Here is a 57,671-nt window from a genome sequence, read left to right as displayed (position 1 = left end):
GCCGAATGCGACATTCCCTGTGGAGTCGAGCCATGCTCGACTGTTGTCGGCCACCGTCGAGAAAAGCAGCCGAGCATGGCTCGGCTCTACAGAAAGCAGAAAGCAGAACGGCGCCGGAATCATCCGGCACCGTCCTTTCAATTACCGCACCAGTTGTACGACATGCTCAGATTGGCCGTCGCTTCGCGGTAGCCATGGTCGCCGCGCATCACACCAAAGCCACCCCACGCACTCAGCCCGGAACGGAAGTCCACACGCGCACCGGCATTCAGCTCGTAGCGGTTGCGCGGCACGCTGGCCTTCAGCGCTTCATCGTCGAACGCCATGCCGTTGCTGGCACCGTCGCGGTACCAGTTGGCCACCACATACGGGCTGACCGACGCACCGGCGGCGCTGCGTCCTTCACCCTGCAGGCGCAGGCCCACGCGACCGGACAGGCCGCTGTCGCCCAGGCTGCGCACCACCGTGCCGTTGGTTTCCTCGTGACGGTCGGTGTTGGCGTCGGTGTAGACCAGCTGCAGTTCCGGCTGCAGGCTCAGCGCGGTGCTGCCGATCTGGCCGATGCCGAAGCGATAACCGGCTTCCAGCGACGACTGCCAGATATCCGAGTCGTAGCGTTCCTCGGCCAGGCCTTCGCCCTGCACGCGGTTGCGGAACTGGCCGCGCTGCACGCTGGCATCCACATACAGTGCATCGTTGCTCCAGTTGCTATACACGCCCAGCGCGCCGCCATTGACCTTGCCGCGTGCGCTGTAGCTGGTCAGCTGCGAACGCGAGGTGGCATCGGACTTGGCCAGTGTGCCCATCACACCCACGCGGCCCTGGCCGTTGTCGAACACGCCAATGTCCGCACCCAGCTGCAGGCGCGAGCGGTCCACGCGCAGGTCGAGCTGGTCTTCCACCGCAGACAGCTTGCTCTGCGTGCCGTCCACGCGCGCCCAGCCACGCACGCCATCAACGGCGGAGGTGTTGCCGCCTTGGCGGTCGCGCCAGCCATGGCGCAGCATCTGGTTCATCGCGAACTGGTTGGCCAGGTAGGCGCCGGCTTCCGGGCGCAGCACCGGCGTGGGATCGATCGGATCGACCGGGTCCACCGGATCGATCGGCGTGCACTCCGGCAACGTGGGATCCACCAGGCACGGGTCCGGGCCTGTGGCCAGCTCCGAGCGCAGGTACCAGCCGCCATTGGTCGCGTCCTTGAACAGGAAGTACTCGTACTGCCCGCCCACCGCGCGGCCCTGCAGGTCGAACTGCGCATTGGACGCACCACCCACGCGGATCAGCTCGATGCCTTTGTCGGTCTTGGCGCCCGCGCCGCCGGCATTGAGCACACGCACGTTGGCCTGGCCATTGGCGTCGCCCTTGATGATCAGCCTGTCGGTGGCCGAGCTGTCGTCACCCAGCTGGGTGTTGAACAGCAGGGTGCCGCCGGCGCCATCGAAGGTATCCACGGTGAGCGTGTTGAAGGTGCTGCCATTGCCTAGTGCCACCGTACCGGTGTTGCCCAACGCCAAGTGGCCGACAGTGCTGTCGCCGGTCATCAGCCAGGTGCTGTCGCTGTCGATGCTGGCCGAGGTGACGTTGAGCAAGCGGCCGTCGATCTGTGCGTTGTTGCGCAGGAAGACGTCGAGGCTGCCGTCGACAGTAGCTGCGTCGAAACTGACGTTGCCCACGAGCCGTGCATCATCCACGTTGAAGGTCACGTGGCTGGCACCCGGCGTAGCGCTGCCGGTGCGGGAATCGACCTGCAGCAGGTTGCCGTTGCCGCCATGCAGCTGGGCGCCATTGCTGACGTTGATGACGAAGTCGGCAGGCTGGTCGGCCGCCACACGGATGGCGGCGCCACGGCCAGACGAGATCGTGGAGCCATCTACGGCGAGCTGCAGCGTGTCGGGGGTGTATCGCGTGCCATACATCAGCACACCCACGTTGTCTGCATCGATGCGTGACCCGTTGATGATGCTGACCTTGCCGTTTTCCATGCGCACACCCAGGCCGCTGGACAGGTCGCTAGCGGCGGCAGTGTCTTCCACCCGCATGTAGGTAGAGTCGATGATTGCCCATGCACCGGGCAGCGGCGCACTGGCTGGCGTGCCACCCATCGAGAGGCCGATGCTGAATGATCCAGTCGGTGACAGGCCGTCTGCGGCGGTGACCAGAACACGATTCCCGACCATATGCGCCGACGAAGCTCCGCTGACGAGAACACCGCCACCGCGGATCGTGCTCCGCTCGGACTGCAGCTGAGCCGTGCCGAAAAGTTCAACGGCGTGTTGATGGCTGCCGCTGCGGGTGACGGTGGCGCGGTTGTTGTAGACGTTGGAGTTGACGGCACTGATAGTCAGGGTCTCCGCGTCCTGCACCGTAAGTATTGCGTTGTTCCTGAGCGTCCATTCTTCGACGGTGTCGCCTGCTTGAACGTTGCCCACGGTGCCGTCCAGGTCACCTGCAAATGCGGTTGCTGCAGGCATCAGGGCCAGCGCAGCCAGCAGGCCGTGGGCCAGCGGCAGCAGCTTGGGTTGAGAAAAGTGAAAGCGATGACGCATGGGAAGTTCCTCATGGGCGGAAATGGATTGGACTCCGCACTGCAACGACAACGCCCCTGTTCATGCGTGTGCGTATTGCGCCCACATGGCGTGAAGAGGGTGTGATTCAGCGGCGTTCGCGTCAGAGCTTGTCTGGAATGGAGCCAGTCTCGCGAGGCGGCCGCCCGGCGACCATGCAAATAGTTGCAAAGCCTGCTTTCGCCAAACCACCTGTTTACGTGTATTCAGTGTTTGCCAATCGCTATTGGATCTGTGGCAGCGTGCAAGCAGTTTGAGGTTCCCGGTACGGATCTGTGCGTTGGCTCCATGCAGGGCCATCTCATTAAATGGGACGATTGGATAAGCCGGGATACAGTGCAGCCGAGCATGGCGCGGCTCTACAGAAAGCAGAGCGGCGCCGGAAACATCCGGCGCCGTCCTTTCAATTGCCTCACCAGTTGTACGACATGCTCAGATTGGCCGTCGCTTCGCGGTACCCATGGTCACCGCGCATCACGCCGAAGCCTCCCCAGGCACTCAGCCCGGAACGGAAGTCCACACGCGCACCGGCATTCAGCTCGTAGCGGTTGCGCGGCACGCTGGCCTTCAGCGCTTCATCGTCGAACGCCATGCCGTTGCTGGCACCGTCGCGGTACCAGTTGGCCACCACATACGGGCTGACCGACGCACCGGCGGCGCTGCGTCCTTCACCCTGCAGGCGCAGGCCCACGCGACCGGACAGGCCGCTGTCGCCCAGGCTGCGCACCACCGTGCCGTTGGTTTCCTCGTGACGGTCGGTGTTGGCGTCGGTGTAGACCAGCTGCAGTTCCGGCTGCAGGCTCAGCGCGGTGCTGCCGATCTGGCCGATGCCGAAGCGATAACCGGCTTCCAGCGACGACTGCCAGATATCCGAGTCGTAGCGTTCCTCGGCCAGGCCTTCGCCCTGCACGCGGTTGCGGAACTGGCCGCGCTGCACGCTGGCATCCACATACAGTGCATCGTTGCTCCAGTTGCTATACACGCCCAGCGCGCCGCCATTGACCTTGCCGCGTGCGCTGTAGCTGGTCAGCTGCGAACGCGAGGTGGCATCGGACTTGGCCAGTGTGCCCATCACACCCACGCGGCCCTGGCCGTTGTCGAACACGCCAATGTCCGCACCCAGCTGCAGGCGCGAGCGGTCCACGCGCAGGTCGAGCTGGTCTTCCACCGCAGACAGCTTGCTCTGCGTGCCGTCCACGCGCGCCCAGCCACGCACGCCATCAACGGCGGAGGTGTTGCCGCCTTGGCGGTCGCGCCAGCCATGGCGCAGCATCTGGTTCATCGCGAACTGGTTGGCCAGGTAGGCGCCGGCTTCCGGGCGCAGCACCGGCGTGGGATCGATCGGATCGACCGGGTCCACCGGATCGATCGGCGTGCACTCCGGCAACGTGGGATCCACCAGGCACGGGTCCGGGCCTGTGGCCAGCTCCGAGCGCAGGTACCAGCCGCCATTGGTCGCGTCCTTGAACAGGAAGTACTCGTACTGCCCGCCCACGGCGCGGCCCTGCAGGTCGAACTGCGCATTGGACGCACCGCCCACGCGGATCAGCTCGATGCCCTTGTCGGTCTTGGCGCCTGCGCCGCCGGCGTTGAGCACACGCACATTGGCCTGGCCGTTGGCATCGCCCTTGATGATCAGCCTGTCGGTGGCCGAGCTGTCGTCGCCCAGCTGGGTGTTGAACAGCAAGGTGCCGCCAGCGCCGTCGAAGGTATCCACGGTGAGCGTGTTGAAGGTGCTGCCATTGCCCAGCGCCACGGTGCCGGTGTTGCCCAGCGCCAGATGGCCGACGTTGCTGTCGCCGGTCATCAGCCAGGTGCTGTCGCTGTCGATGCTGGCCGAGGTGACGTTGATGAAGCGGCCATCGATCTGCGCCTTGTTGCGCAGGACGACAATGACGTTGGCGTTGGCAATGCTGGCCGGATCGAGTGCAACGTCACCACGCAGCCGCGAATCATCCACATTGAAGTTCACGTCTGTGCGACGGACGGCGCCCACTTCGCGGCCTACGTACAGCACATGGCCATCGCCACCGCCGAGCTGGGCGCCATTGACCACGTTGATGTCATAGGTAGTTTCCGAGCCGGGATACACCTGGATCGCTGCACCCTTGCGGCCGATCACCACAGAGTTGTCGATGGTCAGTGCGATGCGCTGTGCGGGATTCGATTCGGGCCACAGCAGGGCCCCCACGTTCTCCCCCACCACCTGCGAGCCATTGACGATATCCATGCTGCCCGCCATCAGGCGCACGCCCAGACCGCTGGATTGAACGTTGCCCCCGGGAAGTGCTTCCACGTCGATCATGGTCGAATCGATCAGGGCATAGGCATCCTTTGTCGGCCAGCTGGAACCGCCGCCGCTGGAGATATCGACACCGATCGTCTTCCGGGAACCTGGCGAAACATCGGCAGCGGAAACCAGGATTGAGCTGCCATAGATGCGAGCAGAGGTTGCGCCCGGTTCAAGATGAATGCCGCCAGTGAAACCGGAATCGCGTGCGGTCAGTGAGGCCGCTCCCTGCAGCCATACCGCCCGTTGGGCATTGCCCGTGGCATCGACGGTGCTCCGTTCGAGCACCAGAACCGAGGAATCGTTCGCGGCGAGCGTGTTGGTGCGTGCATTCCTGGCGGTCAGGCTCGAGCCGTTGATCAGCGTCCAGTCTTCGTACGGGGCGGTGCCGTCGATCTCGACGGTTTGCCCGTCCAGATCGCCGGCCAGGACCGTGGTTGCCGGCAGCACCGCCAAGGCAAGCATCAAGCCGCGCGTGAGCGGGCGCAGTGGCAGGGAATAGGGATGAAGGTTCATGGTCTTGTCCTTGGCGGAGGGAGGCGACGGACACGGCGCGACAACCGGGAACCCCTGTTCAGCGATGCGACGTATACGCCTGCGACATGTGAAATGTTTGTGAGCAATGAGGTCGATTACGAATGCGGGTGCCCTTAACGGCCTGCAGTGTCCCCATCCTCTGGCTCCGTTCCCATGCAATTTGTTGCAAAGCTTGCTTAACCCCGTGAGCGGGTTCAGGTGGCGGAAACAGCTGTGACAGACGGTCGCACCCTGGAATGCAACGCATTCGATGGTGAGGGTGCGGGCCCGGCGTCGAGCATGGCCGCCTGTTCCCATTGAGACCTGCCATGCAACAGTTGCCCCTTCATCGCCATACCTTGGCAGTTGCCCTCGCTGCCGTTCTGCTGGCAGCTGCGTCTCCCGTAGTTGCACAGCAGGTGGTGGCGGATGGCGATGACCAGACGCCGGCCGCTGGTGAGTACGCCACGACCGAGCCGGTGGAGCCGGGCAATCCGGCTGGCTACGCCTTCCATGCCATCAATGCAGGCACCATCGTTCCCGCAGGTGAAGTCAATCTTCGCACCGAGGGTATGTATGCTGCCGCCGCGCGTGCCGAAGGCACGGGGAGCCGTGTCGAGCTTCAGCAAGGGAGTGTGACCACCACCGGCTATGGTGCTGCAGGTCTCTCCGTCGCCAATGACGGGCTGGTGCAGGCCACCGGTACGCGTATACAGACCTTTGGCACGGCATCCAATGGCGCCGAGGCAATTGGTGGCCAGCTGGTACTGGATCAGGTTCATATCACCACGCACGCGGCGCTGTCACACGGTGTCTCGGTGAAGGGTGGCAATTCGCATGTGGTTGATAGCGTGATCGAGGTCAATGCCAGCCAATCCAATGGACTGGATGCGGATGCCGGCAGCGTGGTCGCAGAGCGGACCCGCATCGAGATTGGTGGGAGTGGCTACGGTGTCTCGGTCAAGAACGGCGGGGATGTGCACCTGCGCTCGGTCCAGATCAATGGGCGTGGCGCGGGTGCTACGGGGGTATTGGCCGCACTGGGAAGAACGATACTGGAGGATGTGGACATCAACCTCAGCCATGAGCGCTCCGGCGCCGGTTTGATGATTGGTGGTGACGTCGAAATGCGCGGGGGCAGCATCCATGCCGGCGGAACCAATGCCAGTGTGATCAGTTTTGCCACTGGCAGCAGCGGAACGTTGCTGCTGGAGGGTGTTGAGATGTCCGGGCATCACGGCATTCACATGACTGCAGGCACCGAGGTGACGATGCTCGACAGCCGCCTCGAAACCACTTCGGTGGGCATCAACATCAACCAACGCGATGGCGTGGCCAGCGTGCTGGGCTCATCCATCACCACGCGCAATGGTGTTGGCATTCTGATGATGGGCAAGGGTGAGCTGGATGTGGAGGGCTCGGAGATCACCGCGGATGGTGAGTTCTGGCAGGCCATCTCGGTATTGGATGGAACCGCACGGGTGACCTCCAGCCGATTGCGGACGCTCGGCAAGAATGGCCATGGCCTGTATGCGGAGGGTTCCGGCGGGAAAAATCCGCAGGTGAGCGCAGGCATGACCGACATCCTGACCGAAGGACATGGCGCCATCGGTGCGATCGCGCGCCTGGGTGGCACCGTGCATCTGGCAGACAGTGTAGTGCGTACCACCGGCATCAACTCACACGGTGTGCTGTCTGGCGGCACCGGCGAAATGACGCTGAACAACACCCATGTGCGCACCGAAGGCGAGGGCGCGTGGGCGGCGGTGATCAACGACAACGGACGGATGCGCATCGACGGTGGTTCGCTGGTGAGCGCCCAGAATGGCGGTGTGTGGGTGCGCAGCAGCCGCGACCCGGGTCTGACCCTGTCCAATGGCGCGTTGATATCGGGCGGCAACGGCATCGCGCTGGCACTGGATGCCGCAGTGGCCGGGCGCTTCGATGTGGTGCTGGAGGGCCGCTCGCAGATGGAGGGCGACATTGTCATCACGCCGGAAGACGAGGACGCAGGCCTGCCGCCACAGTCGGACGTGCATGTGCGCCTGGCGGATGGATCGCTGTGGCAGGGCTCGTCGGATCTGGTGCAGACGATGGCAATTGAAAACGGCAGCCAGTGGACACTGACCGGTGATGCCACGGTGGGCGAACTGCAGGTACTCAACAGTGGCGTGGCATTGTCCGACGGCAGTGGGCGCTTCAATACGCTCAGCGTGGATGGCGACCTGCACAGCGAGGGTGCGACGTTCCTGTTCCAGGGCGCGCTGGCTGGCGATGACAGCGCGATGGACCGCCTGCACGTGCGCGGCGACACCTCCGGCGACGCGCTGATTGCGGTGAAGAACATCGGTGGCGTGGGCGCGCCGACAGCCGATGGCATTCAACTGATCGAGATCGACGGTGCATCACGGGCGAGCTACGCACTGAGCGGCCGCGCGGTGGGCGGATCGTACGAATACTTCCTGTTCCAGGGCGGTCTGGCGGATCCTGCCGATGGCAACTGGTACCTGCGTTCGCAGTGGTTCGATGTCTGCAAGGACAACCCGGCTGCGCCGGGATGCGTGGTCGATCCGGGCCCAGATCCGATCGACCCGACGGATCCCGTCGATCCGGTGGATCCAATCAATCCGATCCTGCCGCCGCCGGTACTGCGCCCGGAAGCCGGTGCCTATCTGGCAAACCAGTCGGCAGCCATCAACATGTTTTCCCATCGTCTGAACGACCGCATCGGTGCCGTTTCGCTGGATGAAGGTCGTGCCGCGTGGGCGCGCGTGGGCCGGCAGCAGGCGGACTTCAGCGCGGTCGGTGGTCAGCTGTCGATTGATGGCAGCACCTCGGTGCTGCAGATTGGCACTGACCTGGTTCGCCGGGGCAATGCAGCGTTCGGCGTGATGTTGGGCACGGGGCGTGCTGACAGCAGCGCAGTGTCCGATCTGACCGGCTACAGCGCCAAGGGTCGGGTGCGTGGCAGCGCGGTGGGTGTGTACGGCACCTGGTTGCAGACGGCTGACGGCACGCAGGGTGCGTACATGGATGCGAACCTGCAGTACGGCCGTTTCGATAACCGGGTGCAGGGCATCGGCCTGGAGCCGGAGCACTACGATTCGCGCATGGCCAGTGCGTCGCTGGAGGCCGGCTACACCTTCAACGTGTGGCAGGGCACCGCCAGCGCGCTGTACGTGCAGCCGCAGCTGCAGCTGAGCCATGTCGATTTCCGCGCCGATCGCCACGTGGAGAGCAATGGCACGGTGATCGATCACGCCAATGCCGGTGGCCTGAGCGGGCGTCTGGGCGTGCGCGTGTTTGGCCATGGAACTGCAGCCGGCAACACGGTGCAGCCGTACCTGGGCGTGAACTGGCTGCGTGGCAGCGGCACCAGCACGTTGCAGTTCAACGGTGACACGCTGAGCGCAGACGTGCCGCGCAACCGTTATGAGGTGCAGGCCGGTGCCGAGTTGAAGCTGGGCCAGCGCTGGGGCGCGTGGGGTGGCGTGAGCGTGCAGCGCGGTGACCACGGCTACCGCAATGTGGGCGGCCAGTTGGGCCTGCGCATGGCCTGGTAAGCGGGCGTGCAGCGGGGTCGGATCCCATTGCCACGGCAATGGGCTCTGACCCCTGGCTGCTGCCGTAGAGCCAAGCCTACGCTCGGCTCATCGCGATCTGAACGAAGAGCAGCCGAGCATGGCTCGGCTCTACAACCGCGTCGCTCCGGGACCGGACCTGAACGATGTCCATGTCTGTCGCGATCATCCATTGAATGACTGTGGCAGCGGTGGTGATGCTGTCGGATCGTTCTCCACCCGTTGCCTGCATGTCCTCTCCCGAACGCTCCCACAACGCCGCCATCGATGGCCTGCGCGCACTGGCGGTGCTGGCTGTTGTGGTCTTCCACACCAACGCCACGTGGCTGCCCGGTGGCTTCACCGGTGTGGACCTGTTCTTCGTGGTGTCCGGCTTCGTGATCAGCCAGTCGCTGGCCTCGCGCACCCATGCGTCGCTGGGCGCGATGCTGCTCGATTTCTACCGGCGCCGCGTGCTACGCCTGTTGCCGGCGCTGCTGGTGATGCTGATGACCACCTTCGTGCTGTCGGCGCTGTTCATTCCCCGCGCGTGGCGCAACGAGCAGTTCGACCAGACTGGCTGGTCTGCGCTGGTCGGCTTCAGCAACATCGTGCTGGCCGGGCAGCAGGGCGACTATTTCTCACCCGGCGCCGAACTCAACCCGTTCCTGCATACCTGGACGCTGGGTGTAGAGGAGCAGTTCTATCTGGTCTTCCCGCTGCTGTTCTTCGTGTGGCTGCGCGGGCGTGAGCGCTGGCCGTGGTCGCGTTGGTTGTTGCCGGTGCTCACCGTGCTGTCGCTGGCATGGGCAGGCTGGCAGGCGCAGCCGGTACCGGCGGCAGCGTTCTATCTGCTGCCCGCGCGGTTCTGGGAGCTGGCCGCGGGCGCGCTGCTGTACCAATGGATGCGTACGCGTACGCGTACGCCAGGCCGGAACGGCGAGGCGGTTGCAGCGGCCGGCCTGGCGCTGCTGGCCGCAGGCGTGGTGATTGCCCCTCAGCTGGCGATGCCGGTGCCGGGCGTGCTGACCACCGTGGCCGGTACCCTGCTGCTGTTGGCGAGCGTGTCGGCACCGGGCACATCGCGCATTGCGCGCACGCTGGGCTGCGCGCCTTTGGCCTACCTAGGTCGGTTGTCCTATTCGCTGTACCTGTGGCATTGGCCGCTGCTGGTACTGCTGCGCTGGACGTATGGCCTGCACGGCGCCGCGCTGTGGCTGTATCCGGTACTGCTGCTGGCGGTATCAGCAGTGTCGTATCACTTCATCGAGCGTCCACTGCGCAGTGCAGCGCCGCTGCTGCGCCTGGCACCGGCCAAGGTGCTGGCGATGGCGCTGCCAGTGGTTGCGCTATGCGGCGCGGGTGCCTGGGCCACGGTGGAGTATCACGAGCAGGTCTCGCTGAGCGTAACCCGTGACGGTTATGCATGGCAGGCGCGCCGCTACCCGGCGTGGCGCCCGCTGGAACCGGTGAGTGCACCGGCGCTTGAAGGGAGGCGTCTGTTCGTGGCCGGCGACTCACATGCAGCGGCCTATCGCACCATGACCAGCATGGTCGCGCGGCAGACCGGCATGGAGGTACGCCAGCAGGATCGTGGTGGCTGCAGCTTCGTCAATCTGTTGCGGGCCAGCCCGGCCGACTGCCAGGGCTTCATTGAAGACGCGTTGTCGACCATCGAGCGCGAGGCCCGCCCCGGAGACATCGTGCTGCTGGCGGCCTTGCGCATGCCGGAGCTGCGCGGATTCGACTGGCAGCGACAGGATGCACAGGAAATCTATCTGCAGCTGCTGGCCGAACGCACGCCGGCCCATGCGCAGGCGGCACGCGATGAGGCTGATCGGGTATTGGGGCGGCTGCAGCGGCTGGGTGTGCGCGTGGTTGTGGATGCACCGCTGCCGTTGTTCAAGGCCGGGGCCTACCGTTGTTCGGATTGGTTCAACCACCGCAATCCCGCCTGTGCCGGTGGCCTGAGCATGCCGCGTTCCGATCTGGAGAGGCTGCGCGCGCCGCAGATGGCGTTGCTGGCTGAGCTGGCAGCGCGCTATCCATCGCTGACGGTGTGGGATCCGCTGCCACTGTTGTGCGGGCCGCAGACCTGTTCGGCGGTGGAAGAGGGTGAACCGCTGTTCTTCGACAACGATCATCTGAGCGGACATGGCAACCGCGTGCTGTTGCCCGGCTTCAGGCAGACCCTGGTCGATCTCGCGAACGACAAGCCTTTGTAGAGCCGAGCCCACGCTCGGCTGCTCTGCGTTCCGCGGGTGGGAAGCCCGCGCTGCACGCGGTGAGCCGAGCATGGCTCGGCTCTACAGGAGTGCGCGCGGTCTATGCCGGCGGCAGCACCTTGCCCGGGTTGAGGATGCCATCCGGGTCCAGCGCTGCCTTGATCGCACGCATCGTCGTCAAGGTAGCCGGCGTAAATGCCTTGGCCATGAAATCGCGCTTGGCCAGGCCAATGCCATGTTCGCCGGACAGCGTGCCACCCAGTGCCAAGGTCAGCTCGAAGATCTTCGGCAGTGCGGCATGCGCGCGCGCGTTCTCGTCGGCATCGTCCGGGTGATAGAGGATGTTGACGTGCAGGTTGCCGTTGCCGGCATGACCGAAGGTGACGATGGTCAGCGTGTAGTCGCGTGCCAATGCCTGCACGCCAGCCACCAGCTCCGGAATGCGCGACACCGGGACCACCACGTCTTCATTGATCTTGCCGGGCGCGACGGTGCGCAGTGCCGGCGACAGTGCCTTGCGCGCGGCCCACAGCTGGTCGCGTGCACGGCCTTCCATCGCCACGTCCAGTTCGATCATGCCGTCGCCTTCGGCGGCGCTGGCCAGTGCCTGCAGCAGATAGGGCAGGGTGTCGTGGTCGCCATCGGCTTCCACCAGCAGCATCGCGCCAGCTTCGGGTACTTCCGCACCGTTGAGACGCAGCAGCTCAAGGCTGCGGGCGTCCATGAATTCCAGGCGCGTGGGCACCACCGGCTGCGACATCAGGCGTGACACCGCGGCGGCGGCCGCATCGGCATCGCGGTACAGCACACGCAGGCCGGCCTGGCTGACCGGCAGCGGGGTGAGCTTCAGGGTGGCTTCCACGATCAGTGCCAGCGTGCCTTCGCTGCCCACCAGCAGGTGGGTGAGGTCGTAGCCGGTGGAATCCTTGGTGTAGGCACCACCGCAGCGGATCACCTCGCCGGTGCCGGTAACGGCCACCAGGCCCAGTACGTTGTCGCGGCTGGTGCCGTACTTCACCGCGCGCGGGCCGCCGGCGTTGCAGGCGAGGTTGCCACCGACGCTGCAGATCTCGGCGCTGGAAGGATCCGGCGCCCAGAACAGGCCATGCGGGGCCAGCGCCTGCTGCAGCGTTCCATTGAGAACGCCCGGCTGCACCACCGCGCAGCGGTCGCCGGCGCGGATCTCGACGATGCGGTCCATGCGGGTGAACGACAGCACGATACTGCCGGGCAGCGGCACGGCCGCGCCGGTGGTGCCTGTGCCAGCACCGCGCGCGACCAGCGCCACGCCGTGCGCGCGGCAGGCACGCACCAGCGCCTGCACCTGTTCAATGTCGGCTGGCAGCGCCACTGCCGCCGGGCGCTGGTGACGCCACGAGTTGTCCTGCGCGTTGGCCTCCAGCGTGTTGTCATCCATGCGCCAGCCCTCCGGACCCAGCAGGGTGGACAGTTCGGCAACCAGGGCAGCAGGCAGGGCAGGACTCATGACGGATCTCGTGGGGCAGCAGGAGCGGGTTGGATCAGTTTCCAGGCAACAACGGCGCCGGCCAGGGGCAGCCATACCCAGCGCAGTTCGGACATCAGGGTGGCCAGGCCGCGCGCGCTGAAGAACTGTGGGGCGAAGGGTGAAACGCGGATCGGTCGCCACGGTGCGAAGAAGCGTTGTTCGCTCCACGGCCAGGCCAGGGCAACGCCGAGGCCGCCGGAGGTCATCGCATCGAGCAGTGGATGGCTGGCCGCGCAGACGAAGACGAACACCGCCGCTTGCACGGTAGATGCCACCGTTGGCCGCGCCCTGGTAGGTGCCAACCTTGGTTGGCACGAAACCGCCGACCAAGGTTGGCGGCTACCCAAGAACGCCAACACGGCGGCCAATGCCGCCAGCACGCAGGCAAACAGCAATGAATGGCTGGCGCCGCGATGGCCAAATGCATCGGCATAGGGAATGTGCAGTGCAAAGGCCAGTACATCGGCATCGGGCAGCATCGCTGCGACCACGCCCGCAACCAGCAGGCGCGGCGGGATGCGGCCACGATCAGCGGCGCACCACAGCGCCAACGGCACAGCGGCATGGGTGATGATCGAAGGCATCAGTCACGCACCGTGGTAGTGCCGGCCAGGCTGCGCTCTGGTAGGTGCCAACCTTGGTTGGCACAGAAGCGCCGACCAAGGTCGGCCTCTACCAGAGCGGACGGAAACCATCAGCAGTCATCCAGCCGGAACGCATCACGCAGCCACCGCAGCTGCGGCGGCTCGCCCGTGGCGTCGACTACATCAAAACGGCAGGGTGCATTGGCCAGCGCCGGGTTGTCCTGCAGGTACAGCTGCGCGGCGTGCGCGAGGCGCCGGCATTTGCGCGCATCGACTGAAGCGGCGCCGCCACCGAAATCCTGGCGGGCGCGATAGCGCACTTCCACGAACACCACGGTGCCGGCATCGTCCATCACCAGGTCCAGTTCACCGCCGCGATAGCGCACGTTGCGCGCGCGCGGCTGCAGTCCGGCCTGCTGCAGATGGTGCTCGGCGGCGGCTTCTACCGCCGAGCCACGTTGGCTGCGCTCAGCGACCACCGACGATCGGCATCGGCCGGCCGCCATTGAAGGTGGACCATGCCGGCTGGCGCAGGATGTTGCCGTTGCTGTCCAGGAACAGGGTGCCGGTGGCGCCGTCCAGGCCGCCCTCGTTGGACAGCTTGTCCAGATAGGCGGTGATCTTCCAGGCATCGGCGCCGAAGGCGAACAGGCGGCCGGCGGCGCCGCGGGCGCTCGGCAGCGCGCTGGCCACCTGGCTGGCCGACGGCAGGCCGGACACGCTGCGCACATTCCAGGCTTCGTTCGGGTAGACGATGCCGTCCAGCGCCACATCTTCTTCCGCCTTGCCGCTGCCGACGGTCAGCTGCGAGGTGCCGACGCGGGTCGCGCCACCGGCACCGGCCAGCGCCAGTTGCGGCGCCAGCAGTCGGGCCTGCGGGGCGCGCACGGCGAGGAACACGGCGTCGACCTGACCGGCATTGCGCACCTGCGCGCCGACATCGCCGACGGCTTCGCTGACATTGACCGTGGCCACCACCTGACCGCCGCGCTGGGCGAAGCGCTGGGCGAAGGCGGCGGCGGAACGGCGGCCGGTGTCGTCATTGCTGCTGATGACCAGTGCGCGGTTGCGCTCGCGGCCACGCAGGTATTCGGCGGCGACGATACCGTCGTCTTCCGGTGCCAGCGAGAAACCGGCGCTGCCGGCCGGCGGTGCGTCCTTGCCGCGGTTCAGCGCGAGCACCGGCACCTGCAGCTGCTGGCGGCCGTACACGGCGTCCACTTCGTCGCGGCCCAGCGGGCCGACCACAAAGTCGGCACCGGAGGCGACGGCCTTGTCGTAGGCGGCGAGGGCACCAGCCGGGGTGCCGGCGGTGTCGAAGAAGTTGATGTCCGGGCGGCGGCGGCTTTCACCGTAGTAGGCGCTCAGCAGGCCATCGCGCACCGGCTGCGCGGCGGTGGCCAGGCGGCCGCTGAGCGGCAGCAGTACGGCCAGCTTGGCCGGCGGGCGGTAACCGTCGCTCATCGCCGGCGGGCGCTTGCTGGTGTCGAACTGGGCGGCGCCATCGCGGTCGAACGGGCGCGGCAGCGGCAGGCCGCGCGCGATCAGTGCACGGCCGGCGAAGTTGTACAGCGGGTCGTTGGCCGGCAGCGCAGCGGCACGGCTGCGCAAAGTAGCGTCGTCGAGGGTGCCGAGCAGGCCGGCGATGGCGGCCTGGTTCTCGCTGCGCGCGCTGCCGGTCAGGCCGGCATGGGCGCGGGCACGTTCGGTGGCGGCGCCGAAGGCATCGCCGGTGCCCTGCAGCGCGTTGGCGCGGGCCATGTACCAGCGCGTGCGCAGCGCGGGGAAGACGTTGTCGCCATGTTCCTTGAGCAGGGCCAGGGCCTGCGCCGGCTGCTTGTCGGCCAGTGCCAGTTCGGCGCCGGTCAGCTGGTAGCGCTGCAGGCTGGGACCGGACAGCTGGCGGGCGGTGAGCTGGCCCAGCAGGCTGCGCGCGCGGGCACTGTCACCGGCCAGGTGCCAGGCCCAGGCCGCGTCGGCCAGTGCGTTGCTGCGGGCGCCGCCGCGCAGGGTGGCGGCCAGGCCTTCCAGCTGCAGTGCGGCGTCGCGCGGCTTGCCCTGTTCGATCAGCGCCAGCGCCTGGCTCTGGGCCGGCGATTCGGGCGCGCTGGTCAGGCTGGTGGTGGCGCAACCGGCCAGCAGCATCAGCGACAGCGACAGGGCGGAGATCCGTGCGGCGGGCTTGTTCATGATCGGGTCCATGCGATGAGGGCAGCGGCCTTGGCCGGGTACACGCTACGATTCTACCCTTGCCCCGTGAGTACCGCTGAAATGAGTGTCCCAACCCTGTACGTCGTCGCCACCCCGATCGGCAACCTGGCCGATCTGAGCCCGCGCGCGCAGGAGGTGCTGCGGTCGGTGGCGGCCATCTGTGCCGAAGACACCCGCCGCAGTGGCCAGCTGCTGTCCCATTTCGGCATCCAGCAGCCGCTGGTGGCCCTGCACGAACACAATGAAGAGGCCCTGGCCCAGCGCCTGGTCTCGCGGCTGCAGGCCGGTGAATCGCTGGCGCTGGTCAGCGATGCCGGCACCCCGTTGGTCAGCGACCCCGGTTTCCGCCTGGTGCGTGCCGCGCGTGCGGCCGGCATCAAGGTCAGCCCGATTCCCGGCGCCTGTGCCGCCATCGCCGCACTGAGCGTGGCCGGCCTGCCCAGTGACCGCTTCAGCTTCGAGGGTTTCCTGCCGGCCAAGGCCAGCGGCCGCCGCGATCGCCTGCAGGCGCTGGCCGGTGAAGTGCGCACGATGGTGTTCTACGAATCCTCGCACCGCATCACCGAGTCGCTGGCCGACATGGCGGCGATCTTCGGCGGCGAGCGCCCGGCGGTGCTGGCGCGCGAGTTGACCAAGCTGTTCGAGACCGTGCTCGATGGTGACCTGGCCGGTCTGCTGGCGAAGGTGGAAGCCGACGAGAACCAGCGCAGGGGCGAGTTCGTGGTGATGGTGCAGGGCGCGGGTGATGACGAAGAAGCGCAACTGGCGCATGGCCGCCGCGTCTACGCCAAGCTGAGCGAGCATCTGCCGCCGTCGACTGCCGCCAAGCTGGCTGCCGAGCTGACTGGCGCGCCGCGCAAGGCGTTGTACGGCAGTTGATGGATCGTGCGGACCAAGGTCCGCACCCACCAGAGCAGCGGAATCGGTAGATCCACGCCATGCGTGGATGGATGAACCCGACGCTGCGATCAGCACGGCAGGAAGGGCGTGCGTAGGCTAGAATATGCGCTGGCGGAGCCGGCCAGACAGTCGCGTCATCCCTTCGGGGGTGCCGAGGAAAGTCCGGGCTCCATAGGGCAAGGTGCCAGGTAACGCCTGGGCGGCGCAAGCCGACGGAAAGTGCAACAGAAAGATACCGCCTACGTCTTCTTCGGAAGGCCGGTAAGGGTGAAATGGTGCGGTAAGAGCGCACCGCGAGTCTGGCAACAGACCGGCACGGCAAACCCCACCTGGAGCAAGACCAAATAGGGATCCTTTGGCGCGGCCCGCGTTGGATCCGGGTAGGTTGCTTGAGCGTTGCGGTGACGTAACGCCTAGAGGAATGACTGTCCACGACAGAACCCGGCTTATCGGCCGGCTCCGCCTCTTTCTTCTACATGCGTGCTTCTATATGCGTGATCCGCGCATCGGTAGTGCCGGCCGCTGGCCGGCAGCTTCACGATGCCAGCAGCGGCGGACAGAGTGCCGGCCAGCGGCCGGCACTACCCCGACGTCGCGCGGTCCTCAGCCCGGCGTACGGTACTGCCCGGCCGAAATGAACTGCGAGAAGCGTTCGCACCACACCACCACCGTGGTGTAGTCGTCCACGTTGACGTCATCGGGCACATCGACCAGGAATCGGTTGAAGGTCTTCACCTCGCCGATGCGCCGGGCCTGTGCCTTGACCTTCAGGAAGTCGGCCTTGTTGTCGACGAAATCGCGGACCAGGTAGACCTTGTAGTCCGGTCCCGGTCCCATCTTTCCGTCGAAGGCCACCTGGCGTGCGCTGACGCTGACCTTGCCTTCCGCCCAGTGCACTGCGTCGCTGCCCTTGAGGTCACGGCGGAACGTGGTGTGGTAAGTGGCGTCGCTCATGGCAGCCTGCACCTGTGCCACCGGCGGATCATCAGGAGCGATCAGGATCGGCAGGAAGTACACGCCCAGGCCGAAGCCGAGGCCGAGGGTGAGCAGGTGGGTGGCGAGCAGGATGAGGGTGCGGCGCATGGGGCCTCCATGTGGATGTGGATCGCGCGGCATGGTGCCGGGCACGACCACCTTGGGAGGTTGCGGGCGGCATTTATAGACACAGTGACAGACGCAAAAAGGGCACAGTGGGAGGGCCGCAGTAGTGCAGGCCCTGTGGCGCATGCGGGAAGGCGCTGCGTCGGGAAGCTGAATGACGCCGTTGGCAGTCTTGGAGCAGGTAGTGCCGGCCGCTGGCCGGCAACCGCATGGTGCATCCGAGGATCCAGAGGTTGCCGGCCAGCGGCCGGCACTACCGGGTCAGAAAATGACGCGGCTCTGTCCGCTGGGGGCGCCCTGCGGGCCAAAGCGGCGCTCGTGGATCTCGCCGTGGCCATCGGCGTCGATCAACAGCACGGTGCTGGCGCGGGTGCCGTAGTCGTCGCCGCGGATGAAGGCCGGGCTCAGCCAGCGCTCGCGTTCCAGGCCGATGCCGGTGTCGGGCAGGTCGCTGTCGGCGGGGCGATGTTCGTCGGCCAGGGCGGCCCAGAGCGGGGTCAGGTCCTCATCGCCGGCCTGCAACCACGCCGACAGCGCGTCCATCAGCCGTCGGGTCTTCGGCCAGGGCGCGTCCAGCGCGCCGTTGGACATGCCATGCACGCCCGGGCCCAGACTCTGCCGCTCGGCGGGGTGGTTGCCCAGGAACTCCAGGCTGTGGCCGTCGGCCAGCAACAGGTTGAACGGCGCGTAGGCGCCGGCCACCGTTGCCAGTCGGTCGATATGCACGGCGGCCGGGTCGCGGCCGCGCAGGAAGTCGGCCACCAGCGCGCCCCGTGAAGGACCGGTCTGGGCGGCCAGCGGATCGCGGACATTGGTGACCACCGCCATCCGGCCCGCGGCGCCGACGCCAGCCCAGCCGCCACCGGAGCGCAGGTCGCGCCCCCCGATGACGGAGGTCTCATCTTGCCAGGGGGCCAGCGCCGCCGTCGGGCGGGCGTGGAACTCATCACGGTTGCCGGTCATCACCAGCCGCCAGCGCGGGTGGTGCATCCAGCCAAGAGCGAGCAGGCACATGGCCTCATTGTGCACGGTTTGCGCAGTCTGGCGCCGCTTCCGGCCCGTTTTTGATGAATGCGCGGCCGATGTTTCACGCGCTGTCCACAGCCCTGAACTTCCGTTCAATCTCAAAAATTGAGACGGATCAGCAACTTGTGGATAAGCCTTGAACAATTCTCTAAAGGTTGTTGCAAGCCATTGATGTGGCTGGCGATTTCCCCGCTGAAAAGTTGTTGACAACCCTTCGGCCGCTGCTAAGGTGGGCATCAGAGGGAAATCCGGGTGTTTTGTGGGTTTTCGTGGTTCAATGTTTCACCGGGCGAAGGATAGGTGCACGCGTCGTGTTCCAGGGCGAGACGGCCATCACAGTTGACGATAAAGGGCGCATGGCGGTTCCCACCGCTTACCGCGACCTCGTCGCGCGCGCCAGCAACAACCGTCTCGTGCTGACCTACAACCCGTTCGAAGCCGGCTGCCTGTGGCTGTATGCAGAGTCGGAATGGGAGCGGGTCCGCGACGACGTGATGTCCAAGCCCAACACCCAGCGCGTCGTGCGCCTGTTGCAGCAGAAGCTGGTCGGCTCGGCCGCCCATCTCGAGCTGGACGGCAACGGTCGCATCAGCATCCCCGCCAGCCACCGCGGTGCGGTGGGCATTGAGAAGAAGGCGGTATTGCTCGGTATGGGCGACAAGTTCGAATTGTGGAGCGAGCAGGCGCATCGGGCCCTGATCCAGCAGACATTGTCTGACGAGGATCTGGGTGATGGGTTGCTCGACCTGAAGTTGTGAGCCGGGGTGCCCGGATGCGCCCAGAAGCGCAGGCCGGTCACCTTCCGGTGTCGCAGTCGCCGGCGGTGCACCTGCCGGTCCTGTACACCCAGGTCCTTGAAGGCCTGAGGGTGATCGAAAACGGACGTTATCTGGATGGCACGTTCGGTCGTGGCGGTCATGCACGTGGCGTGCTCACCCAGCTCGGTCCCGAGGGGCGCCTGCTGGTCATGGACAAGGATCCGGAAGCCATCGCCGTAGCCGAGCGCGATTTCGCGCCGGACCCGCGCGTGTCCATCTTCCGTGGCAGCTTCGCCCAGCTGCTGCAGTGGGATGCGACGGCCGAAGGCCTGGACGGCGTGCTGTTCGACCTGGGCGTGTCGTCGCCGCAGCTGGACGTGGCCGAACGTGGCTTCAGCTTCGGCAAGGACGGCCCGCTGGACATGCGCATGGACCCGGACAGCGGCGAAAGCGCCGCGCAGTGGATCAACCGCGTGGAAGACCGCGAGATTGCCGACGTGCTGTGGACCTATGGCGAAGAGCGCCAGAGCCGCCGCATCGCCCGCGCCATCGTGGCACGCCGCGAGAAGCAGCCGTTCACCCGCACCGCCGAACTGGCCGAGCTGATCGCTTCGGTGATGCCGCGTGGCAAGGACAAGATCCACCCAGCCACGCGCAGCTTCCAGGCCATCCGCATCCACATCAACCGCGAGCTGGCCGACCTGGAAGCCGGGCTCGATGCGGCCGTGGAACGGCTCAAGGCCGGCGGCCGCCTGGCGGTGATCAGCTTCCACTCGCTGGAAGACCGCATCGTCAAGCAGTACATGAACCGCCTGGCCAAGGCGCCGCCGGCCAACCGCCGCCTGCCCGAGGCTGTTGCGTTCGTGCCGACACTGGACCTGATCGGTGGCGCCATCAAGGCCACTGATGAAGAGCTGGCCGCCAACCCGCGTGCCCGCAGCGCTGTGCTGCGCGTGGCCCAGAAGCGGGAGGCCGCTGCATGAGCCGGCTGCTGCTGATCATCCTGCTGGCTTCCACCGTGGCCTCGGCGATCGGCGTCGTGTTCGTGCGTCACCGTCACCGGCAGACGTTCATCGAGCTGTCGCGCGCCGAGCGCAAGCGCGATGACATTAATCTGGAATTCGGCCGCCTGCAGCTGGAGCAGGCGACCCTGGCCGAAGCCAACCGTGTCGATCGCATCGCCCGCGAGAAGCTCGGCATGAAGTTCCCCGAGGCTGCCGACATCGTGGTGGTGCGCCCATGAGCAAGACCGGCCGCAACCGCCCCCGCAACGCCTTCAACCTGCGCCAGCGCCTGCGCTGGGTCGCGTTGGCGCTCGGCCTGTGCTCGGTGTCGCTGGTCGGTCGCGCGGCGTACGTGCAGATCATCAACAGCGACTTCTACCAGCGCCAGGGCGAGGCCCGCTACCTGCGCGAGCTGCCGATCAAGACCTCGCGCGGCATGATCACCGACCGCAATGGCGAGCCGCTGGCGGTGTCCACCCCGGTGGCCTCGATCTGGGTCAACCCGCAGGACCTGTTGCGTTCGCCCGAGCGCATCCCGGAGCTGGCCCAGGCGGTCGGCATGTCGGTGGATGAGCTGAGCAGCCGCCTGTCGCAGAAGTCGGACAAGGAATTCATGTACCTGCGCCGCCGGATCAATCCGGACGAGGCAGAGAAGGTGGTCGCGCTGAAGATTCCGGGCGTGGCCGCGCAGCGCGAGTTCCGCCGCTTCTACCCGCAGGGTGAGGCGATGGCGCACGTGCTGGGCTTCACCAACATCGACGACCGCGGCCAGGAAGGCCTGGAGCTGGCGTTCGACGAGTGGCTGCGTGGCAAGGCCGGTGCCAAGCGGGTGATCCGCAACCGCAAGGGCGAGACCGTCGAAAGCGATCTGCTGCGCGCCGCCGAACCGGGCAAGGACCTGACCCTCAGCATCGACCGCCGCATCCAGTACCTGGCGTTCAAGGAACTGCGCAACGCGCTGGTGGCGAACAAGGCGGCCGGCGGTTCGATGGTGATCATGGATGTGACCACCGGCGAGATCCTGGCCATGGTCAACCTGCCGACCTACAACCCGAATTCGGTGGGTGGTGCGGCTCCGGACACCCGCCGCAACCGCGCGGTGACCGACCTGGTCGAGCCGGGTTCGACGATGAAGCCGCTGACCATCGCCACCGCATTGCAGGCCGGTGCGGTGACCAAGGACACCGTCATCGACACCAACCCGGGCTACATGACCCTGGGCCGCTTCACCATCCGCGACGTGCCGCGCAACAACGGCGTGCTGAACGTAACCGGCGTGATCACCCGCAGCTCGAACGTGGGTGCGGCCAAGGTCGCGGCGAAGATGCCGGACCAGGTGTTCTACGACGGCGTGCGCCGTTTCGGTTACGGCTCGGTGCCGCACAGCGGCTTCCCGGGTGAATCCGGCGGCGTGGTGCTGCGCCCGGGGCGCTGGTCGGGTACCACCAAGACCACCATGTCCTACGGCTACGGCCTGAACGTCACTCCGCTGCAGATTGCTACCGCCTATTCGGCGCTGGCCAACGGCGGTCGACTGATCGCACCGACCTTCGTCAAGGGCCAGCGCAACGAAGGCCAGCAGATCATCGACGAGAACGTCGCCAAGCAGGTGGTGGCGATGATGGAAACGGTGGTGACCCAGGGCGGCGCCAAGCAGGCGGCGGTGTTGGGCTACCGCGTGGCCGGCAAGACCGGTACCGCGCGCAAGGCGGGCCCGGGCGGCTACGAGCGCGGCCATTACAACGCGCTGTTTGCCGGCGTGGTGCCGGCCACCAACCCGCGCTTTGCCACCGTCATCGTCATCAACGACCCGCAGGCCGGCAAGTTCTACGGCGGCCTGGTGTCGGCGCCGGTCTACCACAACGTGATGGAAGGCACGCTGCGCCTGATGGACGTGCCGCTGGACGACCTGCAGTCGTGGCTGGCCGCACAGCAGTCCGGCAAGGTTGGCCATTCGGCCTCGATCCTGCCCGCGCCGCCGGCCGAAGCCGCGCTGCCGGTCGATGCCGCTGCTGAATTCGATGCTGCGCTGCCAAGCGCGCAAGCCCAGACGCCGCCCGCTACGGGAGGCACGCAATGAGTCCTTCGATGTTGCTTTCGCAGTTGCTTCCGGACGTTGCTCTTGCAGGGCACGACCCCGTTCTGACCGGCCTGGTGCTGGACAGCCGCGCCGTGCGCCCCGGCAATGCCTTCGTCGCCATCGCCGGTTTCGGCGCGCATGGCCTGGGCTTTGTCGAGCAGGCCCGTGCGGCTGGCGCCGGCGCCATCCTGTTCGAACCGCCGGCACCTGCCGAACTGCCGGCACCGGGCGATGCGATCGCCGTGCCGGGCCTGCGCGCGCGCATGGGTGCGATGGCCGACCAGTTCCATGGCGCACCGTCGCGGGCAATGGCGATGGTGGGCGTGACCGGCACCAACGGCAAGACCTCCACCGTACAGCTGCTGGCCCAGGCCTGGCACCTGCTCGGAACGCCCAGTGGCAGTATCGGCACGTTGGGCGCCGGACTTTATGGTTCGGTTGAGCCGACCGGTTTCACCACGCCGCTGGTGTTGCAGATGCATGCGCTGCTGGCGCAGCTGCGCGACGCCGGTGCGCGCGCGGTGGCGATGGAAGTCAGCTCGCACGCGCTGGACCAGGGCCGCGTGGATGCCGTGCACTACGACGTGGCGGTGTTCACCAATCTCACCCGTGACCACCTGGACTACCACGGCGACATGGCCAGCTACGGCGCGGCCAAGGCGCGGCTGTTCCATCGTCCGGGCCTGAAGTCCGCGGTGATCAATCTTGACGACGCCTTCGGCCGCCAGCTGTTCGCCGGCCTGCCGGCGGGCGTGCAGCCGATCGGCCTGAGCTCGCGCGGTGCCACCGACGCCAGCGTGCGTGCCGAAGCGCTGCAGCTGGACGGCCGTGGCATCGCCTTCGAACTGGTCATCGACGGCCAGCGCGCGGCGGTACAGTCGCCGCTGCTGGGCCGCTTCAATGTGGACAACCTGCTGGCCGTGGCCGGCACCCTGCACGCGCAGGGCCAGCCGCTGCCGCGCATCGCCGAAGTGCTGTCGGCGCTGCAGCCGATCCGTGGCCGCATGAACCGCCTGGGTGGCGAAGACGGCCTGCCGACCGTGGTGGTCGATTACGCACACACCCCGGACGCGCTGGAACAGGCGCTGGACAGCCTGCATGGCCACCTGCACGGCGCGCTGTTCTGCGTGTTCGGCTGCGGTGGCGAGCGAGATACCGGCAAGCGTCCGCAGATGGCGGCCATCGCCGAGCGCCTGGCCAACCAGGTCATTGTTACCGACGACAACCCGCGTGGCGAGGATGGCGACGTGATCGTGGCCGACATCCTGGCCGGCTTCACCGATGCCTCCGCCGTGACCGTGCAGCGCAGCCGCGCGCGCGCGATCGGCCTGGCGGTGAAGCGTGCCGGTGCCGGCGACATCATCCTGATTGCTGGCAAGGGTCACGAGCCGTACCAGGAAGTGAATGGCGTGCGCCATGACTTCGACGACACCGAAGTGGCCGCCGCTGCACTGGCGGCCAAGGCCGGTGTTCTAGCAGCCCAGGCCGGGGAGGGCGCCGCATGAAGCGCACCCTGCTTTCGCTGATTGCACACTGGGCCGGCGGCGAGATCCACGGCGACGACGTGGCCATCGATGCGGTCAGCAATGACACCCGCAGTCTCGGCCCGGGCAGCCTGTATGTGGCGCTGCGCGGTGAGCGTTTCGACGGGCATGACTTCGCCGCCGACGCGCAGGCGCGCGGTGCCAGTGCACTGCTGGTCGAGCGCCTGCTGCCGATCGAACTGCCGCAGGTGCTGGTGGCCGACAGCGAACTGGCGCTGGCGAAGATCGCCACCGGCATGCAGCGTGACCGCGGCACCGAGGTGTTCGCGATCACCGGCAGCAACGGCAAGACCAGCGTGAAAAGTCTGCTGCTGTCGATCCTGCAGCAGGTGGCCCGGCACGCGCACAAGGTGGTCTACGCCAACCCGGGCAACCGCAACAACGAGATCGGCCTGCCGCTGGCGGTGATCGACGCCCCAGAAGATGCCGACTACGCCGTCTATGAGATGGGCGCGGGCAAGCCGGGCGACATCGCCTATCTGACCGACATTGCCCGCCCGCGCTATGCGCTGGTCAACAACATCGCCCCGGCGCACCTGGAACGCATGGGCAGCCTGCTCGGCGTGGCGGTGACCAAGGGCGCGATCTATGCCGCGCTGCCGGCCGATGGCGTGGCCGTGATCAATGTGGACGATGCCTACGGCCGCTGGTTCGAACAGCACTTCGTCGGCACTCCGGCCCGCTGCCGCGTTCTGCGCTATGGCCTGGAGCACACCGCGGACATCACCGCACGCGACATCCGCGCCGGCGCGCAAGGCAGCCAGTTCACCCTGGTCGCACCGAGCGGCGAAGCCCGCGCGGTACTGGGCCTGCCGGGTCGCCACAACGTCAGCAATGCGCTGGCCGCTGCCAGCCTGGCGCTGGCCGCAGGCGTCGACCTGGCGCTGATTGCCGCCGGCCTGGCCGAAGCGCAGCCCGTGCCGGGCCGTCAGATTGCCCATCAGCTGCGCAACGGCGCGGTGCTGGTGGACGACAGCTACAACGCCAACCCCGGTTCGCTGGCTGCGGCCATCGACGCCCTGGCCGCTGCGCCGGAAGAGGGCTGGCTGGTGCTGGGCGACATGCGCGAGCTGGGGCCGGACGCCGAAGCGCTGCACGCGCAGGCGGGGCTCCGCGCGCGCGCCGCTGGCCTCAAGCGCCTGTATACGCTGGGAGCGCTCAGCGCCGCTGCCGCCACCGCCTTCGGCGAAGGCGGCCGTCATTTCGCCACCCATGACGCGCTGTCGCAGGCGTTGAAGGACGAGCTGCACGCCGGCGTGCGCTGCCTGGTCAAGGGTTCCCGTGGCAGCGCCATGGACACGATTGTCAAAGCGCTGCTGGCGCAAGGAGAGGAATCCCCGCATGTTGTATGAACTGGCTCGATGGTTGCAGCAGTTGGAGAGCCTGTTCGGGCTGTTCAACTACCAGACGTTCCGCGCCATCCTTGCCGCGTTGACGGCCCTGTTCCTGTCGCTGTGGCTTGGCCCGGCGATGATCCGCAAGCTTGCCCAGTTCAAGGGCGGCCAGCCGATCCGCAAGGACGGTCCGCAGACCCATTTCTCCAAGGCTGGTACGCCGACCATGGGTGGTTCGCTGATCCTGCTCACCATCACCCTGTCGGTGCTGATGTGGGCCGACCTGCGCAACCGCTACGTGTGGCTGGTGCTGGCGGTGATGCTGTGCTTTGGCGCCATCGGCTGGTATGACGACTGGATCAAGATCGTCCGCCGCGACCCGAACGGCCTGAAGTCGCGCTGGAAGTACCTGCTGCAGTCGATCTTCGGCCTGGCCGCTGGCCTGTTCCTGTTCTACACGGCCGACGTGCCGGCAGCGTTGACCTTCTACATCCCGATGTTCAAGTCGATCGCGCTGCCGCTGGCCGGCATCGGCTTCGTGGCCATCGCCTACTTCTGGATCGTCGGCTTCTCCAACGCGGTGAACCTGACCGACGGCCTGGACGGCCTGGCGATCATGCCGACCGTGCTGGTGGCCTGCGCGCTGGGCGTGTTCGCCTATGCCTCGGGCAACGTGGTGTTCGCCAACTACCTGCAGATCCCGCAGATCCCGGGCGCCGGCGAGCTGGTCATCATCTGTGCGGCCATCGCCGGCGCCGGCCTTGGCTTCCTCTGGTTCAACACCTATCCGGCCATGGTCTTCATGGGCGACATCGGCGCGCTGGCGCTGGGTGCGGTGCTGGGCACGATCGCGGTGATCACCCGCCAGGAGCTGGTGCTGGTGATCATGGGCGGCGTGTTCGTCATCGAAACGCTGTCAGTGATGATCCAGGTGGCTTCGTTCAAGCTGACCGGCAAGCGCGTGTTCCGCATGGCGCCGATCCATCACCATTTCGAACTGAAGGGCTGGCCGGAGCCGCGCGTGATCGTGCGCTTCTGGATCATCTCCGTCGTGCTCGTGCTGATCGGCCTGGCCACGTTGAAGGTGCGCTGAGATGAACGACCTGTCCCGCCAGGCAACACGCCTTGAAGCCATCGAAGGCAGCTACGACAAGTGGCTGCTGGGCGCGATCATCGCGCTCACCGGTGTCGGCGTGGTGATGGTGGCGTCCAGCTCGATCGCCCTGATGAGCAGCCCGTTCTACTACCTCAACCGCCACCTGATCTTCCTGGCGGTGGGTATCGTGCTGGCGGTCATCGCCGCCCGCACCGAGCTGAAGTCCATCGAGCAGTACAACCAGATGCTGCTGCTGGGCTGCTTCGTGCTGCTGCTGGCGGTGTTCACGCCGGGCCTGGGCAGCACGGTCAACGGCGCGCGCCGCTGGATCAACCTGGGCATCTCCAAGTTCCAGACGGTTGAAGCAGTGAAAGTGCTCTACATCGTCTGGCTGTCGAGCTACCTGGTGCGTTTCCGCGACGAGGTCAATGCGACCTGGCCGGCCATGCTCAAGCCGCTGGGCGTGGCCGGTGCCCTGGTGGTGCTGTTGCTGCTGCAGCCGGACTTCGGTTCCTCGACCCTGCTGCTGGCGATCACCGCCGGCATGCTGGTGCTGGGCGGGGTGAACATGCCGCGCATGTCGATGCCGGTGATCATCGGCCTGGTCGGCATGAGCGCGCTGGCGATCATCGAGCCGTACCGCATGCGCCGCATCACCTCCTTCCTGGACCCGTGGGCCGACCAGCAGGGTGACGGCTACCAGCTGTCGAACGCGCTGATGGCAGTGGGCCGTGGTGAATGGACCGGCGTCGGCCTGGGCAACTCGGTGCAGAAGCTGTACTACCTGCCCGAAGCGCATACCGACTTCATCTTCTCGGTCACCGCCGAGGAATTCGGCTTCCTGGGCACCTGCGTGATCGTGGCCCTGTACGCGCTGCTGGTCGGCCGCACCTTCTGGCTGGGCATGCGCTGCGTGGAAATGAAGCGGCACTTCTCCGGCTACATCGCCTTCGGCATCGGCCTGTGGATCAGCATGCAGACCTTCGTCTCGATCGGCGTGAACCTGGGCATCCTGCCGACCAAGGGCCTGACCCTGCCGCTGATCTCCTCCGGCGGTTCGTCGGTGCTGATGACCTGCGTGGCGATGGGCCTGCTGCTGCGCGTGTCCTATGAACTCAAGCGCGCAGAGCGCCGTCAGGCGGTGCGTATCGGCGGTGCCGAAGACGCCGCTGCCGAGCCGATGGATGAGCCGGTCGCGCCGGCATCGACCAGTGTACCGATGAGTGCCGAGCCGACAGCCGCCACCGCAGCGGCCCCGGCCGCAGCACGCGGCACCAGCCGCCTGCAGTCGCGCATCGAACCCACCTTCGGGAGGCTGTCATGAACGCAGCCACTCACACTGCGCGTCCAGTGATGATCCTCGCCGGTGGCACCGGCGGGCACATCTTCCCCGGTCTGGCCGTGGCCCGCGTGCTGCGCGAGCGCGGCGTGCCGGTCACCTGGATGGGCGCCGACGGTGCGATGGAAACCCGTCTGGTGCCGCAGCACGACATTCCGATCGACACGCTGGCCATCACCGGCCTGCGCGGCAAGGGCAAGCTGGCCCTGCTAGGCGCGCCGTGGCGGCTGATGCGCGCGCTGCGCGCGGCCGGCATGATCATCCGCAAGCGCCAGCCGCGTGCGGTGGTCGCCTTCGGTGGTTTCGCCTCTGGCCCCGGTGGCATGGCCACGCGCCTGCACGGCCTGCCGCTCCTGGTGCACGAACAGAATCGCGCTCCCGGCATGACCAACCGCATCCTGTCGCGCTATGCGCGCCGGCTGCTGACCGGTTTCCCGGGTACCTTCGCCAAGGGCGAGGAGTTTGTCGGTAACCCGGTACGTGCGGAGATCGCCGCCATCGCACCGCCGGAACAGCGCTTCGCCGACCGCCAGGGTCCGCTGCGTGTGCTGGTGGTCGGTGGCAGTCAGGGCGCGCGTGCGCTCAACACCGGCGTGCCGCAGGCCATTGCTGCGCTGGGCACGAGCGTGCCGGTGCAGGTGCGCCACCAGAGCGGCGAGAAGATGCATGCCGAAGCGGTCGAGGCGTATGCCAAGGCCGGCGTGCAGGCTGAAATCACCCCGTTCATCGCGAACATGGCCGAAGCCTTCGCCTGGGCCGATCTGGTCGTGTGCCGTTCCGGTGCGTCCACGCTGGCCGAGCTGTGCGCGGTCGGTGTCGGCAGCGTGCTGGTGCCATTCCCCGCTGCCGTCGACGATCACCAGACCCGCAATGCGGAGTATCTGGTCGAGCGCGGCGCGGCGGTTTTGCTGAAGCAGGACGGAACGCTGGCCGACGGCATTGCCGCACTGCTGCGCGATCTGTCCGAAAATCCCGCCCGCCGCATGCAGATGGCGCAAGCCGCGCGTGCCCTGGCCAAGGTCGATGCCGCCGAGCGCATCGCCGATATCATTCTTGAGGAAGCTGTATGAAGAAGGCATGCCACCGCGCCTGCCCTGCGCGAGGCCGCGCATGATCCGTCGCCTGCACGACACCAACGACCTGGTGCGCGCGTTCCCGCGCGTGCATTTCGTCGGCATCGGCGGCACCGGCATGAGCGGTATCGCTGAAGTGATGCTGACGCTGGGCTATGAGGTGTCCGGCTCGGACAACGCCGACAACGTGGCAACCCGCCGTCTGGCCAGCCTGGGTGCGCGCATCATGCGCGGCCACTCCGCAGCCAACGTGCTGGGCACCGACTGCGTGGTGGTCTCCAGCGCCATCCGCGAAGACAACCCGGAACTGATGGAAGCGCGCAGCCAGCGCATTCCGATCATGCCGCGCGCGGCGATGCTGGCCGAGCTGATGCGCTTCCGCCGCGGCATCGCGGTGGCCGGTACCCACGGCAAGACCACCACCACCAGCCTCACCGCTGCGGTGCTGAGCGAAGGTGGCCTGGACCCGACCTTCGTGATCGGTGGCCAGCTGCTGGCTGCCGGTGCCAACGCCAAGCTGGGCGGTGGCCAGTGGCTGGTGGCCGAGGCCGACGAAAGCGATGGCAGCTTCCTGCGCCTGAACCCGCTGATGTCGATCATCACCAACATCGATGCGGATCATCTGGAGAACTACGGCAACGATTTCGCCCGCGTGCAGGCGGCGTTCGCCGAGTTCCTGCAGCGCCTGCCGTTCTACGGCCTTGCAGTGCTGTGCATCGATGATCCGGAAGTGGCTGCACTGGCCGCCAAGACCCCGCGCCACGTGATGAGCTACGGCATGAGCCCGCAGGCCGACGTGCGCGCCGAGAACGTGGTGCAGGAAGGTTCGCGCATGCGTTTCACCCTGCGCCTGCCACAGGGCACCAGCCAGGAAGTGGTGCTGGCGCTGCCGGGCAAGCACAACGTGCTCAATGCGCTGGCCGCCGCTGCGGTGGGCTGGCAGCTGGGCGTGGCACCGGATGCGATCGCACGCGCGCTGGAAGCCTTTGCCGGTGTTGGCCGTCGCTTCAACGATCTGGGTGAGGTGACCACTGCCAGCGGTGCCAAAGTCCGCATCATCGACGACTACGGTCATCACCCGAGCGAGCTGGAAGCCGTGTTCGCCGCGGCCCGTGGTGGCTGGGCCGACAAGCGCCTGGTGGTGGCCTTCCAGCCGCACCGTTACAGCCGTACCCGCGACCAGTTCGACAAGTTCGCCGCCGTGCTGTCCAGCGTCGACGCGCTGGTGCTGAGCGAGGTCTACCCGGCCGGTGAGGAACCGATTGCCGGTGCCGACTCGCATGCGCTGGCCCGCGCCATCCGCGCGCGCGGCCGCAGCGAGCCGGTGGTGGTGGGCAAGGCCGCCGAGCTGGCCAGCGTGCTGCCGGATGTGCTGCAGGACGGTGACCTGCTGCTGATGATGGGTGCCGGCGACATCGGCGCCGTGGCCACCCACATCGCGGTGGAAGGCTTCAAGGGGGAGGGCCAGGCGTGAGCGCGCTGACCTTCCCGCCGCTGCGCGTGACCGCCCCGGCCAGCTTCGGCCGCGTCGCCGTGCTGCTCGGTGGCACCTCCAGCGAACGCGAGGTGTCGCTGGATTCCGGCCGCAACGTGCTCGAAGCCCTGCAGTCGCGCGGCGTCGATGCGTTCGCCGTGGACGGTATTCCGGCGCTGGCCACGGCGCTGGCCGCCGGCGGCATCGATCGCGTGTTCAACATCCTGCACGGCCACAACGGTGGCGGTGAGGACGGCATCGTGCAGGGCCTGATGGACGCCTTCGGCGTGCCGTACACCGGCTCGAACGTGCTGGGTTCGGCGCTGAGCATGGACAAGATCCGCACCAAGCAGGTGTGGCTGACGCTGGGCCTGCCGACCCCGCAGTACCGCAAGGTCACTGCCGAAGACGTGCATGCCAATGCTGCCGAGCTGGGCCTGCCGGTGGTGGTGAAGCCGGCCAATGAAGGCTCCAGCGTGGGCATCAGCCGGGTCACCGACGACGCCGGCCTGGATGAGGCCGTGGCCCTGGCCGCGCGCTACGACGGCCAGCTGCTGATGGAGCAGATGGTGGTCGGTGACGAACTGACCGTGGCCATCCTCGGCGACGTCGCGCTGCCGTCGATCCGCATCGTGCCCAAGGGCCAGTGGTACGACTACAACGCCAAGTACATCGCCGAGGACACCCAGTACCTGTGCCCGGGCCTGGACGGTAACGACGAAGAGGAAATCCGGCGCATCGCACTGGCCGCGTTCCGTGCCGCCGGCTGCCGTGGCTGGGGCCGCGTGGACGTGATGCGCGACCGTGACAGCGGACGCTTCTTCCTGCTGGAAGTGAACACCGCGCCGGGCATGACCAGCCATTCGCTGGTGCCCAAGGCCGCAGGCCAGGCCGGCATCAGCTTCGAAGAGCTGGTGTGGCGCGTGCTGGAACAGACCCTGGAGGCCCCGCACGCATGAACGCGGTGCTGCGCATCTTCGTCTGGCTGTTGGCGCTGTCGGTGGTTGCACTGCCGGTGGTGGCCGTGGTCAATGGCTGGGTCGGCGCCGAGCGCTGGCCGCTGGCGAAGCTGCGCGTGCATGGTGAGTTCAAGCGGGTGCCGGCCGAGCAGCTACAGCAGGTACTGCTGCCGTACGCGCACGCGGGCTTCTTCGCGGTCAAGCTGCAGGATGCGCAGGACGCACTGGAGCAGTTGCCGTGGGTGGAAAGCGCGCAGGTGCGCAAGCAGTGGCCGGACGTGCTGGAAGTGACCCTGGTCGAGCACAAGCCGTTCGCGCGGTGGGGCAACGACCGCCTGGTCTCCGAGCAGGGCAAGTTGTTCCCCACGCCGAAGAAGCTGGCCGACCTGGCGCTGCCCGAACTGGATGGCCCGGACAGCCAGACCGAAGAAGTGATGAAGCTGTACAGCGACTCGCGTGCATTGTTCGCACCGGCCGGCGTCGACGTGCGCCGGGTGACGATGGATGCGCGGGGCAGCTGGTCGCTGGTGCTGAGCAACGGCACCGAAGTGGTGGTCGGCCGCGACGACGCGCGCTCTCGCATGCAGCGCTTCGTCAAGGTGCTGCCGCAGCTCAACCGTCAGGACGCGCCGATCGAGCGCGCCGACCTCCGTTACACCAATGGTTTCACGCTGAGCTGGGGTACCCCGGCCACGTCGGCGAAAACGCCGGCGACCCCGGCCAGCAGGACGCAGGAAAGGACATGAATCGCAAGGGTGACAAATCGCTGATCGTTGGCCTGGACATCGGCACCTCCAAGGTGGTGGCGCTGGTGGGCGAGTATTCGCCGGGCAACCCGATCGAAGTGATCGGCATCGGCTCGCACGAATCGCGCGGGCTCAAGCGTGGCGTGGTGGTGGACATCGAATCGACCGTGCAGTCGATCCAGCGCGCGGTGGAAGAAGCCGAGCTGATGGCCGGCTGCGAGATCCGTTCGGTGTATGCCTCGATCTCCGGCAACCACGTGCAGTGCAAGAACTCGCCCGGCATCGTGCCGATCCGCGACGGTGAAGTGACCTGGGGCGACCTGGATCGCGTGCTCGATGCGGCCAAGGCCGTGGCGATCCCGGCCGACCAGAAGATCCTGCACGCGATCCCGCGCGAATATGTGCTGGACGATTCGCAGGAAGGCATCCGCAATCCCGTCGGCATGACCGGCGTGCGCCTGGAAGTGCACGCCCATCTGGTGGTGTGCGCGCAGTCGGCCGCGGCCAACATCAGCAAGTGCGTGCAGCGCTGCGGCCTGCAGGTGGACGACCTGGTGCTGTCCTCGCTGGCCTCCAGCGTGGCAGTGCTGACCGCCGACGAGCGCGAGCTGGGCGTGGTGCTGGTCGACATGGGCGCCGGCACCACCGACATCGCGGTGTTCGTGCAGGGCGCGATCTGCCACACGGCTTCGCTGCCGATCGCTGGCGACCACGTCACCAATGACATCGCGCACATGCTGCGCACGCCGACTCCGGAAGCCGAGCAGATCAAGGTGCGCTACGCCTGCGCGCTGGCCCAGCTGGCCACGGCCGAGGAAAGCATCCAGGTGCCGTCGGTGGGCGACCGTCCGCCGCGCCGCATGCCGCGCCACTCGCTGGCGCAGGCCGTGCAGGGTCGCTACGAGGAAATCTTCGAGATGGTGCAGGCCGAACTGCGCCGCTCCGGCTTCGAGGAACTGGTGCGCGCCGGCATGGTGCTGACCGGTGGCGCTTCGAAGATGGAAGGCGTGGTCGAACTGGCCGAGGAAATGCTGCAGATGCCGGTGCGCGTGGGCATCCCGCAGCACGTCACCGGCCTGGGCGAAGTGGTCGGCAACCCGGTGCATGCCACCGGCGTGGGCCTGCTGCTGATGGGCAGCCAGATCGAACACCCGCGCCGGCCGTCGCTGCCGACCGGGCGTGCTGGAAGCATGTTCAAGAAACTCAAGACCTGGTTCCGCGGCGAGTTCTGACGCGGCGCCCGTAAACCCGGGCCTGGCCCGGGCGCAACACCCGCAGTACCCGCATCACAACGCAACACCGGCAACACACAACCCACACAGCCGCAACGTCGGCATGCAGCAGGACGGCAGGACGCCCGAATGCCCATGCCCGCCAAAGCGGATACAACGAGGACACGGACATGGCGCATTTTGAACTGATCGAAAAGATGGCACCCAATGCGGTGATCAAGGTGGTTGGCGTGGGCGGCGGCGGCGGCAATGCCGTGGCGCACATGGTCAACTCGGCGGTGGACGGCGTGGAATTCATCACCGCCAACACCGACTCGCAGGCCATCAAGAATTGCGGTGCCAAGCTGCAGCTGCAGCTGGGTACCAACGTGACCAAGGGCCTGGGCGCAGGCGCGAACCCGGAAGTCGGCCGCCAGGCCGCGCTGGAAGACCGTGAGCGCATCATGGACGCGCTGCAGGGCGCGGACATGGTGTTCATCACCGCCGGCATGGGCGGCGGCACCGGCACCGGCGCTGCACCGGTGGTGGCGCAGCTGGCCAAGGAAATGGGCATCCTGACCGTGGCCGTGGTCACCAAGCCGTTCCCGTTCGAAGGCCGTCGCCGCATGCAGGTGGCGCTGAAGGGCATCGAGGAACTGAGCCAGCACTGCGACTCGCTGATCACCATCCCGAACGAGAAGCTGATCACCGTGCTGGGTCGCAACGCGACCATGATCCAGGCCTTCCGCGCTGCCAACGACGTGCTGCAGGGCGCCGTGCAGGGCATCGCCGACCTGATCGTGCGTCCGGGCCTGATCAACGTCGACTTCGCCGACGTGCGCACCGTCATGTCCGAAATGGGCCTGGCGATGATGGGTACCGGCACCGCCCGTGGCGATGACCGCGCGCAGGCCGCCGCCGAATCGGCGATCCAGAACCCGCTGCTGGACGATGTGAACCTGGCCGGTGCCAACGGCATCCTGGTCAACATCACCGCCGGCGCCGACTTCACCATGGCCGAGTTCGACGAGATCGGCCGCACCATCGATGGCTTCGCTTCCGAAGACGCCACCGTGGTGGTCGGCACCGTGCTGGACCCGGACATGCAGGACGAAGTGCGCGTGACCGTGGTGGCCACCGGCCTGAACCGCGTGTCGGCCAGCAAGACCCAGCGCCCGGGCGAGCGTGCGCCGATCAAGCTGGTCCGCAACGCCACCACCGGCCAGCCGGAGTTCGGCGAGTTCGACAATGGCGGCGACGCCGTGTCCAAGGCTGTCGGCGGCATGGGCCTGGGCCTGCGTCGCGCCAGCAGCGACACCGCGGCAGCCTCCGCTCCCTCGGCCCCGGCGGCGTCGGCCCCGGCTGCAGCGGAACTGCCGAACGATTACCTGGACATCCCGGCGTTCCTGCGCCGCCAGGCGGACTAAGCGGGGCGCCCGGGGCTTGTCCTCCCCGGGTTGCGCCACCATGTCCTGAAAATGCGGGCGCCGGGCCAGGATGGGTCCGGCTGCCCTGCTTCACGCGCGTCCCCGCGGCGTGCCGGTGCGTCCTGCCGGCGGCCTTCACTGGCGTTTCAGCCAGGGTAGGGGAGGGCGCGTGTTAATCTAATGTGTCACTTCCGGCCCATCCCCCATGATCCAGCAACGCACCCTCAAGAACACGATCCGCGCCACCGGCGTTGGCCTGCACAGCGGTGACAAGGTCTACATGACCCTGCGCCCGGCACCGGTCAACCATGGAATCGTGTTCCGCCGCGTGGACCTGGACCCGGTGGTGGAAGTGCCGGCCAAGGCCGAGCTGGTCACTGAAGTGACCCTGTGCACCGGCCTGACCTGCAACGACGCCAAGATCCAGACCGTCGAACACCTGATGTCGGCGCTGGCCGGCCTGGGTGTGGACAACATCATCGTCGAACTGTCCTCGGCCGAGCTGCCGATCATGGACGGTTCGGCCGGCCCGTTCGTGTTCCTGCTGCAGTCGGCGGGCATCGTGGAACAGGAGGCGCCCAAGCGCTTCATCCGCGTGCTGAAGACCGTGGAAGTGACCGAGGGCGACAAGGTGGCCCGCTTCACCCCGTACGAGGGCTACAAGCTGGGCTTCACCATCCAGTTCGATCACCCGATGATCCCGGCCAAGCAGTCGCGCCAGGAAATCGAGTTCTCGACGCTGGCCTACACCAAGGAAATCTCCCGCGCGCGCACCTTCGGTTTCATGCGCGACCTGGAATACATGCGCGAGCGCAATCTGGGCCTGGGCGGTTCGATGGACAACGCCATCGTGCTGGACGAGTTCCGCGTGCTCAACGAAGACGGCCTGCGCTACGCCGACGAATTCGTGCGCCACAAGATCCTCGATGCAATCGGCGACCTTTATCTGGCCGGCGGCCAGGTGCTGGGTGCCTACGAAGGCTTCAAGTCCGGTCACGCCCTCAACAACAAGCTGGTGCGGGCGCTGATGGCCGACGCCACTGCCTGGGAATGGGTCAGCTTCGACTCGCCGGCGACGCCGGACCCGGTGGAATACGCTACTCCGGCCTACGCCTGATTTCTGTAGGTTGTTGAATTGAAAGACAAAAACGCCGCCTTCTAGGGCGGCGTTGTCGTTTCAGGCGTGTTCGGCGCATTCAGCATGCTTGACGCGCGTCAAGGCCGGTTCGAGGTCACGGTTTTGTGAACCTGTTGGATCGGAAGCCTGAATTTAACGCAGTTTTAACAACAATCTAACGACAGGCCCCCGGATGGCAGCTAGGATGCGACCCGGCCCCCGAAATGTTTCACGCCGTGGTGACACGTGCGACGGGGAGCGGAGCCGGATGCTCCGTTGTCGTCAGGACCGCTTCTTCGGCTTCGAAGGAACGTCCTGCAGGCAAGCCAAGGCGTCGCGTAGCCCTTTGTGCGTGGCGGCTGAAACTGCGTGGGGTCCATTCCGGTTGTCGAGCGCTGGGGAGCGCGTGGGAGTGGGAGACGCAGTCTTGATGGTCACCCTGGTGGCCTTCAGCCCGATGGAACGGGCCGCGTCGAGCAACTGGGCTTCGGCAAGCCGCAACTTGGCATGCCAGACCGGGGATTCGACGAGAAAAACGAGGTGTTCCCCGTCCACATTGGCCAGCCGGCAACGGCTGCGCAGAGGTGGCGGCAACTGGGGGCGCAACTGACGGTCCAGCGCGTCGAGCCACAAGGCACGCCGCAGCGGGTTCCCGCTTTTGTCCGCCATCACCGCATCCAGCGCCGGCTTCGGCACTGACGCGGGGCGAACGCTGGATTTCGGCTCAGACATGAAAACTCACTGATGGCATTCAAAAAGATCGTAATCAAAACGCGTGAAGGACAGGCCAAATCGTCGCCCATCGCGCGTTTGCGGTTCTATTTCGAGGACCGCCCCCGCGCCCTGCTGGGCAGCGTGCTCGGGGTAGGCTGCATTATCGGCCTTGCTGGCGGCATTGGCGCCAGCGCGCTTAATGATTCCCGGCTGCAGGCCAAGGTCGAGCGCCAGGATGCGGAGCTGGCCAAGGTCAAGCGCGATGCGCAGACCCAGGTCAACGCGCTGGCGGCCCGCCTCGGCGAGCTGCAGGCCCAGGCCACCCGCCTCAACGCCCTCGGCGAACGGCTGACCCAGATGGGCAAGCTGGAAGACGGCGAGTTCGACTTCAACGAGACCCCCGGTCTCGGTGACGGTGACGCCGGCGGCCCGACCAGCGACATCCCGGTCAAGGACGTCAACGCCGACTTACAGGTGCTGGAGCAGCGCTTCGCTGCTTCAGGCCGCCAGTTGTCGGTGATGGAATCGTTGATGTTCGACCACCAGCTGCAGCAGAACGCCGTGCCCTCGCGCATGCCGATCCGCAACAGCTATGTGACCTCCGGTTTCGGCACCCGTGCCGACCCGTTCGGCCGCGGTGCCGCCACCCACAAGGGCATGGACTTCCACGCCAGGGTCGGTGACCCGGTGATGGCCGTGGCCGAAGGCGTGGTCAGCTTCTCCGGCGTGAAGGGCGGCTACGGCAACGTGGTGGACGTCGACCACGGTAACGGCTACGTCACCCGCTACGCGCACAATTCGCGCCTGGTGGTGAAGGTGGGCGACCTGGTCCGTGCCGGGCAGGAAGTGGCCAAGGCCGGTTCCACCGGTCGTTCGACCGGCGCACACGTGCACTTCGAGGTGTGGGAGAACGGCAACGTGGTCAACCCGCGCAAGTTCCTCGGCGACGGCGGCAACACGCCGGTCGGCCGCGTCAGCCGCGGCTGATCCCGCGTTGGGGTGCCGGCCGCCGGTCGGCACTACCGCCCCCGGAGTACGGGGGCAGCGCCGTAGGCGCGGGGGTGTGGAGGCCAGGTAAGAGGGGCCTGCGGTTCGCGCAGCGAAGCGTGGGAGCGCCAGCGCGCATGCGCTGACGCGTACCCGGCCAGCGGCCGGCACTACCCCTCGGGGTTGAAACCTCAGCCGGCCGTCCCAAGCTACAATGGGTGTTGCCATCGACAGGGCGCCAGGCGCCCTGTTTCGTTTGCGGCGGACGGATCCCAAGGGGGAGGCCGGGCGTCGTGTCCATCCAACCCGGTTCCTTCAATGATCAACAGCCTGCTTACCCGCGTATTTGGCAGTCGTAACGAACGACAGCTGCGCCAGCTCAACCGCATCGTCGCCAAGATCAATGCGCTGGAGCCGGAGATCGAGAAGCTTTCCGACGAGCAGCTTCAGGCCAAGACGCCGGAGTTCAAGCAGCGCATCGCCGATGGTGAAGCCCTGGACAAGGTGCTGCCGGAAGCGTTCGCGGTCTGCCGCGAAGCCGGTCGCCGCGTGCTGGGCATGCGCCATTACGACGTGCAGCTGATCGGCGGCATGGTGCTTCACCTGGGCAAAATCGCAGAAATGCGCACCGGTGAAGGCAAGACCCTGGTGGCGACCCTGCCGGTGTACCTCAACGCGCTGGAAGGCAAGGGCGTGCACGTGGTCACCGTGAACGACTACCTGGCGCGCCGCGACGCCGCGCAGATGGGCAAGCTGTACAACTGGCTGGGCCTGAGCGTGGGCGTGGTGTACCCGGGCATGCCGCACAGCGACAAGCGCGAAGCCTACGCCTCGGACATCACCTACGGCACCAACAACGAATTCGGTTTCGACTACCTGCGCGACAACATGGCGCTGTCCAAGGCCGACCGCTACCAGCGCGGCCTGCACTACGCCATCGTCGACGAAGTCGACTCCATCCTGATCGACGAAGCGCGTACCCCCCTGATCATCTCCGGCCCGGCCGATGATTCCCCGGAGCTGTACATCCGCGTCAACCGCGTCGTGCCGAACCTGGTCAAGCAGGAAGTGGAAGACGGCGAAGGCGACTTCTGGGTCGACGAGAAGGGCAAGCAGGTGCACCTGTCCGAAGCAGGCATGGAGCACGCCGAGCAGCTGCTGGTCGAGGCCGGCATCCTCGATGGCGAGACCGAAGGCCTGTACGCGCCGCAGAACCTGACCGTGGTCCACCACCTCAACGCCGCACTGCGCGCGCACGCGATCTACCAGCGTGACGTGGACTACATCGTGCGCGATGGCGAAGTGGTCATCGTCGATGAGTTCACCGGCCGCACCCTGTCCGGCCGCCGCTGGTCCGATGGCCTGCACCAGGCCGTGGAAGCGAAGGAAGGCGTGCCGGTCCAGCGCGAGAACCAGACGCTGGCGAGCATCACCTTCCAGAACCTGTTCCGCATGTACAAGAAGCTGTCCGGCATGACCGGTACGGCCGATACCGAAGCGTTCGAGTTCCAGAGCATCTACGGCCTGGAAGTGGTGGTGATTCCGACCAACCGCCCGACCATCCGCAAGGACAGCCCGGACCAGGTGTTCCTCAACCGCAAGGGCAAGTTCAATGCGGTGCTGGCCGACATCGAAGAGTGCGCCAAGCGTGGCCAGCCGGTGCTGGTGGGTACAACCTCGATCGAAACCTCGGAAATGCTGTCCGAGCACCTGCGCAAGGCGGGCGTGAAGCACGAAGTGCTCAACGCCAAGCAGCATGACCGCGAAGCAACCATCGTCGCCAATGCCGGTCGTCCGGCCGCGGTCACCATCGCCACCAACATGGCCGGTCGTGGTACCGACATCGTGCTGGGCGGTTCGCTGGAAGCGGAAATCCACGAGCTGGGCGAAGACGCGACCGACGAGCAGAAGGCTGCGGTCAAGGCCGAATGGCAGAAGCGCCACGAGGCCGTCAAGGCTGCAGGTGGCCTGCACATCGTCGGCACCGAGCGCCATGAATCGCGCCGTATCGACAACCAGCTGCGTGGCCGTTCGGGCCGCCAGGGTGACCCGGGTTCGTCCCGCTTCTACCTGTCGCTGGAAGACAACCTGATGCGCATCTTCGCCTCCGACTGGGTGCAGAAGGCCATGCGCATGATGGGCATGAAGGAAGACGACGTCATCGAAGACCGCCTGGTCAGCCGCCAGATCGAGAAGGCGCAGCGCAAGGTCGAGGCCCACAACTTCGACATCCGCAAGAACCTGCTGGACTTCGACGACGTCAACAACGACCAGCGCAAGGTGATCTACGCCCAGCGCGATGAACTGCTGGACGCCGAGTCGGTGAAGGACAACGTCGACGGCATCCGCGACGACGTGATCTTCGACGTGGTGGCCCGCTTCGTGCCGCCGAACTCGATCGACGAGCAGTGGGACCTGCGTGGCCTGGAGGCGACCCTGGAGTCGGACTTCGGCCTGCAGATGTCGCTGACCGACCTGGTCAAGTCGCACGAAGAGCTGGACGCCGAAGCCATTGCCGCCAAGGTGCAGGAGCGCGTCAACCAGCACTTCGCCGAAAAGGAAGCCGGCGTCGGCGAAGAGACCATGCGCGCGCTGGAGAAGCACGTGATGCTGACCGTGCTGGACCAGAGCTGGAAGGAGCACCTGGCCCGCATGGACTACCTGCGCCAGGGCATCTACCTGCGTGGTTATGCGCAGAAGCAGCCGAAGCAGGAGTACAAGAAGGAAGCCTTCGAGCTGTTCTCGGACATGCTGGAAAACGTCAAGCGCGAAGTGGTGACCCTGCTGTCGCGCGTGCGCATCCGCAGCGACGAGGAAGTGCAGGCGCTGGAAGCGGCCGAACGCCAGCAGGCCGAAGCCCGCCTGAGCCAGTCGCAGTTCCAGCACCAGGACGTGGGCGGCTACAGCGCCGACGAGGAAGCCGCGCAGGTGCAGGCTGCCCAGCAGGGCATCGCACAGGTGCAGCGCGACGAGCCGAAGATCGGCCGCAACGATCCATGCCCCTGCGGCAGTGGCAAGAAGTACAAGCACTGCCACGGCCAGCTGAGCTGACCCGAAGAGCCCCGCGAACGCGGGGCTCTTTTTTTCATGGCGGCTGTTTCGCGGGGCTGATCCGGCCGGATCCGAGATTGCGCGGGCCGCCCTGTTCTGGGCATGCTTCCCTCATGGCTTCCCCCACCCGATCGATCCACGTTGTGGCCGCCGTCATCACCGACGCCCGTGGCCGCGTGCTGCTCAACCGCCGTACCGAGAACCGCGACATGGCCGGCCTGTGGGAGTTCCCCGGCGGCAAGCGCGAATCCGGCGAGACCTCCGAACAGGCGCTGGTGCGCGAGCTGCGCGAGGAACTGGGCATCGAAGCCGATGTCGGCGAATGGCTGATGGATGTGCCGCAGCGCTACCCGGACAAGCACCTGACCCTGGAAGTGCGCCACGTGCGCAGCTGGAAGGGGACGCCGCGTGGGCGGGAGGGCCAGGCCATTACCTGGGTGGCACCGGACAAGCTGGGTCGCTATTCGATGCCACCGGCCGATCTGCCGGTGGTGGCCGCTCTGCGCCAGCCCGACAGCTACCTGATCACCCCGGCGCCGGCCGATGATGAGGGCGGCTTGCAGCATTGGCATGAACAGCTGCAGCGCGTGGTGGCCGCGGGCCAGCAGCGCATCCAGCTGCGGCTGCCATCGGCGCATCCGCAGCGGCAGGCGATGGTCGAACAGGCCGTGCGCGCGCATCGTCGCAGCGGGGTGCAGTGGCTGCTCAACCGCGATATCGAGCTGGCACGCGCATTGGGCGTGGGTGTGCATCTGGGCAGCGAACAGCTGCTGGAGCTGTCGCAGCGTCCGCTGCCCGAAGGCCAGCTGGTGGCCGCGTCCTGCCACGACCTGCAGCAGCTGCAGGCCGCGCAGCAATTGGGCTGCGACTTCGCCGTGCTGGGCCCGGTGCAGGCCACGGCCAGCCATCCGGATGCGGTGCCGTTGGGCTGGGACGCGTTCGCCGAGCTGCGCGCGCAGGTGTCACTGCCGATCTATGCGCTGGGCGGCGTGGGCCGCGGTCACATCGCCGAAGCGCGTCGCCATGGCGGGCAGGGCATCGCCGCCATTCGCGGGCTGTGGCCGGCGTAAAGCTGCTTCGCTCGCCGGGCATGGCCCGGCGCTACCGTGTGGGATGGAGGCAGTAGATCCACGCCATGCGTGGATGGATGCTCGCGATCACAACGTGATCCAGAAACACCCGTACTGCCGCCGCAACCCCAGCACCGTCGAAGCGCGCGACACGCTGCCGGGCAAGGTCTGTTCCAGGCGCAGGCCAACCGGATGCCGAGCGGCCGGGGGCTCGAGGTCGGATCCCTGCGCAGCAGGGCTCTGACCTTCATCCTGCGATAGCGGCAGCGCCTGCGAGGGATACACCGGCACCACGTCCACCAACGGCCGCCGCGCCAACGATTCCAACTGGCCGAGGATACGCTGCGCGCCCGCATCAGAAACCGCGCCCCACAGGTACAGCGAGGACAGCCGGTTCACATCGTTGCTGAGGATGCCGATGCGCAGCGCATCCACCAGTTCACTCAGTCGCCGCGGGCAGCGTGCCCCCAGGGTGTCGCGCTGCAGGGTGTTGCCGGCGGGCGCAGGCGGTGGCAGCCGCGACTGCGCACCCACGCTGTCGCAGGGCCGGTCGGTATACACGCTCTGGCCCTGGGCATCGGTGCAGCGGTTCAGGCGCGTGGCCTGCGCGTGGGCATCGCTCGACAGCACGCACAGCGGCAGCAGCAACAGCAGGAAGGAAAGCCGGATCATCCTCGCAGGGTAGCGCCGATCACGCTTGCGCGCCGTGCTTTCAGCCCTGCAGCAGCTTCAGCACCGAGGTGGTCGGCTTGGCCAGGTTCAGGGTGTAGAAGTGCAGGCCGGGTGCGCCGCCTTCGATCAGGCGCTGGCACAGCCGGGCCACCACTTCCGTGCCGAATGCACGCACCGACTCCGCATCATCGCCATAGGCCTGCATCTTGCGGCTGATCCAGCGCGGAATCTCCGCACCGCACTGTTCGGAGAAGCGGCGCAGCTGGCTGAAGTTGGCGATCGGCATGATGCCGGGCGTGATCGGCACCTGCACGCCCAGCCGCCGCACTTCGTCGACAAAATGGAAGTACGCGTCCGGGTTGAAGAAGTACTGGGTGATCGCCGCATCGGCACCGGCGTCGATCTTGGCCTTGAAGTGCTTCAGGTCGGAAAGTGCGTCGGAGGCCTGCGGATGCGTTTCGGGGTACGCGCCCACTTCGATATGGAACGCATCGCCGTGCTCGGCGCGGATGAAGTCGATCAGTTCGGCGGCATAGCGCATGTCGCCGGGAAAGCCCATGCCCGACGGCAGGTCGCCACGCAGCGCGACCAGGCGGCGGCAGCCGATGGCGCGGTACAGCTTGAGCAGCTCGCGGATCTCCTGGCGGGTGCCGCCCACGCACGACAGGTGCGGCGCGGCATCGAAGCCATGGTGCTGGTTGAGATGGCGCACGGTCTCGGAGGTGTAGCTCAGGGTCGAGCCACCGGCGCCGAAGGTACACGACACGTACTCGGGGCCGTAGTCCTTCAGCTTGGCCGCGGCGCGGTCCAGCTGGCTGCGCTGTTCGTCAGTCTTGGGCGGATAGAACTCGAAGCTGATGGCAGTCATGGCGCGGGCGGCGGCGGCGGGTACGGATCAGTATATCGCTTCATCAAGATGGATGTGCGATTACTGTGTGAGGGCAGGCCATCCGTGGCACGCGACCGTTCGCCCCGGTCTCCGGCCACTGCTCCGAAATCCCAACCCGGATGCCGCGGCCGGCGGCACGCTGCTCCCATCCCGGCACCACCCACCCGATGAAGGAGCAGACGATGAAGATATTCCTGGCACTCTGGTACGCAATGAAGGCTCTGGCCCGGCTGGCCATGATCGGCATGGCAATGGCCGTACTCGGCTCCGGCTCGGCGCATGCCGCCGGCGCCCCGGCTGCGGGCAAGGTGCAGGTCGAGGTGGTCGGCAAGGGGCGCCCGCTGCTGATGATTCCCGGCTTGAACAGCAGCGCCGAGGTCTGGCGCGACACCTGCCGCGCGTTGCAGGACGTGCAGTGCCACCTGGTGCAGTTGCCGGGGTTTGCGGGCGCTGCGCCGGCAGACCCGCGCCCGGCGGATTTCCTTTCGGCCATGCGCGACCAGTTGCTGGCCTATGTGCATGACCAGAAGCTGGACCATCCGGCGTTGGTCGGCCACAGCCTGGGCGGCGTGCTGACGCTGCAGATGGCGGTGAAGGAACCGGACGCACTGGGGCCGCTGGTCATCGTCGATTCGTTGCCGTTCTATGCAGGCATGCAGAACCCGCAGGCGACCACACAGAGCGTGCAGCCGATGGCCGAACAGATGCGCACTGCGATGCTGGCTGCGGACCCGGCCAGCTACCAGGCGCAGGCCGAAGCGGCGCTGGCCCCGCTGACCAACAACACCGCGCGCCTGCCCGAACTGAAGCGCTGGGGCCATGACAGCGATCGCGCCACCACCGCCGATGCGATGTACTCGCTGCTGGTGACCGACCTGCGCAGCGAGGTGGCCGGCATCCACTCGCCTACGCTGGTCCTGGGCGCCTGGGCGTCCTACCAGGCACTCGGTGCGACCGAATCATCGGCGCGTGCGATCTTCCAGTCGCAGTACGCCGCGCTGCCCGGCGTGCGCATCGAACTGAGCGCGACCGGCCACCACTTCCTGATGTGGGATGATCCGCAGTGGCTGCGGGGGCAGGTGCAGGCATTCCTGGACAGCCACCGCTGATCCTTCCGACCGCTCCGGCCATGGCCATGCCCGATTCGACTTCCACACTGCGCTTCTGGTTGATCAACACCCTCGGTTGGGCGCTGTTCTGCGCGCTCAGCCTGGCGATGACCAGCACCTTCGGCGGCGGCGTCAGCAGTGGTGGCACGCTCATCAGCGTCGGCCTGGGCGCGCTGCTGTGGGGCATCAGTGCGGGCGTGCGTGCAATGGCCCTGCGGCGCCGCTGGTGGCAGCGGGAGTTTGGCGCGCTGGTGCTGCGGCTTGCGCTGGCCGTGCTGCTGGGCGCGCTGCTGGCGCAGTTGCTGCTGACGGCCGTGTTGCAGCCGGCGCTGGCACTGGGTTGGGTGGATTTCGGTGGGCAGCCGGGTGACTTCCGCCCGGTGGCACGGCTGGCCTATCTGCTCAACACCGTGCTGCTGCTCGGCCTGTGGACCGCGCTGTGGGCCGGCTTGCACAGCCTGCGCCAGGCGCGCCGCGCGGAACTCGAACGCCTGCGTGCCGAGGCCGAGCGCAGTGCGCTGGAACGCGATGCGCTGCGTGCGCGGCTCAACCCGCACTTCATGTTCAATGCGCTGAACAACCTGCGTGCGCTGATCCTGGAAGATCCTGAGCGTGCGCGCGACATGGTCACCCGCCTGTCGCGCACGCTGCGCCAGGCGCTGGCGCACAACCGCAGCGAGCAGGTCACGCTGGCCGAGGAGCTGGCGGTGGTCGACGACTATCTGGCCATCGAGGCGGTCCACTTCGAGCAGCGCCTGAAGGTGCTGCAGCAGATCGATGCCGATGCCATGCAGGCGCAGTTGCCGGCGATGGCACTACAGCTGCTGGTGGAAAACGCGATCAAGCACGGCATCGCCAGCCGCCCCGGCGGCGGCGAGGTGCAGATCCGTGCCACGCTGGACAATGACGTGCTGCGCCTGCAGGTGGCCAATCCGCTTGGCAGCGCCAACGAGCCCACCCATGGGCATGGCGTCGGCCTGGCCTACCTGCGTGCGCAGCTCGGTAGGCAAGGTCGTTTCACCCTGCAGCCGGTCGGCGACCGCATGCAGGCCCTGCTGGAGATTCCGCAATGAGTGGCGTGCTGCGTGTGTTGATCGTTGATGATGCACGGCTGGCGCGGCAGGAGCTGCGCACGTTGTTGTCGGCGCTGCCCTGGGTGCAGTGCGTGGGCGAGGCCGACGACGTGCCTGCTGCGCGCGAGGCGATCGCCACACTGGCGCCGGACCTGGTGCTGCTGGATGTGCAGATGCCCTCCGGCAGCGGCTTCGATGTGCTGGATGGGCTGGAGGCGGTGCCGGCGGTGGTCTTCGTTACTGCCTACGACACCTACGCGGTGCGCGCGTTCCAGGCCAACGCGCTGGACTATCTGGTGAAGCCGGTCGAGGCACCGCGCTTGCTGGAAGCGTTGCAGCGGGCGCGCCAGCGCGAGGTGGTGGCGGGCGAAACGCTGGAGCCGCGCAGCACGCTGGCTGCGCAGGACCAGGTGTTCGTGCGCGAGGGCGAACGCTGCTGGTTCGTCGCGGTCTCGGAGATCCGCCGGCTGGTGGTGGATGGCAACTACACGCGGCTGTGGTTCCGCGACCAGAACGCCCTGCTGACCCGCAGCCTGAGTGCGCTGGAAGCACGCCTGCCGGCGGAGCTGTTCTTCCGCGCCAACCGCAATACGCTGGTCAACCTGCGCCGCATCCGAGGCGTGACGCCCAGCATCGCTGATGGCTACGACCTGGCGCTGGATGACGGCAGCGAGGTGGAGGTGTCGCGGCGGCAGGCGCGTGAACTGCGCGAGCGGATGGCGTTGTAGCTGCCGCTACAGCTCGGCACTGACCGGGCTGGTGATGAAGCCCCACAGCAGGCGTGCCATCACGGCGGGCGAGCGTGCCTGCCTGCGCGCATAGTCCAGCAGCGAATCCAACCGCGGGCGGTCATAGAGGTGGCCGGCCAGCAGCACCGCATGCACGCGGCGGGTATTGGCGATGTCGTGCAGCGGGTTGCCATCGAGCAACACCAGGTCTGCGGCTTTGCCGACCTCGACGCTGCCATGTGACGCCTGCAGCTGCAGATGGCGCGCGGCCTGCTGCGTGGCTGCACGCAGTACGTCGGCCTGACTCAGACCGGCTTGCCGCAGCCACTGCAGTTCATCGTGGTAGCGGAAGCCGCCCAGTCCGGTATCGGTGCCGACCAGCACGGTGACACCTGCGCGATGTGCGGCACCGGTCAGCGCCAACCCATGCTCAAAGTAGGCCTTCAGTGCAGTTTCACCGCGCGGGCCGGGGTAGCGTGCCACGGTGGCCTGCAGGTCATCACGCCACGCCCAGCGTGAGAGCGGATCCAGATAGGCCAGGCGCGGGTCGTCGACGAAGGTGGGATCGCGTGCGCGCGCGTCCTCTTCGCGGGTGACATGGGTCGGCACGAACGTGGCACCGCTGGCCTGCATCAAACCGAACGCCTTGCTGCAGAGCGCGGGCTGATAGCTGGCAACCATGCGTTCGGCCAGTTTGGTCGGGTCTTCGCCGTCGAGCGTGCCGCCACGCCAGGCGGCTGCGTTTTCGAAGCAATGCCGCACGAACAGATGGGCGTGTTCGAAGCTGCGCTGGCCTGCCTGCACCGCGTCGTCCAGAGGCACGGCCCTGGGCAGGTGGCCGACCAGCGGACGGCGCAGCTGCTGCGCCTCGGTGGCCAGCCGCTGGTAGGTATCCGCACGCAGCCGGTTGTAGACCTTCAACGCGTCGACACCGCGTGCGCTGTACGTGCGTGCACGCGCAGCCGCGGCCTCCGGCGCGAGTGACGGATCTTCGAAGTAGAAACTGGCGATCTGCACGAAGCGCGGTGCAACCTGCTGCCCGGCAATGGCCTGTGCGGTCCAGCGGCGCTTGTCGGCCACGCAGGCGATCAGCGGATCGGTGGCCTGCGGGCAGTCCATCATGTCGCGGGTGCCGGTGATGCCGTTGGCCAGCATCAGCGGGAACTGAAGTTGGGGCGACAACTGCAGTGCATGGGTGTGCATGTCCCAGAAACCGGGCAGCAGCCACCGGCCACCGGCATCGAGCACCGGCAACGCGGTGTCCCGTGGAGCTTCGCCAATGGAAGTGATGGTGCCGTTGCGCACTGTCACTGTGGTGGGTTCGCTGACCTGGCCGCGCGCGACGTCCACCACCCGCGCGTTGACGATCATGCGGCTGTTGCCCGGCTCGGGCAACGGCGGTGCCGACAGTGGCCAGAGCAGGGCGGCGGCGAACAGCAATGGCGGCGCCAGCAGCAGGATGGCCAGGACGATCGGCCATCGCCGACGGCGGGCGGAACGGGGCAACGCGCGTGCTGCATCCATGAGCCGGCGATCCTTGCATTGGGTCGCCCGCAGAGTGCTGCAAGCCGGACGCGGGCGCCAGTGACCATCGGCATCCGCCCCTGCCTGTCGCCGGGGCGGTTACCCTGTGCGGTGGAACTCCCGATCACGCCATGCCATGTCCATCGTCCTCACCGATTTCGCCCGTCCCCGCCTGTTCCCGCGCGTGCCACGCGGCAACACCATCCAGGACTGCACTGCCGAGCAGTTCGAGGCACACCTCAATGCGCACGCGCCGCTGAAGGTGCTCGACGGCTACGCCCCGTTCTGCAAGTTGTTCGTCTACGAGAACTGGACCAGCACGCGCTGCCTGACGGTGCCGGTCACCGAGGCCAACCGCCACCAGCTGCGTAGCGGCTACGAGGCGCGCAACCGCGAGGAACTGCCGGTGCTGGTGCGCTGGTTCGAGGGCGTGGAATCACCGCGTGCGAACTACCTGGTGGTGATCCTGTACAGCGCCGGGCAGCTGGCGAAAGAAGGTTCACCGATCGAGGCCGACTGGGGCATCGTCGGCTGCATCTACACTGCCGAACCGGAAGAGGTGCCGATGGCGCCGATCACCATGATGCGCAATGCGCTGGGCGTGGAGGAAGGCGGTTCCGGTGTGCCGCTGGACCGGGAGGCCTACCGGCGCTCGGTGGAGTTCTGGGAGAACAACGCCAACTGGCGACCGTGAGCCCACGCTGTGGCCGGACAGTCGGCATGTGAACAGGGCGGATTGCAGCGGGGCGCTACCATGGCGGTGAATCAACGCAGGGAGCACAGGGATGAATGTTCGCAGCTGGATGCCGTTTGCATGGGTCGCCGCAGGCCTGCTGGCCGCAAGTGAAAGCCCGGCAGCGAAGTACGATGCAGGCGCCGCCTGTGGGGCCCTGTCCGATGTGACGCAGATCCGCGACGTGGGCGTGGGTTCACTGCAGGCGCAGGCAACGTCGGGGCGCTGCACGTTCCATGTGGAAGCGGATGACGCAGCAGCGCTTTCGCGTCAGCAGTCGTTGCTCCAGAGCGTGTCGGCGATCGCCTGTGGTGCGCCAGCCACCACCCGGCCTTCGCAAGGGGCTGCGGGCTTCGACCTGCAGATGCCTGCGCGTTGCCCACTCTCTTCCAGCACGCCGTTGATTGCCCGGGAGGGAGGCTGGCACCAGCGGCGACTTTCGTCGGTCCCGACGTATCCTGCGGCCGCCATGCGCGAGGCCCAGCAGGGTGGCGTCGAGTTGATGCTGCTGCTGGATGCACAGGGCAAGACCCAGGCGATCATCCTGTCGCGATCCAGTGGGTACCCGCTGCTCGATGCGGCGGCGCTCAAGCACGCACGCGACTGGCGCTACGAGCGTGAAGCGACAGGCAAGGCGCCAGGCATGAGCCTGATACGCGGCACGGTCACGTTCAAGCTCAACTGAGGCGTCTGCAGGGCGGAGCGCATCAGCGTGACTTGCCGATGGCCGCGTAGTGGCCGGCGGTGAGGCCCAGCAGATCGGCCGGCGCCAGTTCCACTTCCAGACCGCGGCGACCGGCGCTGACATGCAGGCTGGGCAGCGCTTCGGCGCTGGCGTCCAGGAAGGTGCGCAGGCGCTTCTTCTGTCCGAGCGGGCTGATGCCACCGACCAGGTAACCGGTCGCGCGCTGTGCGGCATCGGCCGCGGCCATTTCGCACTTTTTGCAGCCGGCCGCTTCGGCCAGCGCCTTCAGGTCCAGCTGGCCGGCCACCGGCACGATCGCCACCAGCAGTTCGTGGGTCTCGGTGCTGGCCAGCAGGGTCTTGAACACCTGGGCCGGATCGAGGCCGAGCTTGTCCACGGCTTCGCCACCATACGATTCGGCGTGGGCGTCGTGCACGTAGCTGCGCACGGTGTGGGCGATCTTCTCGCGCTTGAGCAGGTTGATGGCCGGGGTCATGGGGGCATCGTAGCGTGAGGCGGGGGTGTTGCCTTGACCGAGGCTATTGTTCCCGCTCCGGTGGGGAACATCCACGCATGGCGTGGATCTACTGAGGGTTGGCTGTGGGTGCGGGGTGTACGGCCACACGCAAATGCAGAACGGGCGCCAGAAGGCGCCCGTTCTGTGTGTTGCATGCACCGGTAGTGCCGGCCGCTGGCCGGCACCGCGCAGGCATCAGTAGCGGTAGTGGTCCGGCTTGAACGGGCCTTCCACCGGCACGCCGATGTAGTCGGCCTGTTCCTGGCTCAGGGTGGTCAGCTTCACGCCGATCTTTTCCAGGTGCAGGCGCGCCACTTCCTCGTCCAGCTTCTTCGGCAGCAGGTAGACCTTCTTCTCGTAGCTGTCCTTGTTCGCCCACAGGTCGATCTGTGCCAGGGTCTGGTTGGCGAAGCTGTTGGACATCACGAAGCTCGGGTGGCCGGTGGCGCAGCCCAGGTTCACCAGGCGGCCTTCGGCCAGCAGGAAGATCGCGTTGCCGTTCGGGAAGATGTACTTGTCCACCTGCGGCTTGATGTTGACGTGCTTGACGCCGGCGAACGACACCAGCGCGTCGACCTGGATCTCGTTGTCGAAGTGGCCGATGTTGCAGACGATGGCCTGGTCTTTCATCGCGCTCAGGTGCTCGATGCGGATGATGTCCTTGTTGCCGGTGGTGGTGACGTACAGGTCGGCACGGCCCAGGGTCGATTCGATGGTGTTGACTTCATAGCCTTCCATCGCCGCCTGCAGGGCGCAGATCGGGTCGATCTCGGTGACGATCACGCGCGCGCCGTAGGCACGCAGCGAGGCCGCGCAGCCCTTGCCGACGTCGCCGTAGCCGCAGACCACGGCCACCTTGCCGGCCAGCATCACGTCCATCGCGCGCTTCAGGCCATCGGCCAGCGACTCGCGGCAGCCGTACAGGTTGTCGAACTTGCTCTTGGTGACCGAGTCGTTGACGTTGATCGCCGGGATCAGCAGGGTGCCGGCCTGGGCCAGCTGGTACAGGCGGTGCACGCCGGTGGTGGTCTCTTCGGAGACGCCCTTCCAGTCCTTGACCACGCGGCCCCAGTAGCCCGGGCGCTCCTTGGCGACGCGCTTGAGCAGGTTCTTGATGACCTGTTCTTCGTGCGAGGCGGACGCGGTGTTGACCCAGTCGCTGCCGTTTTCCAGCTCGTAGCCCTTGTGGATCAGCAGGGTCACGTCACCACCATCGTCCACCACCAGTTCCGGGCCGGTCAGGGTGCCGTCGGCCAGGGTGAAGGTCAGCGCGTCCAGGGTGCAGTCCCAGTACTCTTCCAGGGTCTCGCCCTTCCAGGCGAACACCGGGGTACCGGTGGCGGCGATGGCGGCAGCGGCGTGGTCCTGGGTCGAGAAGATGTTGCACGAGGCCCAGCGCACGTCGGCGCCGATGTCCTTCAGGGTCTCGATCAGCACCGCGGTCTGGATGGTCATGTGCAGCGAGCCGGTCACGCGCACGCCCTTCAGCGGCAGCTCGGCCTGGTACTTGCGGCGGATCGACATCAGGCCCGGCATTTCGTGCTCGGCGATGTCCAGTTCCTTGCGGCCCCAGTCGGCCAGCGTGATATCGCGGATCTTGTAATCACCTTCGGTGGAGAAGGTCTTGGCAACAGCGTTCATTCGTGTGCTCCGGTTGTGGACGAGCGGGTGCTCGCATCTAGCCGGGCGCCGTTGTTACAAAGCCACCTCACCGAGCCTGGCCGGGCCTCATGGGATCCGGTCGCAGCGCCCCTCGGCAGGGGAGAACCCCCATTATATCGCGGCCCCGGCATGACATCCGGATGACCCAACCATCGGCAGATGGGCGGGCGTGCACGGCCTGTTAAGGTCGGTGTTTTCACGCATCACACAGGTGGAACGATGAGCATGCACGCGCGCCGCACACGGCGCTGGACCGGCCTGGTCCTGTCGATGGGACTGCTGGCAGTGGCCCCGCTGGTCTGGGCGGCATCCCCGCAGCCCGTGGCCGCACAGGCCCAGGGCGTCAACGGCTACGAACTGCCGTCCGCCGCGCTGCAGGCGGTGGTGGACGCGCCCCGTGCGCCCTCGTTGTACCTGTCGCCGCGCCGCGACGTGGCCGCGATGATGCAGATGCCGTCGCTGCCGTCGATCCAGGTGGTGGCGCAGCCGGAACTGAAGCTGGCCGGCCTGCGCATCAACCCGCGCACGTTCTCCGACAGCCGCTTCAGCTTCGGCGAGAAGCTGTGGCTGATGAACGTGGCCGATGGCAAGGAACGGCAGATCAGCGGCCTGCCGGCCAAGCTGTCGATCGCCAGTGTGATGTGGTCGCCGGACCAGAAGTGGCTGGCCTTCAACCAGGTCGACGCCGCCAGCGGTGCCAACGAGCTGTGGCTGGTGGACGTGGCCGGTGGCAGTGCCCGTCGCCTGGTTGCCGGCCTGAACACGGTGATCGGCAGCGGCTACCAGTGGCTGCCGGACAGCCGCGGCCTGGTGGTGTTCACCCGCCCGGCCAACCTCGGTGCGGCCCCGGCCGCCGACGGCATTCCGACCGGCCCGGCCGTGCAGCAGACCAGCCAGGGCGGCGGCGTGGTGTCGATCCGTACCTACCAGGACCTGCTGAAGAACGAGGCCGACGCGCGCCAGTTCGATTACTACGCCACCACCCAGCCGATGGAAGTCAGCCTGGATGGCAGCACCCGCGCGATCGGTGCGGCCGGCATCTTCATGGGCTTTGCAGTGTCGCCGGATGGCCGCTTCGTGCTGCGCCAGCCGGTGCAGCGCCCGTACTCCTACGTGGTGCCGGTGGACAGCTTCCCGCGCCGCATTGAAGTGATCGATCGTGCCAGCGGCAAGCTGGTGCACACCGTGGCGGTGCGCCCGCTGGTGGAAGGCCTGCCGACCGGCAACGACGCTGAAGTGACCGGCGTGCGCGACATCCGCTGGCGCGGTGATGCCGACGCCACCCTGGTCTGGGCCGAAGCGCAGGACGGCGGAGATCCGAACAGGGAGGCCAAGGTGCGCGATGCGGTGCTGATGCAGGCCGCCCCGTTCGACAAACCGCCGGTCACCCTGGCCCAGCTTGGCAGCCGCCTGGCCGGCATCAGCTGGGGCCGCGGTGACCTGGCCCTGCTGACCGAATCGTGGTGGAAGACCCGCAGGACCAAGACCTGGCTGATCGCCCCGGACAACGCCGGTGCCGAGCCGCGCCTGCTGTGGGACCGCGATGCGCAGGACCGCTATTCCGATCCGGGCCGTCCGCAGCTGTCCAGCGACGATCGTGGTCGCTCGCTGCTGCAGACCAGCGCCGATGGCAGCAGCCTGTATCTGGCTGGTGCCGGTGCATCGCCGGAAGGTGACCGCCCGTTCGTGGACCGCTTCGACATCGCCAGCGGCAAGGCCACCCGCCTGTTCCACTCGCAGGCGCCGAGCTATTCGCTGCCGGTGGCATTGCTGGACAACCAGGGCAGCTCGCTGCTGCTGAGCCGCGAGAGCCCGGATGAGCCGGCCAACTTCTACGTGCAGTCGCTGGCCGATGCGGGTACCGCAGCGCGCGCGCTGACCCACTTCGCGCATCCGCTGCCGCAGCTGAAGGGCGTGCAGAAGGAGCAGATCCGCTACAAGCGCAAGGATGGCGTCGACCTGACCGCGACCCTGCTGCTGCCGCCGGGCTACGACCCCAAGCGCGACGGCCCGCGGCCGTTGCTGATGTGGGCCTACCCGGGCGAGTTCAAGAGTGCGGCTGCGGCCAGCCAGGTGACCGATTCGCCGTACCGCTTCAATGCGGTCAGCTACTGGGGCCCGCAGGCGTTCCTGGCCAAGGGCTATGTGGTGCTGGCCAGCCCGTCGATGCCGATCATCGGTGAGGGCGACAAGGAGCCGAACGACACCTACATCGAACAGCTGGTGGCCAACGCGCAGGCGGCCGTGGATGAAGTGGTGCGCCGTGGCGTGACCGATCGCGATCACATCGCCATTGGCGGCCACTCCTACGGTGCGTTCATGACCGCCAACCTGCTGGCACACACGCGCCTGTTCAAGGCGGGCATCGCCCGTAGCGGCGCCTACAACCGCACGCTCACCCCGTTCGGCTTCCAGGCCGAGGAGCGCAACTACTGGCAGGCGCAGGACGTCTACCAGAAGATGGCGCCGTTCAACTACGCCGACAAGATCAAGGATCCGATCCTCTTCATTCACGGCGTGGACGACAACAACTCCGGCACGTTCCCGATGCAGAGCGAGCGCATGTTCGCCGCGGTGAAGGGCCTGGGTGGCACCGCACGGCTGGTGATGCTGCCGAACGAATCGCATGCCTACCGCGCACGCGAATCGATCATGACCATGCTGGCTGAGAGCGAGCGCTGGCTGGAGCAGACCATCGGCCCGGCCGAGCAGGGCAAGGCGAAGAAAAAGCGCTGACCGGACCCGGTAGTGCCGGCCGCTGGCCGGCAACCTCATGGAGCCATGCAACCTGAGGTTGCCGGCCAGCGGCCGGCACTACCAGATGAAACCATTTTTGCATCGCAGCACGACGCCCGTTCTGGGATAGGCTTGGGGTCTGGATCCGTTGACCGAGGCCTGTGCGTCGCCGATGAACGAGTACCGCAGCAGCATCGAGTTTGCTTCCCCCGATCTTCCGCTTCGCGATGACGTGCGCCGGCTCGGCGCACTGGTCGGTGACCTGCTGGTTGAACAGGTTTCGGCCGCGTTTCTCGATGATGTCGAAGACGTGCGCACCCGCGCCATTGCCCGCCGCGAGAACCAGGCACCGCTGTCGGAGCTTGCCGATGGCCTGGCCGGGCGCACGCCGCAGCAGGCCGAGACCATGGTGCGGGCCTTCAGCACCTACTTCCAGGTGGTCAACATCGCCGAGCGCGTGCATCGCATCCGCCGTCGCCGTGACTACCAGCGCGCCGGTACCGCAGGTGCGCAGCCCGATGGCCTGCAGGATGCGCTGCAGCACCTGAAGGCGCAGGGCGTGGGCCTGGACGAACTGGCGCAGTGGCTCCCGCGTATCGACATCGAACCGGTGTTCACCGCGCATCCGACCGAAGCGGTACGCCGCGCGCTGCTGGAAAAAGAGCAGCTGATGGTGGCCAGCCTGGTCGACAACCTGGACGGCCAGCGCACGCCGGGCGAGGCCGCCGCCGATGCTGCGCGCTTCCGCATGGCGCTGACCGCGTCGTGGCAGACCACCGATTCCTCGCCGGTGCGGCCCACGGTGGATGACGAGCGCGAGCACGTCGGCTTCTATCTGGTGCAGGTGCTGTACCGGGTGATTCCGGTGCTGTACGAATCGCTGCAGCAGGCGCTGCGCGATACCTACGGCGAAGAACTGCCGCTGCCGCGCCTGCTGCGCTTTGGTACGTGGGTGGGCGGCGACATGGACGGCAACCCGAACGTGGATGCCACCACCATCCGCAATACGCTGGATGCGCAGCGGCAGGCCGTGCTCGGGCGCTACCAGAAGGAACTGCTGCAGCTGGCCAGCCTGCTCAGCCAGTCCACCGAGCGGGTGGGCGTGAGCGAGGCGCTGCAGGCGCGCGTGGCGCACTACCAGCAGCTGCTGCCGCAGGTGCAGTCGCGTCCGCGCCATGCCGACATGCCCTACCGCCTGCTCAACGACCGCATGCGCGCACGCCTGCAGGCGACGCTGGACGATGGCGAGGGCGCCTACGCCGGCCCCGCTGAACTGATCGACGACCTGCAGCTGATCCTCGACAGCCTGCGCGCCAATCGCGGCGAACATGCCGGCGGCTTCGCCGTGCAGCGCCTGCTGTGGCGGGTGAAGACCTTCGGCTTCCATCTGGCGCGGTTGGATGTGCGCCAGGAATCGAGCGTGCATGCGCGTGCGCTGGCCGCCGTACTGGGCGGTGAAGAAAGCTGGCAGGCGCTGGACGCGCTGGGCCGAGCGCGTCTGCTGGGCCCGCACGCCAGTGGCGAAGACACGCTGCCCAAGGGTGATGACGAGGGCAACCAGCGGCTGGATGCGGTGTTCGCTGCGCTGGCCGATGCGCGCGCGCGGCATGGCAGCGATGCACTGGGCAGCTACATCATCTCGATGGCACACGACCGCAGCGACGTGCTGGCGGTGCTGGCGCTGGCGCGTCGTGGTGGCTTGGTGGAAGAGAACGGATCAGTGCCACTGGATATCGCGCCGCTGTTCGAGACGGTGGATGACCTCAAGCGCGGCACCGCGACCCTGCGTGACCTGCTGGCCGACCCGATCTATCGCGCACACTTGCAGGCACGCGACGACGTGCAGATGGTGATGCTGGGCTATTCGGACAGCAGCAAGGATGGTGGCATTGCTGCTTCGCGCTGGGGCCTGCAGCGTGCGCAGGTGGAACTGCTGGAGGTGGCGGCCGAGGCCGGCATCCGCCTGACCTTCTTCCATGGCCGTGGCGGTTCGATCAGCCGCGGTGGCGGCAAGACCACGCACGCGGTCGATGCGTCGCCGCGCGGCAGCATCGATGGCCGCCTGCGGGTGACCGAGCAGGGCGAGGTGATCCATCGCAAGTACGGCATCCGCGCGCTGGCGCTGCGCTCGCTGGAACAGGCTACGGGTGCGGTGTTGCGCGCCAGCCTGCGCCCGCGTGCGCCCGAGCCGCGCGAGGATGAGTGGCGACCGGTGATGGACGTGGTGTCATCGGCCAGCAGCGAGGTTTATCGCGGGTTCGTTGGCCAGGCCGGCTTCATGGATTACTTCCGTACCGCCACACCCATCGACGTGATCGAGCGGATGACGCTGGGCTCGCGTCCTTCGCGCCGGCTCGGCCAGGACGCAGCGCTGGGCAACCTGCGCGCGATTCCGTGGGTGTTCGCCTGGAGCCAGGCGCGCGCGGTCATCCCCGGCTGGTACGGCGTGGGCAGTGGCCTGCAGGCGGCGGTTGATGCCGGCCACGAACAGACGCTGCGCGATATGGCGCGGGACTGGCCGTTCTTCCGCACGTTCCTGGACGACATCGCGATGGTGCTGTCCAAGGGCGACATCACCATCGCCGAGCAGTTCTCGCTGTTGTCGGGCGACCTGCACGGGCGCTTCTTCCCGCAGGTGCAGGGCGAACTGGAACTCACCCGGCACTGGCTGCTGGCATTGATGGACCAGCAGACGCTGCTGGACCACGATGCGCGGCTGGCGCTGTCGATCCGCCTGCGCAATCCCTACGTCGATCCGATCAGCGTGCTGCAGGTGGACCTGCTGCAGCGCTGGCGGGCCAGCGGACGCGAGGATGACGAGCTGCTGCGCGCGCTGGTGGCGTGCGTGAACGGTGTTTCGCAGGGCGTGCAGAACACCGGGTGAAATGCATCCGCCGGGCGTGGCCCGGCGAATTCGAAAGGGTAGTGCCGGCCGCTGGCCGGCAACCTCATGATGTTTGGCAGCACGCGCGAGGTTGCCGGCCAGCGGCCGGCACTACCGGTTTCGCGCTCAGTCTTCCGGCGACGGCGGATTCGATGCCAGCAGTTCCAGATGGCGCTGCTCCATTTCCTGGCGCAGCTGGCGGCGGATCTGCGCCGCGGCCTGGCGGCGCTTCTCGTCGGACGTCGCCGGCTGCAAGGGCGGAACCGGCGTCGGCCGGCCTTCCTCATCCACTGCCACCATGGTGAAGAAGCAGCTGTTGGCATGGCGCACGCTGCGCTTGAGGATGTCCTCGGCCACCACCTTGATGCCGATCTCCATCGACGAGGTGCCGGTATGGTTCACCGAGGCCAGGAAGGTGACCAGCTCGCCCACCGCGATCGGCTGGCGGAACATCACCTGGTCCACCGACAGGGTGACCACGTAGCTGCCGGCGTAACGGCTGGCACAGGCGTAGGCAACCTGGTCGAGCAGGCGCAGGATGGCGCCACCGTGGACCTTGCCGGAGAAATTGGCCATTTCCGGCGACATCAGCACGGTCATGGTCAGCTGGTGGGTTTTCAGTTCGGTCGACATGGGGCGATTGTATCGGCAACCGGGTAGCGCCGGCCGCTGGCCGGCAACCACGCGATTGATTCCGAAGGCCATGAAAAAGCCGGCCAGGGCCGGCTCTACCAAAAGCAGAAGGGCCGCGTGAGCGGCCCTTCGTGTTTCTTACTTCAGCTTCGCATCGGCGCGCAGGGCGGCGGCGCGATCGGTCTTCTCCCAGGAGAAGGCCGTGGCGTTGACGGTCTCGCCTTCGCCGTTGAGGTAGCTGAACTCCTTCGGCTTGCGGCCGAAGTGGCCGTAGGCCGCGGTCTGCTGGTACATCGGGTGCACCAGGTCCAGCATCTTGATGATGCCGTACGGGCGCAGGTCGAAGTGCTTGCGGATC

General features: G+C 67.0%; 43 protein-coding genes, 1 other RNA gene, 1 pseudogene and 1 riboswitch (1 of these 46 cut by a window edge). Of the genes and pseudogenes, 29 read left to right on the top strand and 16 right to left on the bottom strand.

From position 1 onward, the window contains the following. Positions 1-137: 137 nt before the first annotated feature. Positions 138-2,546 (bottom strand): autotransporter family protein, encoded by a 2,409-nt coding sequence (locus AC13GF_RS04255; protein ID WP_483003396.1) that lies wholly within the window; start codon positions 2,544-2,546, stop codon positions 138-140. Positions 2,547-2,976: 430 nt separating this feature from the next. Next, entirely contained in the window at positions 2,977-5,370 is a 2,394-nt protein-coding gene (locus AC13GF_RS04250) for an autotransporter family protein (RefSeq protein ID WP_483003394.1), read from the bottom strand. A gap of 329 nt (positions 5,371-5,699) precedes the next feature. On the opposite strand from AC13GF_RS04250, the gene AC13GF_RS04245 reads away from it, so the two are divergent. Both AC13GF_RS04245 and AC13GF_RS04240 read left to right on the top strand, forming a co-directional pair. Continuing rightward, positions 5,700-8,933 carry an autotransporter family protein gene (locus AC13GF_RS04245; RefSeq protein WP_483003393.1) on the top strand — a complete coding sequence of 1,078 codons (3,234 nt, stop codon included), beginning with the start codon at positions 5,700-5,702 and terminating at the stop codon, positions 8,931-8,933. Positions 8,934-9,127: 194 nt separating this feature from the next. Next, the gene (locus AC13GF_RS04240; RefSeq protein WP_483003392.1) at positions 9,128-11,155 is read left to right on the top strand and encodes an acyltransferase family protein; all 2,028 of its coding nucleotides are present in this window, start codon (positions 9,128-9,130) and stop codon (positions 11,153-11,155) included. Positions 11,156-11,255: 100 nt separating this feature from the next. Here the strand turns inward: AC13GF_RS04240 and AC13GF_RS04235 are convergent, their stop codons facing one another. The 4 genes from AC13GF_RS04235 to AC13GF_RS04220 all read right to left on the bottom strand — a co-directional run bounded on the left by AC13GF_RS04235 (position 11,256) and on the right by AC13GF_RS04220 (position 15,436). Continuing rightward, positions 11,256-12,641 carry an FAD-binding oxidoreductase gene (locus AC13GF_RS04235; RefSeq protein ID WP_483003390.1) on the bottom strand — a complete coding sequence of 462 codons (1,386 nt, stop codon included), beginning with the start codon at positions 12,639-12,641 and terminating at the stop codon, positions 11,256-11,258. Beyond that, a complete protein-coding gene (locus AC13GF_RS04230; protein WP_483003389.1) occupies positions 12,638-13,246 on the bottom strand; it encodes a metal-dependent hydrolase in 609 nt (202 codons plus the stop codon). Before AC13GF_RS04230 ends, AC13GF_RS04235 begins: the two co-directional genes overlap by 4 nt. 110 nt (positions 13,247-13,356) lie before the next feature. Then, complete coding sequence (locus AC13GF_RS04225) at positions 13,357-13,725, bottom strand: YraN family protein (RefSeq protein ID WP_483003387.1); 369 nt, start codon at positions 13,723-13,725, stop codon at positions 13,357-13,359. Further along, positions 13,715-15,436, bottom strand: coding sequence for a penicillin-binding protein activator (locus AC13GF_RS04220; RefSeq protein ID WP_483003386.1), 1,722 nt, complete (start codon positions 15,434-15,436; stop codon positions 13,715-13,717). The genes AC13GF_RS04225 and AC13GF_RS04220 overlap by 11 nt, the downstream gene beginning before the upstream one ends. Positions 15,437-15,517: 81 nt before the next feature. On the opposite strand from AC13GF_RS04220, the gene rsmI reads away from it, so the two are divergent. Then, complete coding sequence (gene rsmI, locus AC13GF_RS04215; protein WP_483003385.1) at positions 15,518-16,336, top strand: 16S rRNA (cytidine(1402)-2'-O)-methyltransferase; 819 nt, start codon at positions 15,518-15,520, stop codon at positions 16,334-16,336. A 134-nt stretch (positions 16,337-16,470) separates the two neighbouring features. After that, positions 16,471-16,822, top strand: an RNA gene (rnpB, locus tag AC13GF_RS04210) — RNase P RNA component class A. Between the two features lie 138 nt (positions 16,823-16,960). Here rnpB and AC13GF_RS04205 read toward each other — a convergent pair. Both AC13GF_RS04205 and AC13GF_RS04200 read right to left on the bottom strand, forming a co-directional pair. Beyond that, positions 16,961-17,440: a DM13 domain-containing protein gene (locus tag AC13GF_RS04205; RefSeq protein WP_483003383.1), complete on the bottom strand. Its 480-nt coding sequence runs from the start codon at positions 17,438-17,440 to the stop codon at positions 16,961-16,963. Positions 17,441-17,719: 279 nt separating this feature from the next. Further along, positions 17,720-18,472 (bottom strand): NRDE family protein, encoded by a 753-nt coding sequence (locus AC13GF_RS04200; RefSeq protein ID WP_483003382.1) that lies wholly within the window; start codon positions 18,470-18,472, stop codon positions 17,720-17,722. A gap of 323 nt (positions 18,473-18,795) precedes the next feature. Here AC13GF_RS04200 and mraZ point away from each other — a divergent pair, with 323 nt between their 5' ends. From mraZ to lpxC, 15 genes and pseudogenes are all read left to right on the top strand, one after another. Next, entirely contained in the window at positions 18,796-19,242 is a 447-nt protein-coding gene (gene mraZ, locus AC13GF_RS04195; RefSeq protein WP_004143635.1) for a division/cell wall cluster transcriptional repressor MraZ, read from the top strand. A 14-nt stretch (positions 19,243-19,256) separates the two neighbouring features. Beyond that, positions 19,257-20,225: a 16S rRNA (cytosine(1402)-N(4))-methyltransferase RsmH gene (gene rsmH, locus AC13GF_RS04190; protein ID WP_483003381.1), complete on the top strand. Its 969-nt coding sequence runs from the start codon at positions 19,257-19,259 to the stop codon at positions 20,223-20,225. Further along, positions 20,222-20,485 (top strand): cell division protein FtsL, encoded by a 264-nt coding sequence (ftsL, locus tag AC13GF_RS04185; RefSeq protein ID WP_005412242.1) that lies wholly within the window; start codon positions 20,222-20,224, stop codon positions 20,483-20,485. Before rsmH ends, ftsL begins: the two co-directional genes overlap by 4 nt. Continuing rightward, positions 20,482-22,326: a peptidoglycan D,D-transpeptidase FtsI family protein gene (locus AC13GF_RS04180; protein ID WP_483003379.1), complete on the top strand. Its 1,845-nt coding sequence runs from the start codon at positions 20,482-20,484 to the stop codon at positions 22,324-22,326. The genes ftsL and AC13GF_RS04180 overlap by 4 nt, the downstream gene beginning before the upstream one ends. Continuing rightward, positions 22,323-23,831: a UDP-N-acetylmuramoyl-L-alanyl-D-glutamate--2,6-diaminopimelate ligase gene (locus AC13GF_RS04175; RefSeq protein WP_483003378.1), complete on the top strand. Its 1,509-nt coding sequence runs from the start codon at positions 22,323-22,325 to the stop codon at positions 23,829-23,831. The genes AC13GF_RS04180 and AC13GF_RS04175 overlap by 4 nt, the downstream gene beginning before the upstream one ends. Further along, positions 23,828-25,222: a UDP-N-acetylmuramoyl-tripeptide--D-alanyl-D-alanine ligase gene (locus AC13GF_RS04170; RefSeq protein WP_483003377.1), complete on the top strand. Its 1,395-nt coding sequence runs from the start codon at positions 23,828-23,830 to the stop codon at positions 25,220-25,222. Before AC13GF_RS04175 ends, AC13GF_RS04170 begins: the two co-directional genes overlap by 4 nt. Next, positions 25,212-26,297 carry a phospho-N-acetylmuramoyl-pentapeptide-transferase gene (gene mraY, locus AC13GF_RS04165; RefSeq protein WP_010481929.1) on the top strand — a complete coding sequence of 362 codons (1,086 nt, stop codon included), beginning with the start codon at positions 25,212-25,214 and terminating at the stop codon, positions 26,295-26,297. Before AC13GF_RS04170 ends, mraY begins: the two co-directional genes overlap by 11 nt. 1 nt (position 26,298) lies before the next feature. Further along, a complete protein-coding gene (ftsW, locus tag AC13GF_RS04160) occupies positions 26,299-27,624 on the top strand; it encodes a putative lipid II flippase FtsW (RefSeq protein WP_483003375.1) in 1,326 nt (441 codons plus the stop codon). Continuing rightward, the gene (gene murG / locus AC13GF_RS04155) at positions 27,621-28,709 is read left to right on the top strand and encodes an undecaprenyldiphospho-muramoylpentapeptide beta-N-acetylglucosaminyltransferase (protein WP_483003373.1); all 1,089 of its coding nucleotides are present in this window, start codon (positions 27,621-27,623) and stop codon (positions 28,707-28,709) included. The genes ftsW and murG overlap by 4 nt, the downstream gene beginning before the upstream one ends. 40 nt (positions 28,710-28,749) lie before the next feature. Beyond that, positions 28,750-30,186 (top strand): UDP-N-acetylmuramate--L-alanine ligase, encoded by a 1,437-nt coding sequence (murC, locus tag AC13GF_RS04150; RefSeq protein WP_126927713.1) that lies wholly within the window; start codon positions 28,750-28,752, stop codon positions 30,184-30,186. Then, a complete protein-coding gene (locus tag AC13GF_RS04145; protein ID WP_483003372.1) occupies positions 30,183-31,145 on the top strand; it encodes a D-alanine--D-alanine ligase in 963 nt (320 codons plus the stop codon). Before murC ends, AC13GF_RS04145 begins: the two co-directional genes overlap by 4 nt. Continuing rightward, positions 31,142-31,819, top strand: a pseudogene (locus AC13GF_RS04140) (cell division protein FtsQ/DivIB); the annotation flags it as partial. The gene AC13GF_RS04145 and the pseudogene AC13GF_RS04140, both read left to right, overlap by 4 nt. A 68-nt stretch (positions 31,820-31,887) precedes the next feature. Further along, positions 31,888-33,123, top strand: a complete 1,236-nt coding sequence (ftsA, locus tag AC13GF_RS04135; protein ID WP_005408083.1) for a cell division protein FtsA — start codon at positions 31,888-31,890, stop codon at positions 33,121-33,123. 170 nt (positions 33,124-33,293) lie between these two features. After that, positions 33,294-34,529 carry a cell division protein FtsZ gene (gene ftsZ, locus AC13GF_RS04130; protein ID WP_005415297.1) on the top strand — a complete coding sequence of 412 codons (1,236 nt, stop codon included), beginning with the start codon at positions 33,294-33,296 and terminating at the stop codon, positions 34,527-34,529. 205 nt (positions 34,530-34,734) lie between these two features. After that, on the top strand, positions 34,735-35,646 hold the full coding sequence (lpxC, locus tag AC13GF_RS04125) for a UDP-3-O-acyl-N-acetylglucosamine deacetylase (protein ID WP_049448929.1): 912 nt from the start codon (positions 34,735-34,737) through the stop codon (positions 35,644-35,646). A 282-nt stretch (positions 35,647-35,928) separates the two neighbouring features. On the opposite strand, the gene AC13GF_RS04120 is transcribed toward lpxC, so the two are convergent. Then, a complete protein-coding gene (locus AC13GF_RS04120) occupies positions 35,929-36,378 on the bottom strand; it encodes a DciA family protein (RefSeq protein WP_005408086.1) in 450 nt (149 codons plus the stop codon). A 12-nt stretch (positions 36,379-36,390) separates the two neighbouring features. Here AC13GF_RS04120 and AC13GF_RS04115 point away from each other — a divergent pair, with 12 nt between their 5' ends. The 3 genes from AC13GF_RS04115 to AC13GF_RS04105 all read left to right on the top strand — a co-directional run bounded on the left by AC13GF_RS04115 (position 36,391) and on the right by AC13GF_RS04105 (position 41,468). Further along, complete coding sequence (locus AC13GF_RS04115) at positions 36,391-37,347, top strand: M23 family metallopeptidase (protein ID WP_024957280.1); 957 nt, start codon at positions 36,391-36,393, stop codon at positions 37,345-37,347. Between the two features lie 318 nt (positions 37,348-37,665). After that, positions 37,666-40,398 (top strand): preprotein translocase subunit SecA, encoded by a 2,733-nt coding sequence (secA, locus tag AC13GF_RS04110; protein WP_054171022.1) that lies wholly within the window; start codon positions 37,666-37,668, stop codon positions 40,396-40,398. A 113-nt stretch (positions 40,399-40,511) separates the two neighbouring features. Further along, entirely contained in the window at positions 40,512-41,468 is a 957-nt protein-coding gene (locus AC13GF_RS04105; RefSeq protein WP_483003370.1) for a Nudix family hydrolase, read from the top strand. A gap of 87 nt (positions 41,469-41,555) precedes the next feature. Here AC13GF_RS04105 and AC13GF_RS04100 read toward each other — a convergent pair whose 3' ends face one another. Both AC13GF_RS04100 and metF read right to left on the bottom strand, forming a co-directional pair. Continuing rightward, positions 41,556-42,140: a DUF4124 domain-containing protein gene (locus tag AC13GF_RS04100; RefSeq protein ID WP_483003369.1), complete on the bottom strand. Its 585-nt coding sequence runs from the start codon at positions 42,138-42,140 to the stop codon at positions 41,556-41,558. A gap of 40 nt (positions 42,141-42,180) precedes the next feature. Continuing rightward, positions 42,181-43,008 (bottom strand): methylenetetrahydrofolate reductase [NAD(P)H], encoded by an 828-nt coding sequence (metF, locus tag AC13GF_RS04095; RefSeq protein WP_483003367.1) that lies wholly within the window; start codon positions 43,006-43,008, stop codon positions 42,181-42,183. A 203-nt stretch (positions 43,009-43,211) separates the two neighbouring features. On the opposite strand from metF, the gene AC13GF_RS04090 reads away from it, so the two are divergent. From AC13GF_RS04090 to AC13GF_RS04080, 3 genes are read left to right on the top strand one after another with little or no spacing between them, the layout of a single operon-like run. Continuing rightward, on the top strand, positions 43,212-44,138 hold the full coding sequence (locus AC13GF_RS04090) for an alpha/beta fold hydrolase (RefSeq protein ID WP_483003365.1): 927 nt from the start codon (positions 43,212-43,214) through the stop codon (positions 44,136-44,138). 26 nt (positions 44,139-44,164) lie between these two features. Further along, positions 44,165-45,211: a sensor histidine kinase gene (locus tag AC13GF_RS04085; protein WP_483003364.1), complete on the top strand. Its 1,047-nt coding sequence runs from the start codon at positions 44,165-44,167 to the stop codon at positions 45,209-45,211. After that, positions 45,208-45,939, top strand: coding sequence for a LytR/AlgR family response regulator transcription factor (locus AC13GF_RS04080; RefSeq protein ID WP_483003363.1), 732 nt, complete (start codon positions 45,208-45,210; stop codon positions 45,937-45,939). Before AC13GF_RS04085 ends, AC13GF_RS04080 begins: the two co-directional genes overlap by 4 nt. 6 nt (positions 45,940-45,945) lie before the next feature. Here AC13GF_RS04080 and AC13GF_RS04075 read toward each other — a convergent pair whose 3' ends face one another. After that, positions 45,946-47,463, bottom strand: a complete 1,518-nt coding sequence (locus AC13GF_RS04075) for an amidohydrolase family protein (RefSeq protein WP_483003362.1) — start codon at positions 47,461-47,463, stop codon at positions 45,946-45,948. Positions 47,464-47,599: 136 nt separating this feature from the next. On the opposite strand from AC13GF_RS04075, the gene AC13GF_RS04070 reads away from it, so the two are divergent. After that, positions 47,600-48,157, top strand: a complete 558-nt coding sequence (locus tag AC13GF_RS04070) for a DUF3228 family protein (protein WP_024957288.1) — start codon at positions 47,600-47,602, stop codon at positions 48,155-48,157. A 91-nt stretch (positions 48,158-48,248) separates the two neighbouring features. Next, positions 48,249-48,881 (top strand): energy transducer TonB, encoded by a 633-nt coding sequence (locus tag AC13GF_RS04065; RefSeq protein WP_483003361.1) that lies wholly within the window; start codon positions 48,249-48,251, stop codon positions 48,879-48,881. Between the two features lie 22 nt (positions 48,882-48,903). Here AC13GF_RS04065 and ybaK read toward each other — a convergent pair whose 3' ends face one another. Both ybaK and ahcY read right to left on the bottom strand, forming a co-directional pair. Further along, on the bottom strand, positions 48,904-49,377 hold the full coding sequence (gene ybaK / locus AC13GF_RS04060) for a Cys-tRNA(Pro) deacylase (RefSeq protein ID WP_313301703.1): 474 nt from the start codon (positions 49,375-49,377) through the stop codon (positions 48,904-48,906). Between the two features lie 216 nt (positions 49,378-49,593). Next, positions 49,594-51,039 (bottom strand): adenosylhomocysteinase, encoded by a 1,446-nt coding sequence (ahcY, locus tag AC13GF_RS04055; protein ID WP_088024330.1) that lies wholly within the window; start codon positions 51,037-51,039, stop codon positions 49,594-49,596. 36 nt (positions 51,040-51,075) lie between these two features. Continuing rightward, a riboswitch (S-adenosyl-L-homocysteine riboswitch) is annotated at positions 51,076-51,159 on the bottom strand. Between the two features lie 120 nt (positions 51,160-51,279). Between ahcY and AC13GF_RS04050 the strand changes: the two genes are divergently transcribed. Together AC13GF_RS04050 and ppc are read left to right on the top strand one after the other, a co-directional pair. After that, positions 51,280-53,796: a S9 family peptidase gene (locus AC13GF_RS04050; protein WP_483003359.1), complete on the top strand. Its 2,517-nt coding sequence runs from the start codon at positions 51,280-51,282 to the stop codon at positions 53,794-53,796. A gap of 172 nt (positions 53,797-53,968) precedes the next feature. Then, positions 53,969-56,680, top strand: coding sequence for a phosphoenolpyruvate carboxylase (ppc, locus tag AC13GF_RS04045; RefSeq protein ID WP_483003358.1), 2,712 nt, complete (start codon positions 53,969-53,971; stop codon positions 56,678-56,680). A 126-nt stretch (positions 56,681-56,806) separates the two neighbouring features. Here ppc and AC13GF_RS04040 read toward each other — a convergent pair whose 3' ends face one another. Both AC13GF_RS04040 and metK read right to left on the bottom strand, forming a co-directional pair. Further along, positions 56,807-57,313 carry an acyl-CoA thioesterase gene (locus AC13GF_RS04040; RefSeq protein ID WP_483003357.1) on the bottom strand — a complete coding sequence of 169 codons (507 nt, stop codon included), beginning with the start codon at positions 57,311-57,313 and terminating at the stop codon, positions 56,807-56,809. A gap of 138 nt (positions 57,314-57,451) precedes the next feature. Then, positions 57,452-57,671 carry the 3' end of a methionine adenosyltransferase gene (metK, locus tag AC13GF_RS04035; protein ID WP_010481882.1) on the bottom strand. 992 nt of this gene lie beyond the right edge of the window, so 220 of the gene's 1,212 nt are visible here — the last part of the coding sequence; its start codon lies beyond the right edge, outside the window; it ends in the stop codon at positions 57,452-57,454.

It is taken from the genome of Stenotrophomonas sp. 22LJNL06-5-1 (assembly GCF_056861455.1).
This window is presented reverse-complemented; position numbering and strand designations above follow the sequence as displayed.

Excerpts from the sequence above, each read along its gene's own strand:
- AC13GF_RS04220 (WP_483003386.1), bottom strand. The coding sequence starts at position 15,436 with ATGAACAAGCCCGCCGCACGGATCTCCGCCCTGTCGCTGTCGCTGATG.
- AC13GF_RS04230 (WP_483003389.1), bottom strand. The coding sequence starts at position 13,246 with ATGCCTTCGATCATCACCCATGCCGCTGTGCCGTTGGCGCTGTGGTGC.
- rsmI (WP_483003385.1), top strand. The coding sequence starts at position 15,518 with ATGAGTGTCCCAACCCTGTACGTCGTCGCCACCCCGATCGGCAACCTG.
- AC13GF_RS04120 (WP_005408086.1), bottom strand. The coding sequence starts at position 36,378 with ATGTCTGAGCCGAAATCCAGCGTTCGCCCCGCGTCAGTGCCGAAGCCG.
- AC13GF_RS04170 (WP_483003377.1), top strand. The coding sequence starts at position 23,828 with ATGAAGCGCACCCTGCTTTCGCTGATTGCACACTGGGCCGGCGGCGAG.
- AC13GF_RS04180 (WP_483003379.1), top strand. The coding sequence starts at position 20,482 with ATGAGCAAGACCGGCCGCAACCGCCCCCGCAACGCCTTCAACCTGCGC.
- secA (WP_054171022.1), top strand. The coding sequence starts at position 37,666 with ATGATCAACAGCCTGCTTACCCGCGTATTTGGCAGTCGTAACGAACGA.
- AC13GF_RS04050 (WP_483003359.1), top strand. The coding sequence starts at position 51,280 with ATGAGCATGCACGCGCGCCGCACACGGCGCTGGACCGGCCTGGTCCTG.
- murG (WP_483003373.1), top strand. The coding sequence starts at position 27,621 with ATGAACGCAGCCACTCACACTGCGCGTCCAGTGATGATCCTCGCCGGT.
- AC13GF_RS04200 (WP_483003382.1), bottom strand. The coding sequence starts at position 18,472 with ATGTGCCTGCTCGCTCTTGGCTGGATGCACCACCCGCGCTGGCGGCTG.
- ftsA (WP_005408083.1), top strand. The coding sequence starts at position 31,888 with ATGAATCGCAAGGGTGACAAATCGCTGATCGTTGGCCTGGACATCGGC.
- ftsZ (WP_005415297.1), top strand. The coding sequence starts at position 33,294 with ATGGCGCATTTTGAACTGATCGAAAAGATGGCACCCAATGCGGTGATC.
- lpxC (WP_049448929.1), top strand. The coding sequence starts at position 34,735 with ATGATCCAGCAACGCACCCTCAAGAACACGATCCGCGCCACCGGCGTT.
- AC13GF_RS04040 (WP_483003357.1), bottom strand. The coding sequence starts at position 57,313 with ATGTCGACCGAACTGAAAACCCACCAGCTGACCATGACCGTGCTGATG.
- ftsW (WP_483003375.1), top strand. The coding sequence starts at position 26,299 with ATGAACGACCTGTCCCGCCAGGCAACACGCCTTGAAGCCATCGAAGGC.
- ahcY (WP_088024330.1), bottom strand. The coding sequence starts at position 51,039 with ATGAACGCTGTTGCCAAGACCTTCTCCACCGAAGGTGATTACAAGATC.
- mraY (WP_010481929.1), top strand. The coding sequence starts at position 25,212 with ATGTTGTATGAACTGGCTCGATGGTTGCAGCAGTTGGAGAGCCTGTTC.
- AC13GF_RS04235 (WP_483003390.1), bottom strand. The coding sequence starts at position 12,641 with ATGAGTCCTGCCCTGCCTGCTGCCCTGGTTGCCGAACTGTCCACCCTG.
- metF (WP_483003367.1), bottom strand. The coding sequence starts at position 43,008 with ATGACTGCCATCAGCTTCGAGTTCTATCCGCCCAAGACTGACGAACAG.
- AC13GF_RS04175 (WP_483003378.1), top strand. The coding sequence starts at position 22,323 with ATGAGTCCTTCGATGTTGCTTTCGCAGTTGCTTCCGGACGTTGCTCTT.
- AC13GF_RS04115 (WP_024957280.1), top strand. The coding sequence starts at position 36,391 with ATGGCATTCAAAAAGATCGTAATCAAAACGCGTGAAGGACAGGCCAAA.
- AC13GF_RS04070 (WP_024957288.1), top strand. The coding sequence starts at position 47,600 with ATGTCCATCGTCCTCACCGATTTCGCCCGTCCCCGCCTGTTCCCGCGC.
- AC13GF_RS04250 (WP_483003394.1), bottom strand. The coding sequence starts at position 5,370 with ATGAACCTTCATCCCTATTCCCTGCCACTGCGCCCGCTCACGCGCGGC.
- murC (WP_126927713.1), top strand. The coding sequence starts at position 28,750 with ATGATCCGTCGCCTGCACGACACCAACGACCTGGTGCGCGCGTTCCCG.
- AC13GF_RS04105 (WP_483003370.1), top strand. The coding sequence starts at position 40,512 with ATGGCTTCCCCCACCCGATCGATCCACGTTGTGGCCGCCGTCATCACC.
- AC13GF_RS04100 (WP_483003369.1), bottom strand. The coding sequence starts at position 42,140 with ATGATCCGGCTTTCCTTCCTGCTGTTGCTGCTGCCGCTGTGCGTGCTG.
- rsmH (WP_483003381.1), top strand. The coding sequence starts at position 19,257 with ATGCGCCCAGAAGCGCAGGCCGGTCACCTTCCGGTGTCGCAGTCGCCG.
- AC13GF_RS04240 (WP_483003392.1), top strand. The coding sequence starts at position 9,128 with ATGACTGTGGCAGCGGTGGTGATGCTGTCGGATCGTTCTCCACCCGTT.
- AC13GF_RS04085 (WP_483003364.1), top strand. The coding sequence starts at position 44,165 with ATGCCCGATTCGACTTCCACACTGCGCTTCTGGTTGATCAACACCCTC.
- ftsL (WP_005412242.1), top strand. The coding sequence starts at position 20,222 with ATGAGCCGGCTGCTGCTGATCATCCTGCTGGCTTCCACCGTGGCCTCG.
- AC13GF_RS04080 (WP_483003363.1), top strand. The coding sequence starts at position 45,208 with ATGAGTGGCGTGCTGCGTGTGTTGATCGTTGATGATGCACGGCTGGCG.
- AC13GF_RS04245 (WP_483003393.1), top strand. The coding sequence starts at position 5,700 with ATGCAACAGTTGCCCCTTCATCGCCATACCTTGGCAGTTGCCCTCGCT.
- AC13GF_RS04255 (WP_483003396.1), bottom strand. The coding sequence starts at position 2,546 with ATGCGTCATCGCTTTCACTTTTCTCAACCCAAGCTGCTGCCGCTGGCC.
- AC13GF_RS04065 (WP_483003361.1), top strand. The coding sequence starts at position 48,249 with ATGAATGTTCGCAGCTGGATGCCGTTTGCATGGGTCGCCGCAGGCCTG.
- AC13GF_RS04090 (WP_483003365.1), top strand. The coding sequence starts at position 43,212 with ATGAAGATATTCCTGGCACTCTGGTACGCAATGAAGGCTCTGGCCCGG.
- AC13GF_RS04075 (WP_483003362.1), bottom strand. The coding sequence starts at position 47,463 with ATGGATGCAGCACGCGCGTTGCCCCGTTCCGCCCGCCGTCGGCGATGG.
- AC13GF_RS04205 (WP_483003383.1), bottom strand. The coding sequence starts at position 17,440 with ATGCGCCGCACCCTCATCCTGCTCGCCACCCACCTGCTCACCCTCGGC.
- ybaK (WP_313301703.1), bottom strand. The coding sequence starts at position 49,377 with ATGACCCCGGCCATCAACCTGCTCAAGCGCGAGAAGATCGCCCACACC.
- ppc (WP_483003358.1), top strand. The coding sequence starts at position 53,969 with ATGAACGAGTACCGCAGCAGCATCGAGTTTGCTTCCCCCGATCTTCCG.